The organism is Salinibacterium sp. G-O1 (assembly GCF_030063305.1).
In the GTDB taxonomy this organism is placed as follows: domain Bacteria; phylum Actinomycetota; class Actinomycetes; order Actinomycetales; family Microbacteriaceae; genus Rhodoglobus.
This window is the reverse complement of record NZ_JASISV010000004.1, coordinates 115,344-168,745: the sequence shown is the minus strand read 5'-3', so window position 1 is coordinate 168,745 and position 53,402 is coordinate 115,344. Positions and strand designations below refer to the sequence as shown.

Annotated in this window: 63 protein-coding genes and 1 pseudogene (2 of these 64 cut by a window edge); 25 read left to right on the top strand and 39 right to left on the bottom strand. The window is 65.5% G+C overall.

Annotated features, from left to right (window positions below; translation table 11 throughout):
* From QMG83_RS14240 to QMG83_RS14200, 9 genes are all read right to left on the bottom strand, one after another.
* Positions 1–1,423, bottom strand: the 5' portion of a protein-coding gene (locus tag QMG83_RS14240; RefSeq protein WP_283506071.1) for an FAD-binding oxidoreductase. It extends 41 nt beyond the left edge of the window; 1,423 of the gene's 1,464 nt are visible here — the first part of the coding sequence; its start codon is at positions 1,421–1,423; its stop codon lies beyond the left edge, outside the window.
* A 68-nt stretch (positions 1,424–1,491) separates the two neighbouring features.
* Positions 1,492–2,268 (bottom strand): SDR family oxidoreductase, encoded by a 777-nt coding sequence (locus QMG83_RS14235; protein WP_283506070.1) that lies wholly within the window; start codon positions 2,266–2,268, stop codon positions 1,492–1,494.
* Between the two features lie 18 nt (positions 2,269–2,286).
* Positions 2,287–3,777 carry an NAD-dependent succinate-semialdehyde dehydrogenase gene (locus tag QMG83_RS14230; RefSeq protein WP_283506069.1) on the bottom strand — a complete coding sequence of 497 codons (1,491 nt, stop codon included), beginning with the start codon at positions 3,775–3,777 and terminating at the stop codon, positions 2,287–2,289.
* A gap of 48 nt (positions 3,778–3,825) precedes the next feature.
* Positions 3,826–4,737: an NAD(P)-dependent oxidoreductase gene (locus QMG83_RS14225; protein ID WP_283506068.1), complete on the bottom strand. Its 912-nt coding sequence runs from the start codon at positions 4,735–4,737 to the stop codon at positions 3,826–3,828.
* A 5-nt stretch (positions 4,738–4,742) separates the two neighbouring features.
* A complete protein-coding gene (fae, locus tag QMG83_RS14220; RefSeq protein ID WP_283506067.1) occupies positions 4,743–5,294 on the bottom strand; it encodes a formaldehyde-activating enzyme in 552 nt (183 codons plus the stop codon).
* Positions 5,294–6,229: a glycine betaine ABC transporter substrate-binding protein gene (locus QMG83_RS14215; RefSeq protein WP_283506066.1), complete on the bottom strand. Its 936-nt coding sequence runs from the start codon at positions 6,227–6,229 to the stop codon at positions 5,294–5,296. Before QMG83_RS14215 ends, fae begins: the two co-directional genes overlap by 1 nt.
* A 73-nt stretch (positions 6,230–6,302) precedes the next feature.
* Entirely contained in the window at positions 6,303–7,100 is a 798-nt protein-coding gene (locus QMG83_RS14210) for an ABC transporter permease (RefSeq protein WP_283506065.1), read from the bottom strand.
* A gap of 1 nt (position 7,101) precedes the next feature.
* Positions 7,102–8,145: an ABC transporter ATP-binding protein gene (locus QMG83_RS14205; protein WP_283506064.1), complete on the bottom strand. Its 1,044-nt coding sequence runs from the start codon at positions 8,143–8,145 to the stop codon at positions 7,102–7,104.
* The gene (locus QMG83_RS14200) at positions 8,138–8,803 is read right to left on the bottom strand and encodes an ABC transporter permease (protein ID WP_283506063.1); all 666 of its coding nucleotides are present in this window, start codon (positions 8,801–8,803) and stop codon (positions 8,138–8,140) included. The genes QMG83_RS14205 and QMG83_RS14200 overlap by 8 nt, the downstream gene beginning before the upstream one ends.
* A 122-nt stretch (positions 8,804–8,925) precedes the next feature.
* Between QMG83_RS14200 and QMG83_RS14195 the strand changes: the two genes are divergently transcribed.
* Positions 8,926–9,813 carry an IclR family transcriptional regulator gene (locus tag QMG83_RS14195; protein ID WP_283506062.1) on the top strand — a complete coding sequence of 296 codons (888 nt, stop codon included), beginning with the start codon at positions 8,926–8,928 and terminating at the stop codon, positions 9,811–9,813.
* 24 nt (positions 9,814–9,837) lie between these two features.
* Here QMG83_RS14195 and QMG83_RS14190 read toward each other — a convergent pair whose 3' ends face one another.
* Genes QMG83_RS14190 through ubiE form a run of 3 tightly spaced genes read right to left on the bottom strand, consistent with a single transcriptional unit; the run spans position 9,838 to position 13,118 of the window.
* Positions 9,838–11,175 carry an FAD-dependent oxidoreductase gene (locus QMG83_RS14190; protein ID WP_283506061.1) on the bottom strand — a complete coding sequence of 446 codons (1,338 nt, stop codon included), beginning with the start codon at positions 11,173–11,175 and terminating at the stop codon, positions 9,838–9,840.
* Positions 11,176–11,221: 46 nt separating this feature from the next.
* A complete protein-coding gene (locus QMG83_RS14185; RefSeq protein WP_283506060.1) occupies positions 11,222–12,298 on the bottom strand; it encodes a polyprenyl synthetase family protein in 1,077 nt (358 codons plus the stop codon).
* A gap of 28 nt (positions 12,299–12,326) precedes the next feature.
* A complete protein-coding gene (ubiE, locus tag QMG83_RS14180; RefSeq protein ID WP_283506059.1) occupies positions 12,327–13,118 on the bottom strand; it encodes a bifunctional demethylmenaquinone methyltransferase/2-methoxy-6-polyprenyl-1,4-benzoquinol methylase UbiE in 792 nt (263 codons plus the stop codon).
* A 61-nt stretch (positions 13,119–13,179) separates the two neighbouring features.
* On the opposite strand from ubiE, the gene QMG83_RS14175 reads away from it, so the two are divergent.
* On the top strand, positions 13,180–14,436 hold the full coding sequence (locus QMG83_RS14175; protein ID WP_349358091.1) for an isochorismate synthase: 1,257 nt from the start codon (positions 13,180–13,182) through the stop codon (positions 14,434–14,436).
* Here the strand turns inward: QMG83_RS14175 and QMG83_RS14170 are convergent.
* Genes QMG83_RS14170 through QMG83_RS14160 form a run of 3 tightly spaced genes read right to left on the bottom strand, consistent with a single transcriptional unit; the run spans position 14,433 to position 17,248 of the window.
* Positions 14,433–15,257, bottom strand: coding sequence for a polyphosphate kinase 2 family protein (locus QMG83_RS14170; protein WP_283506058.1), 825 nt, complete (start codon positions 15,255–15,257; stop codon positions 14,433–14,435). The genes QMG83_RS14175 and QMG83_RS14170 overlap by 4 nt on opposite strands.
* Before the next feature lie 25 nt (positions 15,258–15,282).
* Complete coding sequence (menD, locus tag QMG83_RS14165; protein WP_283506057.1) at positions 15,283–16,932, bottom strand: 2-succinyl-5-enolpyruvyl-6-hydroxy-3-cyclohexene-1-carboxylic-acid synthase; 1,650 nt, start codon at positions 16,930–16,932, stop codon at positions 15,283–15,285.
* Positions 16,913–17,248, bottom strand: coding sequence for a PLDc N-terminal domain-containing protein (locus tag QMG83_RS14160; protein ID WP_283506056.1), 336 nt, complete (start codon positions 17,246–17,248; stop codon positions 16,913–16,915). Before QMG83_RS14160 ends, menD begins: the two co-directional genes overlap by 20 nt.
* Positions 17,249–17,302: 54 nt before the next feature.
* Here QMG83_RS14160 and QMG83_RS14155 point away from each other — a divergent pair, with 54 nt between their 5' ends.
* A complete protein-coding gene (locus tag QMG83_RS14155; protein WP_283506055.1) occupies positions 17,303–17,536 on the top strand; it encodes a DUF4229 domain-containing protein in 234 nt (77 codons plus the stop codon).
* Between the two features lie 390 nt (positions 17,537–17,926).
* Here the strand turns inward: QMG83_RS14155 and QMG83_RS14150 are convergent, their stop codons facing one another.
* Genes QMG83_RS14150 through QMG83_RS14140 form a run of 3 tightly spaced genes read right to left on the bottom strand, consistent with a single transcriptional unit; the run spans position 17,927 to position 20,463 of the window.
* Complete coding sequence (locus QMG83_RS14150; protein ID WP_283506054.1) at positions 17,927–18,928, bottom strand: 1,4-dihydroxy-2-naphthoate polyprenyltransferase; 1,002 nt, start codon at positions 18,926–18,928, stop codon at positions 17,927–17,929.
* Between the two features lie 19 nt (positions 18,929–18,947).
* The gene (locus QMG83_RS14145) at positions 18,948–20,048 is read right to left on the bottom strand and encodes an AMP-binding protein (protein WP_283506053.1); all 1,101 of its coding nucleotides are present in this window, start codon (positions 20,046–20,048) and stop codon (positions 18,948–18,950) included.
* Position 20,049: 1 nt separating this feature from the next.
* Positions 20,050–20,463 (bottom strand): hypothetical protein, encoded by a 414-nt coding sequence (locus QMG83_RS14140; protein ID WP_283506052.1) that lies wholly within the window; start codon positions 20,461–20,463, stop codon positions 20,050–20,052.
* 57 nt (positions 20,464–20,520) lie between these two features.
* On the opposite strand from QMG83_RS14140, the gene QMG83_RS14135 reads away from it, so the two are divergent.
* Positions 20,521–21,516 carry an o-succinylbenzoate synthase gene (locus tag QMG83_RS14135; protein WP_283506051.1) on the top strand — a complete coding sequence of 332 codons (996 nt, stop codon included), beginning with the start codon at positions 20,521–20,523 and terminating at the stop codon, positions 21,514–21,516.
* Positions 21,517–21,527: 11 nt separating this feature from the next.
* On the opposite strand, the gene ccsB is transcribed toward QMG83_RS14135, so the two are convergent.
* The 5 genes from ccsB to QMG83_RS14110 are packed head-to-tail and all read right to left on the bottom strand — an operon-like array spanning position 21,528 to position 26,046.
* Positions 21,528–22,487: a c-type cytochrome biogenesis protein CcsB gene (ccsB, locus tag QMG83_RS14130; RefSeq protein ID WP_283506050.1), complete on the bottom strand. Its 960-nt coding sequence runs from the start codon at positions 22,485–22,487 to the stop codon at positions 21,528–21,530.
* Positions 22,484–24,103 carry a cytochrome c biogenesis protein ResB gene (gene resB / locus QMG83_RS14125; protein WP_283506049.1) on the bottom strand — a complete coding sequence of 540 codons (1,620 nt, stop codon included), beginning with the start codon at positions 24,101–24,103 and terminating at the stop codon, positions 22,484–22,486. Before resB ends, ccsB begins: the two co-directional genes overlap by 4 nt.
* Positions 24,078–24,815 carry a cytochrome c biogenesis CcdA family protein gene (locus tag QMG83_RS14120; protein WP_283506048.1) on the bottom strand — a complete coding sequence of 246 codons (738 nt, stop codon included), beginning with the start codon at positions 24,813–24,815 and terminating at the stop codon, positions 24,078–24,080. Before QMG83_RS14120 ends, resB begins: the two co-directional genes overlap by 26 nt.
* Positions 24,816–24,823: 8 nt before the next feature.
* Entirely contained in the window at positions 24,824–25,414 is a 591-nt protein-coding gene (locus tag QMG83_RS14115) for a TlpA family protein disulfide reductase (RefSeq protein WP_283506047.1), read from the bottom strand.
* On the bottom strand, positions 25,411–26,046 hold the full coding sequence (locus tag QMG83_RS14110) for a histidine phosphatase family protein (RefSeq protein ID WP_283506046.1): 636 nt from the start codon (positions 26,044–26,046) through the stop codon (positions 25,411–25,413). The genes QMG83_RS14115 and QMG83_RS14110 overlap by 4 nt, the downstream gene beginning before the upstream one ends.
* 210 nt (positions 26,047–26,256) lie before the next feature.
* Between QMG83_RS14110 and aspS the strand changes: the two genes are divergently transcribed.
* Both aspS and QMG83_RS14100 read left to right on the top strand, forming a co-directional pair.
* Positions 26,257–27,585, top strand: a complete 1,329-nt coding sequence (gene aspS, locus QMG83_RS14105) for an aspartate--tRNA(Asn) ligase (protein WP_283506045.1) — start codon at positions 26,257–26,259, stop codon at positions 27,583–27,585.
* A gap of 56 nt (positions 27,586–27,641) precedes the next feature.
* Positions 27,642–27,935, top strand: coding sequence for a hypothetical protein (locus tag QMG83_RS14100; RefSeq protein WP_283506044.1), 294 nt, complete (start codon positions 27,642–27,644; stop codon positions 27,933–27,935).
* Between the two features lie 13 nt (positions 27,936–27,948).
* On the opposite strand, the gene QMG83_RS14095 is transcribed toward QMG83_RS14100, so the two are convergent.
* On the bottom strand, positions 27,949–28,248 hold the full coding sequence (locus QMG83_RS14095) for a Dabb family protein (protein WP_283506043.1): 300 nt from the start codon (positions 28,246–28,248) through the stop codon (positions 27,949–27,951).
* Positions 28,245–28,508, bottom strand: coding sequence for a glutaredoxin family protein (locus tag QMG83_RS14090; RefSeq protein ID WP_283506042.1), 264 nt, complete (start codon positions 28,506–28,508; stop codon positions 28,245–28,247). The genes QMG83_RS14095 and QMG83_RS14090 overlap by 4 nt, the downstream gene beginning before the upstream one ends.
* Positions 28,509–28,548: 40 nt before the next feature.
* Here QMG83_RS14090 and QMG83_RS14085 point away from each other — a divergent pair, with 40 nt between their 5' ends.
* Positions 28,549–29,313 (top strand): HAD family hydrolase, encoded by a 765-nt coding sequence (locus QMG83_RS14085; protein WP_283506041.1) that lies wholly within the window; start codon positions 28,549–28,551, stop codon positions 29,311–29,313.
* 30 nt (positions 29,314–29,343) lie between these two features.
* On the opposite strand, the gene QMG83_RS14080 is transcribed toward QMG83_RS14085, so the two are convergent.
* The 3 genes from QMG83_RS14080 to QMG83_RS14070 all read right to left on the bottom strand — a co-directional run bounded on the left by QMG83_RS14080 (position 29,344) and on the right by QMG83_RS14070 (position 30,322).
* Entirely contained in the window at positions 29,344–29,442 is a 99-nt protein-coding gene (locus QMG83_RS14080; protein ID WP_003792170.1) for a 30S ribosomal protein bS22, read from the bottom strand.
* Between the two features lie 93 nt (positions 29,443–29,535).
* Positions 29,536–29,730, bottom strand: coding sequence for a helix-turn-helix domain-containing protein (locus QMG83_RS14075; RefSeq protein WP_283506040.1), 195 nt, complete (start codon positions 29,728–29,730; stop codon positions 29,536–29,538).
* A 115-nt stretch (positions 29,731–29,845) separates the two neighbouring features.
* The gene (locus QMG83_RS14070) at positions 29,846–30,322 is read right to left on the bottom strand and encodes an ArsR/SmtB family transcription factor (protein WP_283506039.1); all 477 of its coding nucleotides are present in this window, start codon (positions 30,320–30,322) and stop codon (positions 29,846–29,848) included.
* Positions 30,323–30,422: 100 nt separating this feature from the next.
* Between QMG83_RS14070 and QMG83_RS14065 the strand changes: the two genes are divergently transcribed.
* A complete protein-coding gene (locus QMG83_RS14065; RefSeq protein ID WP_283506038.1) occupies positions 30,423–31,094 on the top strand; it encodes a potassium channel family protein in 672 nt (223 codons plus the stop codon).
* A 13-nt stretch (positions 31,095–31,107) separates the two neighbouring features.
* On the opposite strand, the gene proC is transcribed toward QMG83_RS14065, so the two are convergent.
* Positions 31,108–31,935, bottom strand: coding sequence for a pyrroline-5-carboxylate reductase (gene proC / locus QMG83_RS14060; protein ID WP_283506037.1), 828 nt, complete (start codon positions 31,933–31,935; stop codon positions 31,108–31,110).
* Positions 31,936–31,958: 23 nt separating this feature from the next.
* Here proC and QMG83_RS14055 point away from each other — a divergent pair, with 23 nt between their 5' ends.
* Positions 31,959–32,921: a cation diffusion facilitator family transporter gene (locus QMG83_RS14055; protein WP_283506036.1), complete on the top strand. Its 963-nt coding sequence runs from the start codon at positions 31,959–31,961 to the stop codon at positions 32,919–32,921.
* Between the two features lie 41 nt (positions 32,922–32,962).
* Complete coding sequence (locus QMG83_RS14050) at positions 32,963–33,316, top strand: hypothetical protein (RefSeq protein WP_283506035.1); 354 nt, start codon at positions 32,963–32,965, stop codon at positions 33,314–33,316.
* A gap of 36 nt (positions 33,317–33,352) precedes the next feature.
* On the opposite strand, the gene tadA is transcribed toward QMG83_RS14050, so the two are convergent.
* Entirely contained in the window at positions 33,353–33,805 is a 453-nt protein-coding gene (gene tadA / locus QMG83_RS14045; protein ID WP_502949041.1) for a tRNA adenosine(34) deaminase TadA, read from the bottom strand.
* Between the two features lie 14 nt (positions 33,806–33,819).
* Here tadA and upp point away from each other — a divergent pair, with 14 nt between their 5' ends.
* Both upp and QMG83_RS14035 read left to right on the top strand, forming a co-directional pair.
* Positions 33,820–34,452, top strand: a complete 633-nt coding sequence (gene upp, locus QMG83_RS14040; RefSeq protein WP_283506034.1) for a uracil phosphoribosyltransferase — start codon at positions 33,820–33,822, stop codon at positions 34,450–34,452.
* 291 nt (positions 34,453–34,743) lie between these two features.
* Positions 34,744–35,430 (top strand): winged helix-turn-helix domain-containing protein, encoded by a 687-nt coding sequence (locus QMG83_RS14035; RefSeq protein WP_283506033.1) that lies wholly within the window; start codon positions 34,744–34,746, stop codon positions 35,428–35,430.
* Here QMG83_RS14035 and QMG83_RS14030 read toward each other — a convergent pair.
* The 3 genes and pseudogenes from QMG83_RS14030 to QMG83_RS14020 form a co-directional block, all read right to left on the bottom strand.
* Positions 35,427–35,780 (bottom strand): MmcQ/YjbR family DNA-binding protein, encoded by a 354-nt coding sequence (locus tag QMG83_RS14030; protein ID WP_283506032.1) that lies wholly within the window; start codon positions 35,778–35,780, stop codon positions 35,427–35,429. The two genes, QMG83_RS14035 and QMG83_RS14030, sit on opposite strands and share 4 nt — an antisense overlap.
* Positions 35,781–35,783: 3 nt before the next feature.
* A pseudogene (locus QMG83_RS14025) lies at positions 35,784–35,921 on the bottom strand (DUF1622 domain-containing protein); the annotation flags it as partial.
* A 1-nt stretch (position 35,922) separates the two neighbouring features.
* Positions 35,923–36,324 (bottom strand): VOC family protein, encoded by a 402-nt coding sequence (locus QMG83_RS14020; protein WP_283506031.1) that lies wholly within the window; start codon positions 36,322–36,324, stop codon positions 35,923–35,925.
* 324 nt (positions 36,325–36,648) lie between these two features.
* Here QMG83_RS14020 and QMG83_RS14015 point away from each other — a divergent pair, with 324 nt between their 5' ends.
* Together QMG83_RS14015 and QMG83_RS14010 are read left to right on the top strand one after the other, a co-directional pair.
* Positions 36,649–37,089, top strand: a complete 441-nt coding sequence (locus tag QMG83_RS14015; RefSeq protein WP_283506030.1) for a MarR family winged helix-turn-helix transcriptional regulator — start codon at positions 36,649–36,651, stop codon at positions 37,087–37,089.
* A complete protein-coding gene (locus QMG83_RS14010; protein ID WP_283506029.1) occupies positions 37,090–38,430 on the top strand; it encodes a cryptochrome/photolyase family protein in 1,341 nt (446 codons plus the stop codon).
* Here QMG83_RS14010 and QMG83_RS14005 read toward each other — a convergent pair.
* From QMG83_RS14005 to QMG83_RS13995, 3 genes are all read right to left on the bottom strand, one after another.
* Positions 38,427–39,308 (bottom strand): carbohydrate kinase family protein, encoded by an 882-nt coding sequence (locus tag QMG83_RS14005; RefSeq protein ID WP_283506028.1) that lies wholly within the window; start codon positions 39,306–39,308, stop codon positions 38,427–38,429. The genes QMG83_RS14010 and QMG83_RS14005 overlap by 4 nt on opposite strands.
* 113 nt (positions 39,309–39,421) lie before the next feature.
* On the bottom strand, positions 39,422–40,003 hold the full coding sequence (locus QMG83_RS14000; protein WP_283506027.1) for an XRE family transcriptional regulator: 582 nt from the start codon (positions 40,001–40,003) through the stop codon (positions 39,422–39,424).
* A 4-nt stretch (positions 40,004–40,007) separates the two neighbouring features.
* Entirely contained in the window at positions 40,008–41,156 is a 1,149-nt protein-coding gene (locus tag QMG83_RS13995; protein ID WP_283506026.1) for an aminotransferase class I/II-fold pyridoxal phosphate-dependent enzyme, read from the bottom strand.
* 105 nt (positions 41,157–41,261) lie between these two features.
* Between QMG83_RS13995 and QMG83_RS13990 the strand changes: the two genes are divergently transcribed.
* Positions 41,262–42,170, top strand: a complete 909-nt coding sequence (locus QMG83_RS13990) for an ornithine cyclodeaminase family protein (RefSeq protein ID WP_283506025.1) — start codon at positions 41,262–41,264, stop codon at positions 42,168–42,170.
* Between the two features lie 33 nt (positions 42,171–42,203).
* Here QMG83_RS13990 and QMG83_RS13985 read toward each other — a convergent pair whose 3' ends face one another.
* On the bottom strand, positions 42,204–43,118 hold the full coding sequence (locus QMG83_RS13985) for a pseudouridine-5'-phosphate glycosidase (protein WP_283506024.1): 915 nt from the start codon (positions 43,116–43,118) through the stop codon (positions 42,204–42,206).
* Between the two features lie 151 nt (positions 43,119–43,269).
* Between QMG83_RS13985 and QMG83_RS13980 the strand changes: the two genes are divergently transcribed.
* From QMG83_RS13980 to QMG83_RS13970, 3 genes are read left to right on the top strand one after another with little or no spacing between them, the layout of a single operon-like run.
* Entirely contained in the window at positions 43,270–44,457 is a 1,188-nt protein-coding gene (locus QMG83_RS13980; protein WP_283506023.1) for an acetyl-CoA C-acyltransferase, read from the top strand.
* Complete coding sequence (locus QMG83_RS13975; RefSeq protein ID WP_283506233.1) at positions 44,457–45,197, top strand: enoyl-CoA hydratase/isomerase family protein; 741 nt, start codon at positions 44,457–44,459, stop codon at positions 45,195–45,197. Before QMG83_RS13980 ends, QMG83_RS13975 begins: the two co-directional genes overlap by 1 nt.
* Entirely contained in the window at positions 45,194–46,048 is an 855-nt protein-coding gene (locus QMG83_RS13970; RefSeq protein WP_283506022.1) for a 3-hydroxyacyl-CoA dehydrogenase family protein, read from the top strand. The genes QMG83_RS13975 and QMG83_RS13970 overlap by 4 nt, the downstream gene beginning before the upstream one ends.
* On the opposite strand, the gene QMG83_RS13965 is transcribed toward QMG83_RS13970, so the two are convergent.
* Positions 46,045–46,443 (bottom strand): PaaI family thioesterase, encoded by a 399-nt coding sequence (locus tag QMG83_RS13965; RefSeq protein WP_283506021.1) that lies wholly within the window; start codon positions 46,441–46,443, stop codon positions 46,045–46,047. The genes QMG83_RS13970 and QMG83_RS13965 overlap by 4 nt on opposite strands.
* Positions 46,444–46,487: 44 nt before the next feature.
* Between QMG83_RS13965 and paaZ the strand changes: the two genes are divergently transcribed.
* Positions 46,488–48,554, top strand: a complete 2,067-nt coding sequence (gene paaZ / locus QMG83_RS13960) for a phenylacetic acid degradation bifunctional protein PaaZ (protein ID WP_502949040.1) — start codon at positions 46,488–46,490, stop codon at positions 48,552–48,554.
* Here the strand turns inward: paaZ and QMG83_RS13955 are convergent, their stop codons facing one another.
* Entirely contained in the window at positions 48,555–49,193 is a 639-nt protein-coding gene (locus QMG83_RS13955) for a TetR/AcrR family transcriptional regulator (protein WP_283506020.1), read from the bottom strand. It lies immediately after the preceding gene.
* A gap of 122 nt (positions 49,194–49,315) precedes the next feature.
* Here QMG83_RS13955 and paaA point away from each other — a divergent pair, with 122 nt between their 5' ends.
* The 6 genes in view from paaA to QMG83_RS13925 are tightly spaced (at most 12 nt apart) and all read left to right on the top strand, a layout consistent with a single transcriptional unit that may run on beyond the window.
* A complete protein-coding gene (gene paaA, locus QMG83_RS13950; protein WP_283506019.1) occupies positions 49,316–50,284 on the top strand; it encodes a 1,2-phenylacetyl-CoA epoxidase subunit PaaA in 969 nt (322 codons plus the stop codon).
* Positions 50,281–50,589: a 1,2-phenylacetyl-CoA epoxidase subunit PaaB gene (gene paaB, locus QMG83_RS13945; protein ID WP_283506018.1), complete on the top strand. Its 309-nt coding sequence runs from the start codon at positions 50,281–50,283 to the stop codon at positions 50,587–50,589. Before paaA ends, paaB begins: the two co-directional genes overlap by 4 nt.
* Before the next feature lie 11 nt (positions 50,590–50,600).
* Positions 50,601–51,392 (top strand): 1,2-phenylacetyl-CoA epoxidase subunit PaaC, encoded by a 792-nt coding sequence (gene paaC, locus QMG83_RS13940; protein ID WP_283506017.1) that lies wholly within the window; start codon positions 50,601–50,603, stop codon positions 51,390–51,392.
* A complete protein-coding gene (gene paaD / locus QMG83_RS13935; RefSeq protein ID WP_283506016.1) occupies positions 51,389–51,913 on the top strand; it encodes a 1,2-phenylacetyl-CoA epoxidase subunit PaaD in 525 nt (174 codons plus the stop codon). The genes paaC and paaD overlap by 4 nt, the downstream gene beginning before the upstream one ends.
* Positions 51,913–53,013: a 1,2-phenylacetyl-CoA epoxidase subunit PaaE gene (gene paaE, locus QMG83_RS13930; RefSeq protein ID WP_283506015.1), complete on the top strand. Its 1,101-nt coding sequence runs from the start codon at positions 51,913–51,915 to the stop codon at positions 53,011–53,013. Before paaD ends, paaE begins: the two co-directional genes overlap by 1 nt.
* 12 nt (positions 53,014–53,025) lie before the next feature.
* A protein-coding gene (locus QMG83_RS13925) for an enoyl-CoA hydratase/isomerase family protein (protein WP_283506014.1) crosses the window boundary here: on the top strand, positions 53,026–53,402 show its beginning. The gene runs 403 nt beyond the window's last position; only the first 377 of its 780 coding nucleotides appear in the window; it begins with the start codon at positions 53,026–53,028; the stop codon falls past the right edge of the window.

Genomic DNA, 53,402 nt, shown 5'->3' with positions numbered 1-53,402 from the left:
CGTTCGGGTCAAACGCACGCTTGAGGGTTTCGAGCATTGAGTAGGCGCTGCCGTGCTCTTCGGCCGTCCAGTCCGTGCGGTACTTGCCGATGCCGTGGTGGTGCACCATTGATCCGCCGAGACGAAGCGACTCCTCGACGATGATCGCGTTGAGTGGGATGTGATACTCGTCGATCTCGTCGCGTGGCTCGCAGTTGATCATGTAGTCGTAGACGAAATACAGGTTCGTTCCCGTCTGATAGCTGTGCGATGAATGCGCGCCCAGCATCGTCAGATCTGCGGCGCGCGGAAACTCGTTGCGAACCCTCGTCATGATCGCATCATAGAGCGCGCGAACCCGCGACCAGTCGATGGAGACCTCCGTCGTGTAGCCGAGATGGTGCTCGTTGAGCATGGTCAGCTTCTCGGCATCGATCTTGTCCTGGCCCCAGTTCAGGTTGTCGAACCAGGTCTCGATCAGTGAGGTCTCCACACGCTCGTGCGGGCGCCCCGCGAACAGCGCCTCGATCGCGTCCGCCGTCGCATCCGCTATTCCCTTGGGGCCTTCCGCAACCAGAATCACCACGCTCTTGTCGTTCGCGAAATGCGCGAAGTGCTGGCGGGCGTCCTCGGGCGAGTACGCCCGGCACACGCTCGGGCGGTATCCGTCTGTGACGAGCTGACGCAAGGCATCAACGCCATCCGCGAAGTCGTCGACGAGGAATCCGAAGAATCGGTTGTTCTCAGGCTGGTAGCGGAAGACCTTAATCGTCACCTCGGTGACGTAGCACAGAGCACCCTCGTTGCCGATCACGATGTGCCGGATATCAGGCCCTGCAGCGCGGCGCGGAACATTCTTGATCCGCGAGATGTGTCCTCCGGGGAAGACGGCCTCCAGCCCCACCACCATGTCTTCGATCGCGCCGTAGAGGGTGGAGAACTGTCCAATCGACCTTGTCGCCACGAGCCCACCATACTGAGCGAGTGGCTTCGACTGCGGCGAGTGCCCCGTAGTGAGCCCCTGCAGACGGAGGTGATCCTCGAGAACCTGGAGGGGTACTCCGCACTGCACGGTCGCCATCATGTCGATCGGGTCGACGTTCAGAATCGCGTTCATGCGCGAACCATCCAGCACGATCGTGTCGTCGATGACCGTCTCGAGCCCACCTTCGGTCGCCGTGCGACCAGTTCGGGGAACGACGTTGATGAGATTCTCGTCAGCAAAGCGCAGCACTGCTGCAACCTGCTCCGCGCTCTCGGGGTAGGCGATGACGGCCGGAATGGGTCCGTCGAAGATACCGTGAACTGCCGAGTACTTGCGGAAGCGGTCGACGCTCGCCTCCCGCAGGTTGTGGAGATCTGTGTCGGTCCCGTCAGGGCCGAGCAGAGCGAGAACGCCGGCGACAACCTCGTCACGGGCGAGTGGGGAGCGGGATCGTGCCATGGTGTGTGCCTTCTGTTCTGGGGAGATGTGATGGGTTTGTCAGCGGTGGAGCCGGATGGCGGGCGCTTTCATCGCACCAGATAGCCGCCGTCGACCACGAGCACGTGGCCGTTGACGTAGTCGGAGGCGCGGCTGGCGAGGAACACCGTCGCGCCCATGAGATCTGCTGGGTCACCCCAGCGATCCGCCGGGATGTGCTCGAGCACGCGACGTGACGCATCGTCGTCGGCCCGAGTGGCTTCGGTGATAGCAGTGGCGAAATAGCCGGGAGCAATCGCATTGACCTGCACTCCCCGCCCCGCGAGTTCATCGCAGTATGCCTTCGTGAAGCCGACCATTCCCGCCTTCGTCGCGGCGTACGCCGGCGATGAACGGCCGCCGAGGAACGAGAAGAGGGACGCGATGTTGATGATCTTGCCGCCGCCACCGGCAGACATGCGCACCCCGGCTTCGTGGGCGAGCTCGAAAGCGGCTGTCAGGTTGACGGCGAGCATCGGATCCCACAGCTCACGGTTGAAGTCCTCCACGTCGGCAAGTAAGCAAATGCCTGCTGAATTGACGAGGATGTCGATTGACCCCAGCCGGTCGACGCACTCGGCAACGACCTGTGCCGGAATCCCTCGCTGAGAGATGTCTGCTGTCATGAATTCATAACGGCCGCCGCGTTCCTCGACCAACCTGCGGGTGGTGCCGTCATCTTCCGCCAGGGCGGCCACGAACACGTCGGCGCCCGCGGCAGCCAGCGCGACACTGAAAGCCCTGCCCAGACCGGTGTTGCCACCCGTCACGATCGCCGCTCGCCCCTTCAGGGAGAACAGGTCGGTGCTGAATTCTTCAATCTTCATGTGGTTATCCTCGCCCGATCAGCCGGCGAATGGGTCGGCGATGCCGATATAGCGGGTCTCGAGGTATTCGTCGATTCCTTCGAACCCTCCCTCGCGGCCAAGGCCAGACTGCTTGACTCCGCCGAAGGGCGCAGCAGGGTTCGAGACGACACCGGCATTCAGCCCGAACATCCCTGAGTCGATCTGCTCGGCGAGGCGCAGCCCACGGTTGAGGTCACGGGTGAAGGCGAAAGCAACCAGGCCGTATTCGGTCGCATTGGCGAGTTCAATCGCCTCCTCCTCCGTGTCGAAGACGACGATGGGCGCCACCGGTCCGAAGATTTCTTCGCCCAGGATGCGCGCACCATGGGGCACGTCGGTGAGAACTGTGGGCTCATAGAAGTAGCCGGCACCGTCGAGCGACCGTCCGCCGAGGGCGACGGTGGCGCCATCCTCGATTGCACCCTGAACGAGCGACGCCACCTTCTGGCGAGTGGCCTCATCTACGAGGGGACCCATCGTCGAATGGGGTTCCGTGCCTCGTGCCACCGTCACAGCAGCCATCCGCTCAGTGAACGCCTGGGTGAACGCCTCGGCGATTCCACGTTGCACCAGGAACCGGTTCGCCGCGACACACGCCTCGCCCCCATTGCGCATCTTCGCGGCGATCGCGCCGTCGACAGCACTGTCAAGATCAGCATCATCGAACACCAGGAACGGCGCGTTTCCGCCCAGTTCCATCGAGACCTTCAGCACCTGGTGGGCGGAATCCGCAATGAGTCGACGGCCAACCTCAGTCGAGCCCGTAAACGACAGCTTTCGCAGCCGCGAATCGGTGATGAGGGGGCCGGTGACGGCGCCGGCGCTGGAGGTCGGGATCACGTTGAGCACGCCGTCGGGGAGCCCGGCCTCACGCAGGGTCTCGGCCAGAAGCAGAGCGGTGAGCGGGGTAAGAGCCGCGGGCTTCAAGACCATCGTGCACCCTGCTGCGATGGCCGGTGCAATCTTGCGGGTCGCCATTGCGAGCGGAAAGTTCCAGGGCGTGATGAGGAGGCTCGGCCCGACCGGTCGCTTGAGCACGAGCAGCCGGTTCTTGCCGTCAGGAGCGGTGGAGTATCGACCCGAGATTCGCGGCGCCTCCTCGCTGAACCACCGCAGGAATTCAGCACCGTAGGCAACCTCCCCGCGGGATTCAGCCAGTGGCTTGCCCATCTCCAGCGTCATGAGCAGAGCGAAGTCGTCGCTGCGCGCCGTCACGAGTTCGAAGGCACGACGCAGGATTTCGGCACGCTCGCGAGGCGCGGTAGCCGCCCACGCCGGCTGCGCGGCATGGGCGGCTGCGAGTGCAGCCTCGCCGTCGGCCGGTCGAGCGTCAGCCACAGCGGCGAGCACCTGGCCGTTCGACGGGTCGATGACGTCGAACGTGGAGCCGTCCGCAGAATCGACCCAGCCGTCTGCAAGCAGCAGTTGGTGTGGAACACGGGCGATCAGCGAACGTTCGAGTTCTGATGTGACAGGAGAAGTGGTCATGATGTCGGCTTCCGATGTGAGGGGAGGTGCGGGGATTCGGTCGGACGATTAGAGCCGGAGTTGATGCCCGATCGCATCCTCGTAGAGGGCGAACGGTGTCATCTCACCAGCTCGGTCGCCGTAGCGCTCGCGGGCCGTCTGATAAAGGTCTTTCACGAGGCCCGAGAGTGGCGCATCGACACCGACCGCCGCCGCGAGATCGGCCGACAGCCCGAGATCCTTGCAGGCGAGCGCTACCGCGAAGCCCTCGTCATAGTCACCGTGCTCGAGGATAGACAGCACATCACGTTCGACGAAAGTGCTGTTGGCGGGGCTGGCGATCAGGGAGTCTCGCAATACCGCCAGATCCACTCCCGCCTTTGCGCCGACCGCGAGCACTTCTGCCGTCGCGACGAGGTGAGAGAACCAGAGCTGGTTGATCATGAGCTTGACCGCATAGCCTGCACCATGGCCACCGACGTGCAGGATGCGCTCGGGATCTCCCATCGCCTCCAGCACCGGCCGTACCCGCAGCACGTCGTCGGCGTCGCCGCCCACGAAGATCTGCAGCATTCCCGACGCAGCGCCCACACTCATTCCGCTCACGGGAGCGTCGAGAATGTGCAGTCCGCGAGCGGCCTCCACCTCGCGAACCCTGGCCGCAACTTCGGGCACTGACGTCGACATGTCGATCCAGGTTCCGCCGTTGGCGATTCCAGCGAGGATGCCACGCTCACCGTTCACGACCTCGTCGACGTGGCGCGGCGTGGGCAACATCGTGATAACGATGTCGCTGGCCGCCGCGACGTCAGCGGCACTGTCGGCCCAGACTGCTCCACCGGCAATAACGTGGTCCGCAGATTCGCGGCGGATGTCGGTAACGACCAGGGGGAAGCCCGAGGCCTGCAGGTTGCGGGTCATCCCTGATCCCATATTGCCCAGTCCGATGAAGCCGATCGTGGGGGTGGTGGCGGTGGCCATGATGGTTAGCTTTCTTGTTGTGACTCGGCCACGTCGGCCGATGGAGTGTAAAAGGGATTGCTCGGGGAATGCCGGGCTGCCAGCACCTCGTCGAGGTGGGGCAGCCGCGCGGCCCCGTTCGCGAGGGCGGTGCGGATCGCCTCTCTGTTGTTGCGGTACACCTCGTCGGCGTTGTCTGCCGAAGGGTTCACCCAAACAGCGGCGATCAGAGCGTGGCTGTCTGCCTCCTCGGCGGAGATCGTGCCAGCAGCCACGGCATCCGCCACTCCGGCAGCGACACCGGCCTGCGCTGGACCCCAGATCAGCAGCCCGTGATCATCGCTTGCCGGGGCCGCCTTCGTGACGAACAACGTCAGCGGCTTGACGGGCAATGATGGTCGCAACACTGCGACGAACGGTACGTGTCCGGCGCTAGGAGTTGCCAGGGCGGTGGCCCAGGCGGTGCCCGCCGGGCCGGAGCGATGGCCGAGCACGGTGTTGATGTGCGCGGCATTCACTCCGGTTCCGACGAAGCATTCGCCGATCTGCGGCGCCGAGGCGACGAAGGCCTCCGTCATTAGATGAGACCTTCGTCTTCGAGCCACTGCTGTGCGACATCCTCAGGGTCTTCACCGTCGACGTCCACCTGGGCGTTGAGCTTCTGCATTACGTCGGTCGTGAGCTTGGGAGAGATCTTCGCCATGACGTCCGCGATCGCCGGGTACTTGTCGAGGGTCGTGGTCTTCAGTGTGAGACCGCCCTGGTAGACGGGGAAGAACTCGAGGTCGTCGTCCATCACCACCAGGTCGAGGGCGGGGATGCGACCGTCAGTCTGGAACACCTCGCCGAAGTTGCAGTCAGCGCCCTTCTGCGTCGCCGTGTAGATCACGCCGGTATCGAGGAGCGTGACGTTCGAGTCGGGCACGTCAATGCCGTACGCCGCCTTGAGTCCCGGCCATCCATCGTCCCGCGTCGAGAATTCGCTCTCGATGCAGAAGGTCTGGTCTTCGACCGGCAGCTTTGCAATGTCGCTCAGTGAGGTGACGCCAAGCTTCTCGGCCTCGGAGCTGCGCACTGCGAAGGCGTACGTGTTGTTGAGGGGCGCGGGGTCCAGCCAGGCGATGCCGTTGGAGGCGTCAGCCTCCTTCACAGCGTCGAACTGGGCTTCAGCCCCCTTGACCGGTGCAGTGTTTCCGTTGTACGTGATCCATGACGTGCCGGTGTACTCCCAGTACCCGAGGAAGTCGTCGTTTTCGAGCGCCTGTCGTACGTTCGCAGACCCGACGAGCTTGGTGTTCGCCTTCACGTCTGCGCCGTTGGCGTTGAGGATTCCGGCGGTGATGTAGGCGAGGATGTACTGCTCTGAAAAGTCCTTCGACCCGATCTCTCCGGTGAGGCCAGCGAGTTCGTCGCTCTCGCTACCGGCGGTGCTGCCGCCGGAGGTCGCACAGCCGGCAAGCGTCGTGGCTGCGATGAGCACCGCGGCAGTGCCGGCGATGATGCGTGTATTCATTGCTATTCCTTCAGGTGATTGTTGGTGAATTTGGACATGGTGATGGCGTTGACGAACGAAAGTTGGGGGCCGGCTAGAGCCCGCGAGGCTTGACCGCTTCCTCGACCAGGGAGGCGACCCAGTCGATGAGCACGGCGATGCAGGCAACCAGAAGGGCTCCGACGAACAAGACGGGGAATCTCTGCAGTTTCAGACCGTTGATGATCATGTCGCCCAGCCCACCCGCGTTGATAAACGTCGCGATGGTGGCGACTCCAACGGCGAACACCAGCGACGTGCGCAGCCCTGCGAGGATGACGGGAGAGGCGAGGGGAAGCTCGATGCGCCGAAGCACCTGGTTGGGAGTCATCCCCATCCCCCGCGCTGATTCGCGCACACCGGCATCGACCTGCTCCAACCCCGTCAGGGTGTTTCGAAGCACCGGCAGGAAGGAATACGCAACAAGCGCAACCAGCGCGGTCGTGAATCCGGTCTGCCACACAATCGCGAGCAGGATGACCACGCCGACCGCCGGAGTGGCCTGGCCAACGTTCGCCAGCCCGAAGACGATCGCGTGGAAGACCCTCGAACTCGATCGGTACACCAGAATGCCGGCGGGGATGGCCAGCAGCGCCACCAACGCCGCGGCCGCGACGCTGAGCACGAGATGCTCGCGGACCTTCGCGATGATGTAGTCAGGGTTCAGGGTGCGCTGCTCGATCGAGTCCAGAGGGGTGGCGCTGAGCCAGAGGAACACGACCAAGCACAGCACGACAACGACGATGGGTGCAGCGAAACGCCGGACGACGCGAATCACGCGTCGGGTGCGCACTGCCGGCGCCGTGGATCGCACGGCGATCGCCTCTGTCTCGGTCGTGACGATGCGGGCCATGTCAGACCGTGCCCGCGAGATCAGCCGAGCGAGTGCTGAGAGCTGCCGAGATGGCGGCACTCGTGATGTTGCCCTTCACCGTTCTGTTCTCGTCGATGACCGCGATCGAGTCAGCGCCGGTCAGCATCAGCATGTCCAGCGCGTCGCGAAGCGATTCAGTGCTGCGGATGTGGGGAACGCCAGCGGCAAGCTCGGCCCCAGAGGTCGGGGTGAGGTGGGCGACCGAGACGGGCAGCAACCCGAGCCTCTTGAGGGCGGCTCCATGTCCGATGAAGGATGCGACGTAGTCGTTGGCGGGATTGGCGAGGATATTCGCTGGTGTGTCGAATTGCTCGATACGGCTGCGATCCCCGAGCACAGCGATTCGGTCGCCCAACTTGACCGCCTCGTCGAAGTCGTGGGTAACGAAGATAATCGTCTTTCCGATGGATGCCTGCAACCGGAGGAACTCCGCCTGGAGGCGCTCACGGGTGATGGGGTCCGTCGCGCCGAAAGGCTCATCCATCAACATCACCGGCGGGTCTGCCGCAAGGGCGCGAGCAACCCCGGCACGCTGTTGCTGACCACCCGACAACTGCTTGGGATAGCGGTGGGCGAACTGCCCTGGATCGAGTTGCACCGTGTTGAGCAACTCGTCGACTCGCTCGGCGATCCTGCTCTTCGACCACCCGAGGAGCTTGGGCACCGTTCCGATGTTTTCCGCGATCGTGAGGTGAGGGAAGAGACCGATCTGCTGGATGACATAGCCGATGTGCCGGCGGAGTTGGTTCGGGTCCAGCGACAGGATGTCCTGGCCGTCGATTCGGATCGCTCCGCTGCTCGGCTCGATGATGCGATTGATCATCTTCATGGTCGTGGTCTTGCCGCAACCGCTGGGCCCAACGAACATGACCAGTTCGCCCGGCTCGATTTTCATCGAGAAGCTGTCGACGGCTGGATGATCCTGGCCGGGGTAGACCTTCGAAACGTTGTCGAGCTCGATGGCGACGCCACCTTTGTGCCCGGAGATTGTTGAGAGGAATCCGGAATCGATGAGTTCAGGCACGAAGACCCCTTGATGTCGAGTAGCGAGTGATAAGTACAAACAGTCCGTCAACAAGCAGTGCCAGCAGCACGACGGCGACGGTGCCGGTGAGCGCGAAGTTGAGTGCGTTCTTCGACCCCAGGGACGAGAGGCCTTTGAAGATATAAGCACCGAGCCCGGGACCGGCGACGTAGGCGGCAATCGCGGCGATACCGATCGTGAGTTGCGCGGCGACACGCGTGCCGGTCAGGATGATCGGCCATGCGATCGGCAGTTGGATGCGCAGCAGCACACGGGCCGGCGTCATTCCCATTCCCGAGGCTGACTCGATCATGTGTGGCGGCACTTCGCGCAAACCGACGACGGTGTTCCTGACGATCGGCAGCAGCGAGTAAAACACCAAAGCCACCACGGTCGGCCCCCAGCCGAGGCCCAGGAGGGGGCTGAGCAGCGCGAGCAGTGCAAGCGACGGGATGGTGATCGCCACGCCTGCTGAAGTGATGGCAATAGATCGGCTGATGGGCTTGTCCCAGACGAGGAGCCCGATGCCGACGCCGACGACAAGCGCGATGGCCAGGGAGATCGCTACTACGGCGATGTGCTCGCCGATGAGAGCAAAAATGTCATCCCAGCGCCGGTTCAGAAAGATGATGAGAGATTCGAAACTGAATTCAGTCATGTAGCTCTGCTCCTCTCTTCGTTGAGATGGATCCGACGTTCGGACCGTTTTTACGATACGGGGCTGATGTCAATTCGCCAATAGGTGTTGCGTATATGGCAATTAGGGTGAATCATCAAGCCATGCCAATTCCCTCCATTAGCGTCGAAGAACAATCAGGATCGTTGGCCGGGCGTCGAAATTCATCGGGACTAACTCGGGACATCGAGATCATCGAGATTCTTGGCAGCGCGGAAGCCATGGAGTCAGACGGTCTCGGAGTGGTGAGAGTTGCCCAGCTCATTGGACGCGACAAGACGGTGGTGTCACGCTCATTGGCGACCCTGGCCGACGCGGGCCTCGTGGATCGCGATCCGCTGACCCTAAATTATCGACTCGGCAGCCGCATCTTTGCGCTGGCTGCCCGCTCCTCGGAGGCGACTCTCGCAGCACGTGCCCGCCCGCTGATCCACCGGATTGCTCATTCCACTCGCGAGACGACTCACCTGTGTGTACTGCGTGGTGGGAATGTGCTGACGGTGTTGAGCGCGCTGAGTCCGCATGAATTTCGATCGACCGGTTGGGAGGGTGTCACGACCGCGGCGTGGCGGACCCCGTCGGGAAGAGTGCTCATCAGCGATTGGGACCGCGAGTCGCTTCGCTCCTGGTATGCCGAGCACGGACACGACCGGCCGATCGTCGGGCCGCTCGATCCGGCAATGTCTGCCGCAGGTTTCGTAGTGCTCGACACCCCGCCCGAGGGCAAGGCGAGGATCCACGACTTCGAATCACTGCTCACCGAGGTAGAGCGGATCAGGGAGCGGGGCTACGCGACTCTCGATGAGGAATTAGAGAGCGGTGTCGTCGGTGCATCAGCACCCGTCACCGACTTCACGGGTCGCATTGTGGCCGCGATCAATGTGAGTGCACCAAAGTCTCGCATCGGCGATCGTCTCGAGATCCTGGGAAACTACGTGCGGAATGCGGCAGCAGAACTTTCCCAGGCGATGGGTGATTCGAAAAGCCGCTGAGCAGTGCAGTAGCCGCCATCCGCCTCAGTGCTTGTTCGAGACAGCAATCATCTCGTCGCGCTCGACGACCTTGATCCTGACGCGACCGGCGGGCTCACCGAGCTTCAGCTCATGTGAGTCGAGGTTGTGCCAGCCATCGAGGTTGGTGAATTCGACGCCGCGGCTCTCGAGCAGTTCGACGATCGCGCTCTCTTCGGGATGTTCCGGTGACCACCAGTTCGCCTGGTCGTTCACCACGTGCTTGACGGTCTCCATCGCGTCGCTCTTGGTGTGACCGATGAGACCGACCGGCCCGCGCTTGATCCAGCCTGTCGCGTACACGCCATGGACCTGCTGGTCGTTGTCGTCGAGAACCTGGCCTTCGCGGTTCGGGATGACACCGCGCTTGTCGTCGAACGGGATGCCGTCCAGCGGCGAACCGAAATATCCGACCGCGCGGTAAAGAGCCTGAGCCGGAACTTCCCGGAACTCGCCGGTGCCGACAACCCCACCCTCGCCGTCTGGCCGGGTGCGCTCGTACCTGAAGCTCTCGCCGGTGAACTCCACAGGGTTGGCGTAGAAGTGCAGGTGAAGGCGTCGTGAGGCCGAACCGGTCTCGCGCGTGCGCCACTGGTTCAGCACCCTGTCGATGACCATCACCTGCTTGTTGCTGGCGATCGCCGCCTTCGATGCCTCGTCATAGTCGAAATCTTCGTCGTAGACGATCATGTCGACGTCATTGAGCTCGCCCATCTCGCGCAATTCCAGCGGCGAGAACTTGACCTGCGCGGGGCCGCGGCGGCCGAACACGTGCACGTCGGTGACCGGGGAGGCTTTCAGCCCCTCGTAGACGTTGGCGGGAATCTCGGTCGGCAGCAGGTCATCGGCGTGCTTCGCGAGCATGCGGGCCACATCCAGCGCCACGTTGCCATTGCCAACAACGGCGACGGATGCCGCCTCGAGCGGCCACTCGCGCGGCACGTCCGGGTGGCCGTCGTACCAGCTCACGAAGTCGGCGGCGCCGTAGCTGCCGGGCAGATCGACTCCGGGAATGACCAGAGGGGCATCCCGGATCGCACCGGTCGAGAAGATGACGGCGTTGTAGTGCTTCTTCAGGTCGCTCAGAGTGATGTCTCGCCCGAAGTAGACGTTGCCGAAGAGGCGGATGGAACCGGAGTCGAGCACGTCCTTCAGCGCCGTGATGATGCCCTTGATGCGGGGATGGTCGGGCGCGACACCGTAACGGACCAGGCCGTACGGGGCCGGAAGCTGCTCGAACAGGTCGATCGAGACATCGAACTTCCTCTCGGTCTTGAGGAGGATGTCTGCTGCATAGATACCGGCAGGTCCAGCGCCGACAATGGCCAGGCGAAGCTTGGTCATGGTTGTGTTCCGTTCACTTGGGGCGGCAGAAACTGCCACCGGAAGACTAGTTCGAGCGCTCGACTATGGATTCCGCGAATCGCGTGAGGGCCTTCTTGACGGGGCCCTCCGGCAGTGGGGCGAGCGCGGCGACGGCATCCGCTGCCCAGCGCCGCGCCTCGTCGAGGGTGCGCGCGGTGACCGGGTGCTCCCGCAGCTCCGCAACGGCCGCGGCAAGGTCGGCCTCGTCGGCTTCACCATAGAAGGCCGCGTTGACGTCACGCTCGATGCGGGTGAGCAGATCAGCGGCATCCTGATCCGTTCTCGCCTGCTCGCGCAGGTACAGCAGGGGAAGGGTCGACACCCCTGCACGGAGGTCGGTGCCAGCGGACTTTCCCGTGACGTCGGTCTCGGCTGACATGTCGATGATGTCGTCGACGAGCTGGAAGGCGACGCCGATCTTCTCACCGAAGGTGCGCACCGGCACTATGTAGTCTTCGGATGCCTCGGAGAACAGCACGCCGATCTCGGCGGCCGTTGCGATCAGCGATCCGGTCTTGTCGGCCAGCACCTGCAGATAATGCTCGACCGGATCTTCGCCAGGGCGTGGGCCGAGCGTTTCGTGCAGCTGGCCGAGGCACAGCCGCTCGAACGTGTTGGCCTGCAGAATGAGTGCACGCTCGCCGAGGCCAGCGACCAGCTTGCTGGCGCGCGCGAAGAGCAGGTCGCCGGTGAGGATCGCCACCGAGTTGCCCCACACCGACTGGGCGCTCGGAACCCCGCGACGCATCTGCGCTTCGTCCATGACGTCGTCGTGGTAGAGGGATGCGAGGTGGGTGATCTCGACGGCCTGCGCCGCCTTAATCACGTTGTCGTTGTTGCCGGTGCCCAGTTGCGCGGCGAGCAGAGTGAGCACCGGACGCACCCGCTTTCCGCCGGCCTCCAGTAGGTATCGGGTGGTGACATCCGCAATTTCGTCGGCGAACTGCACCTCACCGAGAAGGCCAGCTTCGACCTGATCGAGGCCCTTCTCGATCGCTATCGCGAACTTTTTCTCGTCGCTGGAGGCGAACAGCTTCTCGCCCAGCCCGAGCGAAGAGCTCAGGGTGTTGCTGCGACGAGCGAGCGGCAGGCTCGGTTTCACGTTCTCGACCGGTTCTCGGTTGGGGAAGCTACTGCTTCGGGGTCTCGGATGAGGCAGGCTTGACGATCTTGATGGGGCGTGTGGCGTTGTCTTTGCGCTTCGCGATGGAGGCCAGCACCGCGGCATCCATCGGCTTGTGTCCGCGGTGAAGGGCGACGACTCCGGCGGTCAGGTTGCGGTACGCGACCCTGGTGAAACCGGCTCCGCGGATCCACTGGCTGAGTTCGCTCTGGTCTGGCCATTCCTTGATCGACTCAGCCAGGTACGAATACGCGGCCGGGTTCGAGCTCGTTCCCCTGGCCACGAGCGGCATGACGTGACTGAGGTACGCCCAGTAGCTCTCACGCACGATGGCGACCGGAGGCTTGGAGAACTCGCAAATGACGAGCCTCCCGCCGGGCTTCAGCACCCGGTACATTTCGCTGAGCGCGAGCTTGGGGTCTGAGATGTTGCGCAGGCCGAAGCTGATCGTGACCGCATCGAACTCGTCGTCACCGAACGGCAATGCCTCTGCGTCGGCCACGATGAACTCGATGTTGTTGTGCTTGCGACGCCCCTCGGCGACCATGCCCGGCGAGAAGTCGACGGCCACTACGCGGGCGCCCCTGCGCTGCAGCGCCGCTGAACTCGTGCCGGTTCCCGCGGCGATGTCGAGGATGCGCTCACCAGCGGCCGGCGCCACGGCACGCACCGTCGCGGCTCGCCACAGAACGGCGTTGCCTGCTGAGAGCACGTTGTTGGTTCGGTCATAGCGCTTGGCTACATCGTCGAACATGCTCGAGACCTCGCCAGGCTGCTTTGTCATGTCCGCTTTACTCACAGGATAAGTCTACGGTTGTTGTCCACAGGAAGTCTTCGGAGCCGAGGGTAAGCTCGATAGCGTGAACGGCCCGCGAGCTTTCCCGCCGCTGACGGCCGTCACCACAGCGCTGCGTGCATCCCCGCCACTTATCGGGCTCCCCGATGCGCACGATCCTCTCGCCTTCATCCGCAACGGCGACGGCATCGTCGGCCTCGGGGTCGCCCTACGGCTCGAATTCTCAGGACCCTCCCGGCTTCAGGATGCCGCGGAAGTCTGGCGTGCGATCGCCGCCGCCGCGACCGTGACCGACCCGGTCGCCTGCGCCGGCACCGGCCTGGTGGCCTTCGGCAGCTTCGCGTTCGCCGACGAGTCCGACTGCACCAGCGTGCTCGTGGTTCCGTCGATGATCGTCGGACGTCACGGCACGCTGTCCTGGGTGACCCGCATCGGCGGCGGGGACTCCGTGATCCCCGATCCCCGCCCGATCGGCGAACCTTTCCCGTCGAGCTTCTCACCGGCGCTCATGACGGAGGCTGGCTACCTTTCCGCCGTCGACTCCACCGTGCGGTCGATCACCTCGGGTGCCGCCCGCAAGGTCGTGGTCGCCCGCGACCTGATTGCCCAGATTCCGGATGACGCAGACCTCCGCCTGCCGATCGGCGCCCTCGCCGCCGCCTACCCAGACACCTTCACGTTCGCGGTGGACGGGCTGATCGGCTCGAGCCCCGAGACTCTCGTCAGGGCGCGAGGCGGAGTCGTGAGTGCGCGCGTACTGGCCGGCAGCGCGGCCAGAGGGCCAGACCCCACGAGTGACGCTCGCGCCGCCGCCGCTCTGGCCGAATCCCCCAAGGATCTCGCCGAGCACGCCTTCGCATTGCAGAGCGTGCTCGACTCGCTCGGCCCGCGCAGCTCCTCGCTGGTCGCGAACTCGCGGCCGTTCCCGCTGCAGCTGCGCAACATCTGGCACTTGGCGAGCGATGTGACCGGCGCGCTCACCGACGGTTCGAGCGCGCTCGATCTCGTCGCCGCGATGCATCCCACCGCGGCCGTCGCCGGAGACCCGACGGATGCCGCGCTGTCGCTGATCGCCGGGCTGGAGCCGTTCGACCGCGGTCGTTACGCGGGACCGGTCGGCTGGGTTGACGCGAACGGTGACGGGGAGTGGGCCATCGCCCTGCGGTGTGCGCAGATCTCCCCGACCCAGGGCGGCTCGCGCACCGTGACGGCATACGCCGGGGCCGGCATCGTGGCGGAGTCGGATCCGAACGGGGAGCTCGCTGAGACCGGCCTCAAGTTCCGCCCGGTGGTCGACGCCTTCCGCGCCGCGTCGATCTAACTCTCGGCCAGCCGCACCTTCTCGACCTCGATGTCATAGTCCACGGGCGGCCACTGCGGGTCGATGCGCTCAAGCGCCTCGAGCAGCAGCTGCTGCACGGCCCAGCGGGCGTACCACTTGTGGTCTGCCGGGATCACGTACCACGGCGCATCCACTGTCGAGGTGCGGGTGAGGGCGACCTGGTACGCCTCCTGGTAGGCGGCCCACTTGAGTCGCTCGTCGACGTCACCGGGGTTGTACTTCCAGTGCTTGTCTGGCCGGTCGAGTCGCTCCTGCAGACGTTCCTTCTGCTCGTCGGCGCTGATGTGAAGCATCACCTTGATGATGGTCGTGCCCGACTCGGCGAGCTCCCGCTCAAACTCGTTGATGATGCCGTAACGCTCCTCGATCACCTCGGGAGTCGAGAACCCGCGCACCCGGTGGATCAGCACGTCCTCATAGTGGGAGCGGTCGAAAACGCCGATCTTCCCGGCCGCTGGCAGTTGTTTGCGAATGCGCCACAGGAAATCGTGCGACTTCTCCTCCTCGGTGGGCGCCTTAAACGCGAACAGGTGGATGCCCTGCGGATCGGTCTCGCCGATGACGTGCCGCACGATGCCGCCCTTGCCTGCGGTGTCCATCGCCTGCAGAACGAGCAGCACATTGCGCGTTCCGCCGAACTTGCTCTCGGCGTAGAGCCGCTCCTGCAGGGCGGCGAGCGTGGAGCCGTGCGACGCGAGCTCGCGCTCGGCATCCTTCTTATCGCCGGAGAAACCCGGTGTGGATGATGGGTCGATCTCGGAGAGGTCGAAACCGGCGGCGACAGGAAAGAGGTGGCTCATCCCCTCACGCTAGCGCTGACGCACGTTAGCGGGCGAGGGGCACTTCGATGATGGTCTGCCCGGTGGATGCCGTCAGCGCCTGGTCGAGCTGGCCCCTGGTGTCGACGCGCAAGTACGACCAGCCGTACGCCGCGGCGAGCTGCTCGATCACCACCTGCTGGGGCGTCAACAGCACCCTGTCGAAGTTGGCGCCCGCGCTTCTGGCCACCTCGAGCCCGTCGAAGATCGTTCCGCCGTTGTCGTTGCCGACGATCACCTGGATGCGGGGACGTTCCTCACCGACGCCGAACAGCAGCGCGCCGGCATCGTGCAGCAGAGCCAGGTCGCCGAGCAGCACCCTCGTTGTTCCCGCGGAGGCCGGCTGGCTCGACAGCGCGATCCCCAGCGCCGTGGAGATGGTGCCGTCGATGCCCGCGAGACCACGGTTGGCGTGCACCGAAATCTTCTTGCCGGTCGCGACGCGATCCACCTCACGGATGAGCCTGGATGCTCCGAGAACGAGCCGGTCGTGCGGCCAGGTGGCTCGCCAGACGGCCTCAACCAGCGAGCGGCGTGTGACGGGTGCGCGCACGGCGGCGAGTTCGGCTTTGGCATGCGTGGCCGGGTCTGCCGTGGCATCCGGAGCTGCGTCCACCGGCTGGATCAGGGCGCGGGAGGCGCTCACCCAGCGGCCGACCCACGCGCGGTCAGCGCTCGGGTCGCCGGTCACGGTCACCGCGTCGGCGAAGGTGGAGACCCGGTGGCCGGGGTTGTAGTCGTCGGCAGACGAGTTGCGGACGACGATCGTCTCGACCCCGCGCCGCTGGATCAGGGCGGGCACCTCGCGGCTCAGCGTCGGATGACCAAACACGATCACCCGCGCGACCCGGTCACCGAAGTTGCCGGTATCCAGCAGCTCGCGGTAGGCAACCACCAGGTTGGGGCCGAAGTGCGCACCGCTGGCGACCTCGGCGATGAGCGGAGCTCCGAGCTCGCGCGCGACCTCCTCTGCGCGCTCCCCCGCGCCCGTGCCCGCGACCACGACAGTGCCGGGCAGGCACCTCAGTTCCAGGGCGGCGGGGCCAGGGTGCACTTCCGGCGTCGAGTCCTCCTCCGCGGGCTCCACGGCGGGGGCCTCGAGCATTAGCGGGGCCGAGAGCGGTTCGGCGAACGAAAGGTTGAGATGCACGGGGCCGGATGCCGCGGCGAAGGCATCACGTGCGAGCTGAGCTGCGGCATCCTGCTCGCCGGGCTCACCGATGGGCGCGCCCACGTCCCAGGTGCGCGTCACGGCGGCACCAAAAATGCCGGGCTGCTCAGTGGTCTGGTTGGAGCCGATGCCGCGCAGCTCGTCCGGACGGTCCCCGCTGAGCACGATGAGCGGAACGCCGGAGTGATGGGCCTCCAGCACAGCAGGATGCAGGTTCGCGACGGCCGTACCGGAGGTGGTGACCAGCAGCACCGGCGTGCGGGTCTCGATCGCGATGCCGAGCGCGAGGAAGCCGCCGACCCTCTCGTCTATGCGCACCCTGAGGCGCAGCATCCCGAGACGGTCGAATTCGGCGGCAGCGAGGGCGAGCGCCTGCGAGCGCGACCCTGGGCCGAGCACCACATCGCGAACGCCGAGACGAACGAACTCATCGAGAAGGGCGACCGCGAAATCTGTCGCCGGGGAGTCAGTCTTTGGGCGGGTCATCGTCGAGGTCTGCGAGCTCCTGCTCAAGGCGACGGATGCGCTCATCCTGTTCCTCATCCCTGCGGATGTTCCTCAGGAACGACGGGTCATCGTCGGGGGCGACCGTGCGCCGCTGGCCGCTGCCGCCGGTGGCGCTCTCCCTGCCGAGGAAGAACCACAGCACGGCTCCGATGATCGGAAGCAGCACGATCACGATGACCCACACGACCTTCGGCATCGCCCTGACGCGCCGCTGCTCGATGAGGATGAGGTCGACGATCGCGAACACGTCCAGGGCAAGGACGATCAGTGGCGCGATGACGAGCAGACGAGACATACAACGATTCTAGGCTTGCAAGCTGCGCCCAGCCTGCGTGCATACACTGTGAGGGTGAAACCCTGGGTCGCCTACAGCCTCGTGCGCATCGGTTTGTTCGCTGTGATCTTCGTCGCGCTGCTTCTCGCAGGCATCGTGCCGTGGCTGTGTGCCGTCATTGCGGCCGTGGTCAGCTTCTGCGCCAGCTACCTTTTCTTCGGCAAACTGCGGGATGCGGTTGCGCTCGACATCGTCGCGCGCCGTTCCCGCCCGGCCGTCGACGCCGACGCGGTAGCCGAAGACCTCTAGCGCGCGGCCCCGCGGTCTCTCGGGCTGTGCCGGCCCTCTTGGGCCGTGCCGCCCACTCGGGCCGCACCCGCCGCATCCATCCCCCAACTTCCGAAATGACGGAGTCGCGGGCATCCAGACCCCGAATTCGGGCCTTTTTGGACTCAAAACGGGGTCGGATCCGTCATTTCGGAAGATTCGGAGGGCGCGGGGAAGGAGCCGAGGCTTGCCGCCGCTTGCCGCGGCGGCCGCCGCATCCCTTCCGAAATGACGGAGTCGCGGGCATCCAGACCCCGAATTAGGGCCTTTTTGGACTCAAAACGGGTTCGGATCCGTCATTTCGGAACGTTCGGAGGGCGCGGGGGCGCGGGGAGGGCGCGGCGGGAGGGGGCGGACGGAGCCGCCCCGCGGCTAGAAGGCGATCGCCCAGCCGAGGCCGAGGCCGTACACAAGGGCTACGATCGCGCTCAGCCGCAGCGCGATGATGAGCTCGCCCGGGGTCTTGGCGCTGATCGTGATTCCCACCGCGGGGATCGCAGCAAGCAGCGCGAAGTAAACCAGGTACGCGTTCTCGTAGAAGAGCGTGAAGAACGACAGGATGCCGAACGGCGCGAGCAGCATCACACCGAAGACGATGCGAGACGGCAGGTCCCCGATGCGCACGGCGAGGGTGCGCTTGCCTGCCAGCTTGTCCTGCTGGATGTCACGGATGTTGTTCACCATCAGCACGGCTGTGGCGATCAGCCCTATCGCGATCGCCGACAGCCAGCTCTCCAGCGTCACGGTGCCCGCGAGGGCGAACGTGGTTCCCGCGGTGGCCACCAGACCGAAGAAGATGAAGACGAACAGTTCGCCGAGACCCGCGTAGCCGTATGGACGCTTGCCGCCAGTGTAGAAGTAGGCCGCGACGATCGCGACAGCGCCCACCGCGAGAAGCCACCAGTACTCGGTGCGGATCACGATCACGAGACCGGCGAGCGCGGCGATCGCGAAGAACACCAAGGCGACCGTGAGCACGGTCCGGGGCTTCGCGGCTCCGGATCCGGTGAGCCTGCGCGGGCCGACGCGGTGCTTGTCGGTGCCGCGGATGCCGTCGGAGTAGTCGTTGGCGAAGTTCACGCCGATCTGCAGGCTCAGTGCCACGATGAGGCAGAGGGCCGCGCGCAGCCAGTGCCAGCCGGGGCCAGCATCCCCGTGCGGCAGCACGTATGCGGCCGCCGTGCCCAGCGCTACCGGCGCGATGGCCAGCGGCAGGGTCTGCAGCCTGGCTCCGCCGATCCAGTCACGGGTCGTCGCCTTCTTCACCTTGGCGACCCCGGGAGGGCGACCACCCGGGCGACCACTCTTGCCCGCCTTGGGGCGAGGAGCGGGGACGGATGCTGGATTGATGCGCTGCTGCTTCGGAGTTGCCACGCAAGGATTGTACTGGGGCTCAACCCTGAGCGAGTCGCGCCGCGGCCAGACGGTCGGGCTTGCCGTTGCCGAGCATCGGCATCGTGTCGACCACCACGATGCGGGTGGGCGCGGATGCCCGGCCGAGGCCCGCGGAGACCGCATCCCGAATCTGCTCCAGTGGGTGCGGGTGCGCGCTGACGACCACGGGTGTCTGCCCCCACTGAGCGTGTGCCGCCGGCACCACCACCGCATCGCCCAGCCCGGGCAGCGACCGCACGGCACGCTCCACCTCCGCGAGAGACACCTTCACCCCGCCGGAGATGATCACATCGTCGACCCGTCCGCTGATGCTGAGGATTCCATCGGTGACGGTTCCCGTGTCATCGGTGCGGTACCAGCGCTTGCCATCGACGTCGTGGAACGCTGCGTCGGTGCGCGCGGGATCGCCCAGGTAGCCCTGCGCGAGCGTGCTGCCCGCCAGCTCGACGCGGCCGTCGACGATGCGAACCTCGGTGTCGCCGATCGGCTCGCCGTCCCACACGCACCCGCCGGAGGTTTCGCTCGATCCGTAGGTGCGCGTGACGTTGAGCCCCAGTTCACGGGCCTTTGCGAGCAACGGCGGCGGCGTCGCCTGCCCGCCGAGCAGGATGCGGTCGAAGCGGCGCAGAAGGGGGAGCGCGTCATCCTGCTCGATCAGTCGCTGAAGCTGAGCCGGCACCAGTGACACGAACCGCAGCGGGCTGTCGAGTTCGTGCGCAGCGTCGACGAACCCGGTGCCGTCGGGCGCCGCGAGGATCGGCTGGGTTTGGGCGGCGAGCGAGCGCACCAGAACGTTGATGCCCGCGATGTAGTGCGCCGGCAGCGCCATGAGCCATTGGCCGGGTCCGCCCAGCTGCACGTCGGATGCCGCGGCGCTCGCGAGCAGAGCGTCGGCCGCGAGCGCGACCCGCTTCGGCCTGCCCGTCGAACCGCTCGTCTCGACGACGACCGCGACCCTCTGCTCGACGGTGTCTGGCAGCCCCTCAGGATGCCCGGGGTGCGGCAGGATCGCCGGGCCATCGCCGCTCAGCGCATCGCGAAGTGCGGCGAAGACCGCCCCGGTGTCCGCCGAGTCGATGACCCTCAGCGGGCGGGACACCTCAGGCCTGTGCCCCATCGAGGAAGCGCAGGATCATCAAGAGAATGAGGGGGTTCGCAAGGATCCCCAGGAGGATGCCGACGACGCCAGCACGACGACCGCGCTTCACGATGATCGCCGCGATGCCGAGGAAGACCGCCGCGATCGCGATGATGACCGCGAGGTAGCCAAGCACAATGCCCAGCTCCAGGTCGCCATCGGTGGCGCCGACGATGGCGATGATCTGCACGATCGCAGCGACAACACCGAGCACGATGGAGATCACGCCAACCCAGGGCAGCGGGCCGCGGGGGGCGGCCTCGGCGGGCTCTGGCGGGGGCGTGACAGGCTCTTCGGGCAGCTCGATCGTCTGCTCCTCGATGAACATCGGCACGACCTTGAGCGGAACTCTCTCGACAGAACCAGAACTATCCACGGGCCAACCTTAATAGAAACAGGCGATAACCGACCGCGAACTTGCCAGACTGGTGCCATGCTCCCCCATGACGCGACGCTGCCTCCTCTTGACGACCTGCTCCGCACTGCAAGGGTCGTTGCACTGCCGCTCGTGACCACCTTCCGTGGAATTGGGATTCGCGAGGCACTGCTGCTCGAGGGGCCCAACGGTTTCACCGAATTCTCGCCGTTCACCGAGTACGGCGACGACGAGGCCGCGCGGTGGCTTGCCGCGGCAATCGACTTCGGGTGGGGACCCACCCACCCGCTGCTGCGCGACACGGTCATGGTCAACGCGACGCTGCCCGCCGTGGCCGCTCATGAGGTCAGCGGCATCCTCGACCGCTTCCCGGGCTGCCGCACGGTGAAGATCAAGGTCGCGGACCCCGGCCAGGTGCTGGCGGATGACGTGGCCAGGGTTTCGGCCGCCCGCGACTATCTGGGGCCCGAGGGGCGGATTCGCCTCGACGCTAATGCTGGCTGGACGGTGGACGAAGCCGAGAAGGCAATCCACGCACTTGCCGTCTTCGACCTCGAGTACGTCGAGCAGCCGTGTGTGTCGGTCGACGAGCTCGCGCAGGTGCGCACCCGCGTGAAGTACATGGGCATCCCCATCGCCGCGGACGAGAGCGTTCGCAAGGCCGACGACCCGCTGGCCGTTGCGAGGGCGGGGGCCGCCGACATCCTGATCGTCAAGGCGCAGCCGCTCGGCGGTGTCACGGCGGCCCTGGCGATCATCGCTGACGCCGGGCTGCCCGTGGTGGTGTCAAGCGCTCTCGAGACCTCGGTCGGCATCTCGATGGGGCTGCACCTTGCCGCGGCGATTCCCGAGCTCGAATTCGACTGCGGCCTGGCGACGGCGTCGCTGCTGGCGGTGGATGTCACGGACGCGCCGCTGCTGAGCGTCAACGGCCAGCTGGACGTGCGCAGGGTTGTGCCGAGCGAGGCGCTGCTCGAAGCCCACGCCGCGAGCGCCGACCGCACCAACTGGTGGCTGTCCCGGCTGAAGCGCTGCTACGAACTGCTCGACTGAGTCGGAGAGGTTTATAGCCCGCTGTACGCGTGCAGACCCTTGAAGAAGAGGTTCACGACGGTGAAGTTGAACACCACGGCGCCGAAGCCGATGATGGCCAGCCATGCCGACCGTGATCCGCGCCACCCGCGCGTGGCCCTGGCGTGGATGTAGCCGGCGAAGATCGTCCAGATGATGAAGGTCCAGACCTCCTTCGTGTCCCAGCCCCAGTAGCGACCCCAGGCACGCTCGGCCCAGACGGCGCCGGCGATGAGGGTGAAGGTCCAGAGCACGAAACCGACGACGATGAGCCGGTACGCGAGATTCTCGAGCTTGTCTGCACCGGGAAGGGTATCGAGGAACCTCAACCCCACGGCCTTGCCCGCCGCACGGCGAGCCTGCAGCAGCTGCACGATGGATAGGGCGGCGCCGAGCGCGAAGAAACCGGTGCCGAGCGACGCGACGAAGACGTGGATGACGAGCCACGCCGACTGCAGTGCCGGCGGTAGCGGGATGACGTCGACGTAGAAGTTGGTGGTCGCGACGCCGAGCGCGATGAGCGCGAACCCGACGACGAACGAACCGAGGAAGCGCAGATCCTGCCAGACCTGCACGAGCAGGAAGACGCCGACAATAAGGGCCGTCGCGGTGAGGGTGAACTCGAACATGTTGGCCCACGGCACTCGGCCAGCGGCCACCCCACGGAAGATCGCTGCACCGACGTGCAACGCCCAACCGAAGACAGTGAGCGCGAAGGCTGCGCGCAGGTAGCGGGGGCCCTTCGCCGCGACGGCGGGTGGGGCATCCACTTTCTCGAGCAGCGCCGTGGAGCCCAGCTGGCCCGCGCGCGTGGTGGAACCGACCTCAGCGGGAGCGGCGACCGCCGCCGACCGCCGCGCGAGGTCGAGCGTGAACATGATGAAGGCGATCGTGTAGATGGCCATCGCCGAGTACACAGCGATATTGGAGTACAGCACGAAAGTCTCAGTCACGATTCCACCTTATGTCCGATGTGATCCAGATGTTTGGCCGCGATTTCCGCGACGGCGGCGTTGAGCCCGGGGTCGTCCCCACGGGCGAGCCCCGCGTACTCGAGAGTCACAGCACCGTCGGCGCCATTCACCGCCTTGATCCACATCCTGCGACGCGGGATGAAGAGGCTGGTGACGAGCCCGGCGAGAACCAGGATGGCGAACAGGAGCACCCAGCCCTGAGCGGGATCGTGGTGCACGTCGAGCGAGGCGAAGCGCGGAATCGCGGTCAGCTCCACGCTGCCGAGCCCGTTGGGGAGGTCGATGCTGTCGCCCAGACCGAGCTTGATGGTCGGAGCATCCGCGGCGCGACCGGCGATCTCGGTGAGGGAGTCGGTGTCGAGAGCGTAGGCGTTGGAGCCCTGCCCGTTGTCCAGACCGAGGTCACCCGTGTAGACCTCCATGGTCAGTTGCGGGTTGACGAGGTCGGGGTAGCTCGAGGCGAGCGTCCCCAGGTCGGTGAGCACCGCCGTCGGGTAGAACAACGCCCTGATTCCGATCTGCTCCTCCAGGCCATCCGGGATCTTGACGATGCCGAGGCTGAACAGGTTCGCGTCCTGCGGGAGGAACGCGGTGGGCTGTGAGAACACGACGTTGCCGTCCGGGTCGCGCACGGTGATCACCGGCGCGTACCCGTTGCCGAGCAGATAGACCTGGGTTCCCGCGATCGCCAGCGGCTCATTCACCTTGATCGTCGACTCTTCGGGCTGTCCGCCCGGGACCATGGTCGTGACGTTGGCTGTGTAATCGAGCACCTGGCCGAGAGCCTTGCTGGTGAGGTCTTCCTCGTAGGTGGGAACGAACGTGTCGAGTGCCACCGAGAAGGGTTGGAGCGCGGCATCCGTGAAGAATCGTCCGGGGTTGAACGAGTCGTAGCTGGCCAGCGAGTTCGAGAGGGCGTACCCCTCGACCACCACGCGCTGCCCGGTGTATCCGAATCCGCCGCCGAGGCCGACGGCCACGAGCACGCCGATCAGGGCCGAGTGAAACACCAGGTTTCCGGTCTCGCGCAGGTAGCCCCGCTCCGCGCTGACCGATGGCGACCCACCCGTCGTGTACAGCTCGGTGCGATATCCCAGGCGCTTCAACACCTGCCGGCCGGCCGCGATCGATGCCTCGGCATCGGCAGCAGACCCTTGCGACGTGAACCCCTCCAACCGCGCCAGGTTCGCCGGTGTCTTGGGCGGGCGGGCGCGGAGCGCGTCGAAGTGGTGCTTAGTCCTCGGGATCACACACCCGATGAGTGAGACGAACAGCAGCAGGTAGATGGCCGAGAACCACACCGACGAGTAGGTGGTGAACACCTGCAGGTTCTCGAGGATGGGCGCTACATCCGGATTATTCGCCTTGTACTGGATGACACCGTTCGGGTCTGAACTGACCTGCGGCACAAGCGACCCGGGGATGGCCGCAATCGCGAGCAGAAGCAGCAGGAACAGCGCCGTGCGCATGCTCGTGAGCATCCGCCAGAAGAAACGCAGGTAGCCGACGACACCGAGCCTGGGCTGCACGATCTTGTCGCCGGTGTTGGAGCTCGACGAGTCGTAGTGATCAGAGGGGCGAGACGAATCCGTCATTCAGCACCCCCCCGAAGTACGACAGGAACGAACCCCAGACACCAGACACCATCAGCAGGCCCAGCACGATAAGCAGCGATCCCCCGATGATGTTGATGAGCCGCAGGTGACGCTTCACCCAGCCAATGGATTCGCCGACCCAACCGAAGCCGAGTGCGACGAGCAGGAACGGAATGCCAAGGCCGAGGCAGTAGAAGATTCCGATGATCGCCGCGCGACCGGGATCGCCCTGGTAGGTGGCGAGGGAGGTGACCGCGATGAGGGTCGGGCCGATGCACGGCGTCCAGCCGACGGCGAAGACGGCGCCGAGCAGCGGCGCGCCCGCAAGACCCGCCCGTGGGCGCCAGGTCGGTCTGATGGTTCGCTGCATGAACGTGACCTGGCCGATGAAGACCAGTCCAAGCAGGATGACCACCGCCCCGGCAATGCGCAGGATCAGGTCTCCGTACTGCAGCAGGAAAACGCCGACCGTGCTGGAGAGCACGATGAACCCGAGAAACACCACGCTGAACCCGAGCACGAACAGTCCGGCGCCGAGCACGGTGCGACCGCGACGCATGTCACGCGCATCTGTCACCCCCGTCACGTAGCCGAGGTAGCCGGGCACCAGCGGGAGCACGCACGGGGACAGAAACGACAGCACTCCCGCCGCGAGCGCGATGGGCAGCGCCAGCCAGAGGCTGCCCTGGCCGACGATCTCGCCTGGACCCATCTCGAGCCCTAGCCCTGTTCTGCGACGACGGAATCGATCATCGCCGCAAGGATGCTCGTGTCGGCGATCCGACCGCTGATGCGGGCCGCGACCCTGCCCTCGCGGTCGATGACGAGTGTCGTCGGCACGGCGTTCGGGGCGACGGCGCCGGCCGACGCGAAGGCGAGCTGGGCCGCGTTGGTCTTCGCATCGAGAATGGATGGGTACTCGATGCCGTACTTTCGTTCGAACACTCCGGCGGTGTCTGCGTTGTCGAAGATGTTGATCCCGATGAAAGGAATGTCCGCGTACTCGTCGCTGAGCGCCTTCAGGTCGGGGGCTTCGGCGCGGCATGGCGGGCAGGAGGCGTACCAAAAGTTCACGACGTACACCTGGCCCGCCAGGTCGTCGCTCGAGATCGTCGAGTCGTCTGCGGTCGGGCCGCTGTACTCGATCGGCTCTCCGCGCTCGTCCGCCGGGATTTCGCTGAACGCGCCGTCGCCGGAGATATAGCCCTGGCCGGAGCCGTCCTGGTACTGGCTGGCGAGCGAATCGTTGCCGGGAGCGCATCCGGCAAGCGTCAGGACGGCGACGATCGCCACCACCACTGCGCGTTTCATACGGCTCCGAGGTCGATCGACTTCGCGAGCAGGTCGCCGGCGGGTTCCCGGTAGTCGACCTCGATGAAGTGGTCACCTTCGCGCGCGAGGGTCGTGATGCTCGACAGGGTGCAGCGACGGTTGCGCGGGTCGTGGAACAGGCGCATGCCCTTGACCGAACGCGCTGCCATGACGATCGGCATCTGGTGGCTGACCATGACGACCTCGCCGCTTTCGGGCTTAGCCCAGGCGGCGGCGATGGCGGCGAGCATCCGCGATTCGACGCTCTTATACGGCTCGCCCCAGCTGGGTTTCAGGGGGTTGATGAGTTTGGGCCACGCGCTGGGGTGCTTGAGCGCTGCCGGGAATTCGAATTTGCGGCCCTCGAACCAGTTATGGGGCTCGATGATGCGCTCTTCGGTGTTGATCGGAAGACCGAAGAGTTCGGCCCAGGGCGCTGCTGACTCTTGCGCGCGCTGCAGGGGGCTCGCATAGAGCGCCGCGACGGGATGCCCGGTGAGACTGGCCGCGGCCGCCGCGGCCATCGTGTGCCCCAGTTCGCTCAGGTGGTAGCCCGGGATGCGGCCGTACAGGATGCCGTCGGGGTTATAGACCTCTCCGTGGCGAACGAGGTGGATCAGGTCAGCAGGCACCCGGCAATTCTACGTGCTGTAGATATGGGCGGAAGCTGGGTGCGCCACTGCCGCTTGAGCAGGTAGGTTTCGGCTCAGGGCGCCATCCCACGTGGCAACGTATGGCGGTCCGCCATACGTTGCCACGAGCGAACCCCTCAGCCGGACTTAACGGAATGCTCAACCCCACATCAACTGCTGGGTGCGCCCTGCCGGGTAAACTCGATCCTCGTGACCCAACGCACCCTGATCAAGAACCTGCCAGCCGCGACAGACGGGCCAGCCTCCGTCTCGGGATGGGTCGAAACGGTGCGCGACCAGAAGAAGGTGCAGTTCGTCGTGTTGCGCGACGAATCCGGCGCGGTTCAGCTCGTTCACCCCAGAATTTTCGCCGAGGATGGCACGCCGGCAGCCGACCCGCTGGCCGAAGCCATTTCGGCTCTTGCGCAGGGTACCTTCCTCACCGCCGCGGGTGAGCTCAAGCACGACGAGCGGGTCAAGCTCGGAGGAGTGGAGATCAAGCTCGAGTCGCTCGACATCGCCGCCGCTGCCATCCCCGAGACGCCGATCGCCGACGACAGCGCCGGAGACAAGCGCATGGACTGGCGCTTCCTCGACCTGCGCCAGCCGAAGAACAACCTCATCTTCCGCATCCAGACCACGCTGGAGCACGCCTGGCGCACGTACTGGGTCGAGAACGATTTCATCGAGCTGCACACCCCCAAGCTCATGGCCAGCGCGAGCGAGTCGAAGGCAGAACTGTTCGAGGTCGGCTACTTCGACACGAAGGCCTACCTCGCCCAGAGCCCGCAATTCTTCAAGCAGATGGCCCAGCCCGCTGGCTTCGGCAAAATCTTCGAGGTCGGCCCGGCGTTCCGTGCCGACCCGAGCTTCACGAGCCGTCACGCGACCGAGTTCACCAGCGTCGACAGCGAGATCAGCTGGATCGACAGCCACGAAGACGTCATGAAGCTGCACGAGGAGCTGCTCGTTGCCGGTTTCGCGGCCGTCAAGGCAAAGCACGGCGCCGAGATTGAGGCCCTCTGGGGCGTCGAAGTGACGGTGCCCACCACCCCGTTCCCGCGCATCCCGCTGGCCGAAGCGAAGCGCATCGTCGCCGAGCGCGGATACGAGGTTCCGCGTCACGACGACGATATGGATCCCGAGGGTGAGCGCCAGATCGCTGCCTACGTGAAGGAAACGTACGGCCACGAATTCGTGTTCCTGACCGACTACGCGTCGAGCATCCGGCCGTTCTATCACATGCGTCACGACGACGATGATTCGCTGACCAACAGCTACGACCTCATCTTCAACGGGGTTGAGATCTCGACCGGTGCCCAGCGTGAGCACCGCGTGGAGGTGCTCATCGAGCAGGCGAAGTCGAAGGGACTCGAGCCGGAAGAGCTCGACTTCTACCTCGACTTCTTCCGCTACGGAGTCCCGCCGCACGGCGGCTTCGGCATGGGGCTCAGCCGGGTGCTGATGCTCATGCTGCACCTGTCGAACATCCGCGAGGCGACCTACCTGTTCCGCGGGCCCACGCGACTGCTGCCATAGGACCTTCATAGGAACGACGGTGGCAGCAGTACACCTTCATGGGGCAAGATAACCCCATGTCCAAGAAAATCGACGCTGCCCTGAAGGATCTCAAAAAGGCCCTCAAAACCCACGCGGAGGTTGTCGGCGGCAGCGCCGTCTCGCTCAAGAAGGCGCAGAGAGCGAGCTCGAAGGTGGCGGCGGCAGCTACTGCCTACGCCGAGGCCGTTCACTCCAAGAGCGGAATGGGCAACCCCTTCGACGACATGGGTCCGCTCGCTCTCGAACGAGCCACCCTCGACTCTCTGTCGGCCGAGCGTGACGCGCTTCAGAAGCGCTCAACCGGCCCGATCGACGTTCAGAAGCTCTAATACCCGACGAGCGTCAGAGCTCGAAGTCGATGGCTGCCCGGTCTGATGCATGCTCGCGCACGACAGCCGCGGCAGTGACATGGTCAGGGTGGGTCATGTACGTCTCAAGAGCATCCAGCGAGTCGTAGTCGCCCATCACTAGCACATCCCAGTTGCTGCCGAAGTAGGCGACATTCGGCCGAACCACGAGGCTCTGGATGCCGGGAATGACGTCGACCAGCGGCTCGAGCGCCCCCGCGATCGCGGCGACGGCGTCGGCCTTCCCCGCGTCATCCTGTGCCTTGAGCTTCCAGGTGACGATGTGCCTGATCATGCTGTTGCCTCCACTAATGCTGCCCGCAGTCGCACCGGGTCGATGCGCCAGATGTTGTGTACCGCCCCGTTGATCAACAGCACCGGGATCTCTTCCCAGTACTTGTCGTTGAGCGCCGCGTCGTCGAGAATCGAGAGCTCCTCGAGGGTGACGGATGCCGCAGCACCCAGCTCGCTGACGACCGACGTCACCACCTCCCTGGCGTCATCGCAGAGATGGCACTCCGGTTTGCCGATGAGAGTCAGCCGCGCGATCGTCACGACCAACAGACTAGATGACTCGACCGTAGACTGGTCGGCGATGTCTGACGTTCAGCCTCTTCCGCCCAGTGATCGACCGATCGTGGCATTCTTCGATGTCGACAACACCCTGATGAGGGGTGCGAGCGTCTACTACGTCGGCCGTGAAGCCTTCCGCCGCGGGATCATCTCCTGGCGCGACATCCTTCTGTTCGGCTGGCACCAGTTTCGTTTTCTGGCCGTGGGCGAGAATCGCAACCACCTCGCCACAGCGAAGGATCGGGCCCTCGCTCTCGTCGTCGGGCACACCGAGGCGGATCTGACCGTTCTCGCGGAAGAGATTTATGAGCGTGACTTCGCCCCGAAGCTGTGGCCGGAAACCGTCGAACTCACGCGTGAGCATCTCGAGAAGGGTCACGAGGTGTGGCTCGTTACCGCGACTCCCCAACTCGTTGCGCAGGTGATAGCCGACCGTCTCGGGCTGACCGGCGCGCTGGGCACCAAGGTGCAGGCGCTCGACGGCGTCTTCACGGGCGTCCTCGACGGCCACGTCCTGCACGGTGCCGAAAAGGCAGCGGTGGCACGCCAGCTAGCCCTCGACCTCGACGCCGATCTTGCAGACTGCTGGGCATACTCAGACTCAAGCAACGACATCCCGCTGTTGTCCATGGTGGGCAACAGGATCGTCGTGAATCCTGACGCAAAGCTGCTCGCCCATGCTCGCGAGAATTCCTGGACGGTGCTGCCGCTGAAGCGGTCGAGCATCCGGGAGGCCAGGAAACTGGTGAAGAAGCAGGCGCGTGACGTGAAGAAACGCGCCCGCTAGTCACCCTGTGCCGCTACTGCGGCAGAGGTCTTACTTCTTGTTGCGACGCTGGTGGCGCGTCTTGCGAAGCAGCTTGCGGTGCTTCTTCTTGGCCATACGCTTGCGACGCTTCTTGATGACTGAACCCATAGGGACCTCACTGATTTCTGAACGAACCGCTCGGTCCGAATCAGAACCGCGGAAAAATGTACTAGGTGAGTCTAGCGCAGCAGGATATGCGCGCTAACCGACGTCCGACATCGGAGTCTCGATCACGGCGGCGACGGCGGACTCCGGAATGCGGAACGACCGGCCGAATCGCACGGCGGGAAGGTCGCCGGAGTGCACCATCCGGTAGACGGTCATGTTCGATACGCGCATCATCTCGGCAACCTCAGCGACCGTGAGAAAGCGCACGTCAGACAGATCCTGCGTCATATTGGCTGTGCCCCTTGAACCGAAACCACACCGTGGATGTTACTGGTGTGCTAATCGGTAACAATAGGGGCTGGTGTGACTCGTGTCCACCCCCGCATTTCGGGGCTGCGCGGTGCTAGCGGTCGCGGAACAGGCGGCGGCGCACGCCGTCCGGGAGCTTCTCAGCGACGGCGTCGGTTGCGTCATGGATGACCGTGCGAGCCTGATGCGAACCTTCGGCCAGTCGGCGGCCCAGGGTGTCGCCCACATCCGCCCCCGACCAGGCGGCGAACGCTGCCGACGCACCGTCTGCCCCGATCTCGTCGAAGTCGGCGCTCAGGAATGGGATCAGCCAGTCTTCGATCGACTCGAGGGGGCCGGCATCCAATTTGTAGTACCGGTGCTGGCCGTCTTCGCGCACGGATACGAGGCCGTGATCGCGCAGCACCTTGAGGTGCTTCGACACTGTCGGCTGGCTTAATCCGAGGCGCTCGACGAGAACGCCGACGCTGATCTCGCCAGTCTCGGATTGCCCGGACACGTACTGTTCCAGAAGGGCCTGCATGAGGTCTCGCCTGGTCGCGTCTGCAACGACGTCGAAGATGTCAGCCATTCGAACAGGGTAGCGCGGTGGAGCTAAGCTTTCGACGGAAAGCGGCAAGGATGCGCGGTATTCCCGCGCGGCACATTCCACACCGGAAGAGGGGCCCACGTTGGTTGACAAGATTGCGCACGACGCACCGGTGCTGGTGATCGGTCTCGGTCGATTCGGTGCGGCGACAGCTGGCCAGTTGCAGAGGCTCGACCGCGAGGTGCTGGCGATCGATGCGGATGCGAGCCTCGTGCAGAAGTGGTCATCGCGAGTCACCCACGCCGTCCAATCCGACGCCAGATCGATCGATGCGCTGCAGCAGATCGGTGCGCAGGACTTTTCGATCGCGGTCGTCGCGGTGGGGTCATCCATCGAGGCATCCGTTCTGATCACAGCCAACCTGGTTGACCTGAAGATCCCGCAGATCTGGGCGAAGGCGATCAGCCAGTCACACGGCAAGATCCTGGCGCGCATCGGCGCGAACCACGTGATCTATCCAGAGGCTGAGGCCGGCGAACGCGTCGCGCACCTGGTCTCGGGCCGCATGCTCGACTTCATCGAGTTCGATGACGACTTCGCGATCGTCAAGATGTATCCGCCGAAGCCGATTCGCGGCATCCCGCTCTCTGAGTCGCAGGTGCGCAGAAAGTTCGGCATTACCGTGGTGGGAGTGAAGTCGCCCGGCCAGGAGTTCACCTACGCGACCCCCGAGACTGTCGTCTCCAATCGCGACCTGATCATCGTGAGCGGCAACTCAGCAGACATCGAGCGCTTCGCCGGCATCGGCGCCTAGGGGGTCGACCACCTCAGCCCGCTGCGAGCTCCCGCGCCCGGGCCACTGCCGCTGCGGTCGCGCGATCGAACAGCGCACCGAGGTCGGCCGCCTGCAGCTCGGCGACGGCGCGCTCGGTCGTGCCCTTCGGACTGGTGACCTGCAAACGAAGCTGCTCGGGAGTCTTGTCAGATGCCTCCAGCAGGGCGACGGCGCCAGCAAAAGTGCCGTTGACCATCGTCGCTGCCTGTTCGGGCGTGAACCCCATCCGCACGGCGGCGCCGGTCAGCTCATCGATCAACAGAAAGACGTACGCGGGACCGGAGCCGGAGATCGTGCTGAGCGCATCGATCTGTGACTCGGGAATCTCGAGCACGGTGCCGACGGTCTCAAACAGCGCGCGCCCGAGTTGCAGCTGTGCTGGCGTTGCACGGGTTCCGGCGGCAAGCCCCGTGACTCCCTTGCCGACGAGGGCCGGCGTGTTCGGCATGGCGCGCAGCACGGCGTTCGGCACTGCGGCCTCCATGCTCGAGATGGGGATTCCGGCAGCGACGCTGATGATCAGGGCGTCGGCATCCAGCGCGGGCGCGAGCTCGGCCAGAGTGTCTCGGATCATGGCGGGCTTCACCCCGAGCATCACAATTCCCGCTCCCCTGACGGCCTGAAGGTTCGCATCTGGGGTCGTGGCCAGCGCATACGACGTGACGCCGGGCGCCGCTACCAGGTCGGCTTTCGCCTGGGTGCGATTCGTGACGCGGATGCCACCGTCCACGGTCACGCCGGGCGCCAGAAGGCCCCCGAGGATCGCGCCGCCCATCGAACCTGCGCCAACAATTGCAATGGTCGGAAGCGTCGTCGTCATGCGATCATCCTAGGATTGATCGCATGAGTGCATCTGGTGGCGGCAAGGCAATCATCGCGGCGTTGCTCGCGAACCTCGGTATCGCGATCGCGAAGTTCATCGGCTTCATTGTCTCGGGGTCGAGTTCGATGCTCGCCGAGAGTGTGCACTCCCTCGCGGACAGCGGCAACCAGGGTCTCCTGTTGCTCGGTGGGCGAAAGGCAAAGCGAGAAGCCGACGCCAGCCACCCGTTCGGATACGGCCGCGAACGCTACGTGTACGCCTTCGTCGTGTCGATCATCCTGTTTTCCGTCGGAGGCGTGTTCTCGATCTACGAGGGCATCAGCAAGCTGCAGGACCCGCACGAACTCGAGATGCCCATCGTGCCGATCGTCATCCTGATCGTGGCGCTCGTTCTCGAAGGCTTCTCGCTTCGCACGGCGATCAAAGAATCCAACCTCGTCAGAGGAGACCAGAGCTGGGTGCAGTTCGTTCGGCACGCCAAGGCGCCTGAGCTTCCCGTGGTTCTTCTCGAAGACTGCGCAGCACTGCTCGGGCTCACCCTGGCCCTCACCGGCGTCGGCCTGACGGTGGCTACCGGCGATTCGAGCTGGGACGCCATCGGCACGCTCGCGATTGGTGTGCTGCTCGTGGCGGTGGCCGTCATCCTCGGCATCGAAACCAAGAGCCTCCTGGTCGGCGAGGGCGCCAACCGGGCAGACGTCGCGAAGATTCGCGACGCGATCAACGCGCATTCGAGCGTTGAGGTGCTTATCCACATGAAGACCCTCTACCTCGGCCCCGACGAATTGCTCGTCGCCGCGAAGATCGGTTTCGCCAGCAAGATGCGCCTCTCCGATGTCGCGACCGAGATCAATGCCGTCGAGGTCAGCATCAGGGAGGCGGTACCGGTGGCACGGGTGATCTACCTCGAACCGGACGTCTACCGGCCACTGAACCCAGCGAACCCGGCGACCGAGACCATCGTCATCAAGAGCGCCGACTAACCCGGCTGGTAGTTTCGGCCGAGTCAGGCCAGTCTTGAGCCATGGACATCCTTCACTCGGTGCTGCTCACCGGTCATTTCCTTGGTTTGGCCGCGATTATCGGCTCATTTTTCCTTCAGATGCGCCGCAAATCGGACTACGTACTCATGCCGACCCTCATCGGTGCGATCACGCAGGTCGTGACGGGATTAGCACTCGTCGGTCTGGCTGAGGCGGGGGACGAAGACCTCGTCTACGCAAAGATCGCGGTCAAGGCCATGATCGCCACTGTCGTGCTCATCGCCGCCATCGCCGCGGTGGTGAGGCAGCGCAAGGGCGGGCGGGTGCAGCCGTTCTTCCATGCCGCCGGAGGCCTCGCAATCATCAACGTGTTCGTGGCAGTGTTCTGGCACTAGGCGCTGCTCCCGCCGGCCGCGGGCGCGAGGCGTTCCCTAGCGACGGGCCTCGAAAAAGTCGGTGAGCAGCCTCGAGCACTCCTGCTCGCGGACGCCCGCAATGACCTCGACCCGGTGCGGCAGCCGGCGGTCACGCAACACGTCGTAGACGCTGCCGACGGCGCCCGCCTTCTCGTCCCAAGCTCCGAACACCACACGCGGGATGCGAGCCTGCAGGATGGCGCCAGCGCACATCGTGCACGGCTCAAGCGTGACCACGAGCGTGGTGTTCTCGAGGTGCCACGTTCCCGCCTGTTCGGCCGCCGCCCGGATCGCCACAATCTCGGCATGCGCCGTGGGGTCATGCGTGAGTTCGCGTTCGTTGCGACCCACCGCGATACGGTTGCCCGCGGCATCCACAATGATCGCGGCGACCGGAACATCGCCGGTGTCGAGAGCGCGTCTCGCCTCGGCGATGGCGTCAGACATCAACTCTTCGTAGTGACTCACAGTAGATTGAGCCTATGCGAGTACACGTTGCCGACCACCCGCTCATCACGCACAAGCTCACCGTGCTGCGTGACAAGAACACCCCGTCGCCGACGTTCAGGGCGCTCACCGAAGAGCTCGTGACCCTGCTCGCCTACGAAGCCACCCGCCATGTGCGCACCGAGCCTCTCGAAATCGAGACCCCCGTCACCACGACGACCGGGCTGGCCATCAGCACGCCTCGGCCGCTCGTCGTGCCGATCCTGCGCGCCGGACTCGGCATGCTCGAGGGCATGGTGAAGCTAGTGCCCACCGCCGAGGTCGGATTCCTCGGAATGGTGCGCAACGAAGAGACTCTCAAGCCAGACACCTACGCCGAACGCCTGCCCGACGACCTCTCGAACCGCCAGTGTTTCGTGCTCGACCCGATGCTGGCAACCGGCGGATCGCTCGTCGCCGCCATCCAGTACCTCTTCGACCGCGGAGCCGTGGATGTCACGGCAGTCTGCCTGCTCGGAACACCCGAGGGTCTCGCCGCCGTCGACGCCGCCACCCAGGGCCGCGAGGTGACCATCGTGCTGGGCGCTCTGGACGAAGGACTCAACGAGGTCGGCTACATCGTCCCAGGCCTGGGCGACGCCGGCGACAGGCTCTACGGCCTGGTCTAACGCCTCTCGTTGTCGACAAGCGCGTTTCTCTCTGGCATGATGGCGTGCATGACTGTTCACTTGTTCGCACCTACCTCCATCGAGGCTGGCGGGATTCGTGTTGTCATGTGTTGTCGAATGTGTGCCTAACGGCCCTTTCTTCGCCGAGCGCGATTCGTACGCGAATCCCAGCTCCCGAGCTCTCGCCCTCATAGCGGCGTAGTGCTCGAATGCATCACCTGTAACACCCAGAAGGATCACACCCTCATCATCAGAGGCCCTTCACCACAACTCTCAAGGATTCTTGACGCCATGTCTCTTGCAACCGTCGAACGCGCACCCATCACGCCCATCCAGGCTGCCCAGCCCGCTCCGGCTCGCCGCCTCCACGCCGTACCGAACGGCACAGAGGCGCGCGGATTCGCCCTCTATGTCGGGGTCGACCAGCTGAAAGCCCTCGAGGCCGGGACAGACCTCGGCCACGTTGTCGAGCAGCTCAAGCAGCTGCTCGAACAGCTCGTGCCAGGGTCGGAAACCTACGCGGCCGTCGCCCTCGCCCCCGCCGGCGCTGGTGGTCGCGACGTCGAGGTCGTGCGGCTCGCGCTGCAGGATCCGGCCGCTCTCGCCAAGCACCGCCAGGTGGAGGAACCGAAGGTGAAGCCGCGCGGCGGGGTCGTCGTGGACATCTCACGTAAGCGCGTGCTGCTCGACGGTACCACGGCATCGCTCACGTACAAGGAGTTCGAGCTGCTGCAGTACCTCGTGCTGCGCGAGGGCCGTACGATCGACCGTGCCGAGATCATCTCGGCGCTCTGGGCCGCGGGCGACGACGAGATCCCGAACGAACGAACCATCGACGTTCACGTTCGTCGACTTCGTTCGAAGCTCGGTGAGTTCGAAGACATCGTGCGCACCGTGCGCGGCGTTGGCTACCGTTTCGATCGTCATGCCGACGTGTCGATTCGCCAGGCGACGACCCCCAGCCCCGACTTCTTCTAGGCGGTCGGGCGCTCCGCCCGCGGCAGGCCGGCAACGACCAGGTCGTATGACGCCTGAATGAGTTCATTCAGGGGCGCGGCCGAGGTCGGCAGGCCGACCGAGATCCAGTGTTTCTTGTTCATGTGGTACCCCGGCGAGATGTCGTCGAACTCCGCGACGAGCGCCTTGGCGTCTTCGGGGTCTGCCTTGAGGGTGATGCGTGGATGCTCGCCCTCGACGTTCATCGCCGCGAACATCCTGCCCACCACCTTGTACACCTCGGTCTCTGGACCGAACGGGAAGGTGAGCTCGACGGCGGGGTGCGCCGCACATGCTTCCGCGGCATCCTGCGCGGTGAAGTGCTGGGCCATGGCTCAGCCCGCCGGCTGCGGTTCGGGCGGCTTCTTCTGCCAGGGCCATCTGCCGGTGATCTCAAACTCCAGTGAGAAGCTCAGGAAGGTTCGGATCAACACGATGATCGCCAGCACGCCGACGCTTTCGAAGGTCGGGGTCTTACTGCTCCCCGAGCTCCTGGAACAGCGTAACCTGCAGGTCGGCAGGCGCGTCGAGCCGGGAGTTGAGCGACCGCCACGGGGTCTCGCGCGGGCTGGCGATGAGTCGGGCACCGGCATCGGTGAGTTTGACCGTCATGCCATCCGCATCGTCGACCTCAAATGCCACGCGGATGCGGGCGCTCGGCTGCCCCTCGGCCTCCACCGAGTCGATGAGCCGCACCTGTGCCTGGTTGGACAGCTCCAGCGTGGCCATGCCGGCGTCGAGGATCATGACTCTGGCATCCCCCTCCCCCTCATACGCCTCCCGTTCCTCCAGGCCGAGAGCGTCCCGGTAGAAGGCGACGGCGGCCTCGTAATCCTCGACCGCGACGACGAGCCGCAACTGGCGAACGGTGCTCATGGGATGCTCCTTCTCCGGGCGCGGGTTTCGGCGCGCTCTGCTGTAAAACGTTGTGCCCACGGCCTTTATGTCCGGCCCGAGAAAGATTTTCAAAAATAACGGATGCATAACTAGACAGCGTTATCTTTCCGTTATACATTCATAGAGCAGAAGTTGTTTGCTGTGGCAGCTGAAGCGGAATGTGATTGCAGGACACTCTTGGTGCAAGGGAGAGGGTCGGTTTCTAGCCTCTGAAACCGGCCCTCAATCCTGTTTAACGGCCCTTTTCGAGACCCTCTCTCCCCCGGTTCTGCGCGTACCGGTGCATCTGCATAGAGTGGGTGCATGAGCGAAAAAGCCCTGTCAGTCGATGCGTGGGAGGCCCTCTTCCGGGCCCAGGTGTCAGTCCTCCGCCAGCTCATCGCTGAGTTTCCGAAAGGCGAGCTGTCGCTCAACGAATACGACGTGCTGTTCAACCTCACGCGCGCGCCCGACCGTCAGATGCGCATCCGGGAACTCAACCAGCACCTCCTCATCACCCAGCCGAGCGTCAGCAGGCTCGTCGACCGGCTCGCATCGCAAGACCTCGTCTGCAAAGAGCACGATCCCGATGACGGTCGCGGCACCATGGTGCGCCTGACCGACGCCGGCTACGAGCTGTTCCGCCGCATCGCGGTGGTGCATGCGGCATCCATTCACCGGCGGGTCGGCGCAGCGCTGACCGACGCCGAACTGACGAGCCTCAAAACGCTCACCGACAAACTGCGACTCAATCCAGGAGCCTGAATGACCGCGCCCACTATCGTCTGGCTGCGGGATGACCTGAGGCTCGCGGACAACCCGGCACTGACCGCTGCCACCGAGCGTGGCGCACCGGTCGTGCTCGTGTACATCCTCGACGACGACAGCCCCGAGGTGCGACCCCTGGGAGCGGCCAGCCGGTGGTGGCTTCACGGCTCCCTCACGTCGCTCGCTGCGAGCACCGACGGCAACCTCGTGCTGAGGCGGGGCGCGGCCGAGACGGTCATTCCCGCGCTCGTCGCCGAGACCGGTGCAGACGCGGTGTTCTGGAACCGCCGCTACGGTGCCGCCCGGGAGATCGACGCCAGGCTCAAGTCGAGCCTGCGCGACAACGGCCTTGACGTGCAGAGCTTCCAGGCGAACCTGCTGTTCGAGCCGTGGACTGTCACGACCGGCGACGGCAATGCGTTCAGGGTGTTCACCCCGTTCTGGAAGGCCGCCCGCCAGACAGCTGTTCGTGCCCCACTCCCCGCGCCGCGTGTGCACTGGGCAACGGCAGCCGGCGACGATCTCGAGTCGTGGGAGCTGCTGCCCACCCACCCGGACTGGGCCGGGGGGCTACGGGAGTCGTGGCATCCGGGAGAAGAGGGCGCGCACGACCAGCTCGAGTCGTTCGCCGACGAGAGGCTTGCCGACTATCACCGACGCGACGAGCCCGCCGTCGCGGCCACGAGCCAGCTGAGCCCGCACCTGAGTTTCGGTGAGATCAGCCCGTTCCAGATCTGGGAGCGGATGCACGGCGACCTCACCGCCGCCGCGAAGAAGAACGTCGCCAAGTTTCTCAGCGAGGTGGGGTGGCGCGAGTTCAACGCCAACATCCTGTTCCACTTTCCGGAACTCGCGGGCAAGAACTACCGGCCGGCATTCGACGCCTTCCCCTGGTCGGAGCCCGTGCCGGCCGAACTCGAGGCGTGGCAGCAGGGTCGCACGGGAATCCCGATCGTCGACGCGGGCATGCGCGAGCTCTGGCACACCGGCTACATGCACAACAGGGTCAGGATGATCGTGGCCAGCCTGCTCGTGAAGAACATGCTCATCGACTGGAGGGTGGGCGAGCAGTGGTTCTGGGATTGCCTGGTCGACGCCGACGAGGCCAGCAACCCCGGCAACTGGCAGTGGGTCGCGGGGTCGGGCGCCGACGCCGCCCCCTATTTCCGCGTTTTCAACCCGATGCTGCAGGCGGATAAGTTCGATGGTCAGCAACGCTACATCCGGCGCTGGGTTCCCGAGGTCGGCACCGACGACTATCCAGAGCCGATCGTCGATCTTGCCGCGTCCCGCCGCGACGCGCTGGCGGCGTATGAGCACGTGAAGGCCGCACGCTAACGGTGCGGTCGGCCGCCAATGCCGGCAACGGCTTTCGCCGCGACCTTCGCGCCTGCGCTCGCTGAACGGGCCAGATCGCCCGAGCGCACCCAGACGCTCAGGAATCCGGCGCAGAACGCATCGCCGGCGCCCGTCGGGTCGACCACGGGTGAGCTCACTGCCGGCACCGTCAGAACTGTGTCATCGTTGGCGATCACCACGCCACCGGCTCCCATCGTCAACACCACCGTCGCGAAGTCTTTGGCGAGAGCCACCGCGATATCGGTCGGGTCGTGCAGGCCGGTGAGCACTCTGCCCTCCTCGAGACTGGGGAACAGCACCTCGGCGCCCGCGACCGCCTCAAGAAAACGGTCGACACCGTAGTCGGCGATGAAGCCGGCGGATCCGGGGTCGACAGAGACCTTCGCTCCAACCTTCTTCGCTCGCGCGACCAGGGCGACCAACCCGTCCGATCCGGCAGCGTTCAGCAGCGAGTGGCCGGTGAGGTGCAACACCGCCGCCTCTGCCAGCAGCTCGGCCGTGACATCCGCGGGATCCAGTTCTGTATTGGCGCCGCGCTCGGTCAGCATCGTGCGATGCTCGCCCTCCACGATGATGACGATCGTGCCGGTGGTCATCGTCGGGTGCGAGCGCAGGTGGGTGGTGACCCCGGTCTGCACCAGCAACGCGGTGTGCCTCTCGAGATCGGCCGCGCCGACGACCCCGACGAAGTCGACTCTCGCGCCCAGGTATCCCAGCCAGGCCGCGGTGTTTGCCGCCGATCCCCCGGCCCTGAAACCAATGGATGCCGCGGTGTCGGTGTCCAGGCGGATCGCCTCGTACGGCATCGCCACGACATCATCGATGACGTCACCGAACACGACTATGCGGTCAGCCATGGAGCGCCGCCCACGCGGTGGCGTCGGCAACCTCAGCAGAGAGACCGAATGGTGATCGCATCCCCTCAATCTAAAGGTCTTCCGCCTTCGTGACGCAGGGATCGCCGTGACTGCTAGGTCTGCAGGGCCACGACCCGGGTGAAGGTCAGCGCGTCGGCGCCCCGATTCTCGTACCGGTATTCACGATCGCTGAGCAGTCGGGCGCTCCCTCCCGCAGGCACGACCCATTCGCCTTCGTCCGTCACGATGGTGAGCTCGCCCTCCTGCACGACGAAAAGCTCTTCCGAACCGACGGGATCCGGGGACGCGCTGTACCGGTCGCCGGCGACGAGCGTCCACGCCCACGCCTCCGGACCGCCGTTGCGTTCGCTCGCGATGAGCAAACGCGCCGAGCTTCCGACGGCGCTCGACCAGATCAGTGTCGATTCACCCGCCGTGTGCACGGTGACGACTCCGACCTCGGCGTCCTTGGGTGCGGTCAACGCGGCGAAGTCGACGCCAAGCACCTTCGCGATGCGATCGACGGTGACGAGGCTCGGGTTGGCCTGCCCGAGTTCGATCTGGGTCAGCAGCCGCCGGCTGACCCCTGAGCGATCGGCGAGTTCCTGCACAGTCGTCGACTGCGACTTGCGGATCGACCGGATGCGTCGGCCGAGACGCTCGATGACGTCGATCGGATGCGGTTGCTCGTCCACGTGGTCAGCGCTCGGCCCGGCCGACGGCGCCGGCAAGGCGCTCGATCGTGCCCGACATGCGCGCGAACGCGTCATCCATGTAGCTGGCTTCAAGGGCGTGCGTGATGCGCACGTGCTGCTCGACCCCAAAGTGCGCGCCCACACCGACGAGAACGCCATCGTGCCGAAACTCGTGGGCCAGATCGAGTGACGAGAGGTTCAGGTCGAGGCGCGGGAATGCCAGGGCGGTCGCCTTCGGTTCGATGACCGTCACGATGCCGTCTGTGCTGCCAGCCCAGTCGGCCAGTCGCGCGAAACCATCTCGCACCAGACGACGGTTGCGGGTGAAGAGTTCCTCCCTGCGGACGGGTTCCACCGCGAGTTCCGCGATCTTCATCGAGAGGTTGCTCGTCGAGATCGTCGCGTACTCGTGACGGCGCCACAGGTCTTGCGCGGTTTCAGCGTCGGCGACTATCCACCCCACCCGCACGCCCGACAGACCGTAGGCCTTGGACAGGCTGTTGGTGATGAGGAGCCGATCGTAGCGCCCGTGAAAACTGGGGGTATCGATGCCGCTCGTCTCCGAGCCGTGGTACACCTCGTCCGCGAGAATCCATGCGCCCACCCGGGAAGCGATCGCGATGATTGCCTCCATCTCGAGCTCGGTGAGGATCGCTCCCGTGGGGTTATTGGGATTGTTGACCGCGATGAGTTTTGTGTCGGGGCGGACCACGCGCTCGAGTTCGTCGAGGTCTGGCCGCCATCCCTCGGCCTCGATGAGGTGGAACGCGTCAACCTCACAGCCGTTATTCGCAGCGACCCCTGCGACCTGGCGGTAACCAGGCTCAAGCACGACAACATGGTCGCCCGGTTCGGTGATCGTGGTCACCGCGAGGCCGTTCGCCTCCGCTGCGCCGACGGTGACGAGCACCTGATCGGCGGTGACCTCAGGGCCATAGAGCGCCGCGATGCGCTGCCTCAACAGCTCCGTGCCGTTGACCGCCGGGTAGTGCAGGTCGCTATTCAGGAACGCCGAGACGGCGTCGGGCGTCTGCAGCATCTCCGAAAGCAACACGGGCTGCACTCCGCTGTCAGCGAGATTGAACTCGGTGTTCATCTCGTAGAGCGACTGCCACTCCTCGAGCTGGAAGGGCTGAAAGGGCACGCGGGCCATGGTCTCAACTTTCTGCTGGTGGACGTCGACGACTGCGAAACCATCGTTATGCGCACTATACTACTCGGATTGAGCATTATGCGTTACACACCGAAAGGTTCCGCCATGACATCGACGCCCCGCATCATCTCCGTCACCGACATCCCCGCGCTCGACCCGGCGACCGTCGTCGACGCGCTGCGCGAGTCGTTCAGAGCCCTCGCCACCGGACGAGCGGTGCAGCCCACGCAGACCGTGCTCGGCCTCGACGGGGGCGGCGACATCATCTCCTACCCCACGCTCGACCTGGACGCCGGCATCTACGCCGTCAAGCTGTCGCCGTACATCCCCCGGTCCGAGGGCGCTCTGGTGACCGCGTGGACTCTGCTCTTCGACGTCACCCGTGGTGAGCCGATCGCCCTCATCGACTCGAAGGCACTCACGACTCTGCGCACGGCAGCAACCACAGCTCTTGCCGTTGACCTGCTCGCCTCCCCCGACGCCAGCACCATCGCCATCGTCGGCTCGGGCGCCGTCGCACGCACCCACGTTGACTACCTGCGTGCCGTGCGTCCCTCAGCGCAGCTCCGGATGCACACCCGAACCCCCACGGAACTCGAGGTGCCGGGGGTGGAGGTCGTCCACGGCGTCGAGGGCGCGACGGACGCTGACGTGATTGCGCTGTGCACATCGGCCGCTGCCGCCGTCATTGATGCGTCCCAGGTCGCCCCCGGCGCTCTCATCACCTCCCTCAGCACCAACGCTCCGGGCGCCCACGAGATCGATCCGGCGCTGCTCGGCGACCTGGACGTATACACCGACTACCGGGCATCCACCGGCGCCGTGCCCGACTTCACAGCGGCGCAGGCGACGGGCTGGAGCGTCGACCGCATCCTCGGCGACCTGCCCGAACTGGTGACGGGCACCTCCCCCGCGCCGTCGGGAACACGGCCAGTGTTCTTCCGCTCGATCGGTCTCGGCATCGAGGATGCCGCGATCGCCGGAGTGGTGACACGTCTGCTCGGATTGCGCTGATCCTCTGAGGCCGCCACAGCCGCTCAGGCGGAGTCAGCCGTTCAGCGCCGCCCACTCGGCGGCGATGCGGCCCGCGACCCGCACGTTGTTCCGGGCGAGGTTGAGGTTCACCTCAAGGCTGCGGCCTCCCGAGAGCTCGACGATCTTCAGCAGCAGGAACGGGGTGACCGCCTTGCCGCTGACGCCAGCGACGTCGGCCAGCGTCAGCGCTTCGGCGAGAATCCGGTCATGCTCCGCGGGATCCCACTGCTCGTCGAGGGGGATCGGATTCGCCACCACGATGCCCTGCCCATGACCGAGTTCGTCATGCGAGCGCATGACGGCCGCGACCTGCGCCGCGTCATCCACCGACCAGTCGAGCGTGTAGGCCGACTCTCGCAGCCAGAAGCTGGGGAAAATCGTGGTGCCGAACCCGATCACCGGCACGCTCAGCGTCTCGAGCCGCTCGAGGGTGGCCGCGATGTCGAGCACGGACTTGACCCCTGCCGACACGACGGTGACGGGGGTGACGGCGAGGGTCGTGAGGTCTGCGGATTCGTCGAAGGTGCTGCTCGCGCCACGGTGCACCCCGCCGAGACCGCCCGTCGCAAACACCCTGATGCCCGCGAGCGCGGCGAGATGGGATGTCGCGGCCACCGTGGTTGCAGCGCTGAGCCCGGCCGCAGCGATGATCGGCAGGTCGCGGACGCTCGCCTTGGCGAGATCCTCGTTTGCGATGCGCCCGAGGCCCTCGGCATCGAGCCCGATCCTCGCGACACCGTCGAGCACCGCGATCGTCGCCGGCGTGACGCCCGCATCCCTGAGGATCGTCTCAAATTCGACGGCGGCCTCATGATTTCGCGGACGAGGAAGTCCATGGGAGATGATCGTCGACTCCAGCGCCACGATGGGACGGCGTGTGGCGATGGCGTCGGCAACCTCGGCCGAGAGAACGAATGGTGATGGCATCCCCCTCAATCTAAGCGTTTTGGCCCCAGGGATCGACGAAACCACACCATCGCACGTAGGTTGACGGCGTCACGCAGCCGTGCCATTCTTGCAGAACGAACGGTCAGTAAGTACTCGAGGATCGACGAGCTGTAACGCAAGGTAGCGAACAATGGCAGAGGCATTTGTGATCGACGGGGTTCGCACCCCGATCGGCCGGTACGGAGGAACTCTTTCCACCGTCAGACCGGACGATCTCGCCGCCGTCGCGATAGCGGAAATCATCGCCCGAACCGGTGTGGATGCGGCCCTGATCGATGACGTCATCTTTGGCGATGCGAACCAGGCGGGCGAAGACAACCGCAACGTTGCCCGCATGGCGTTGTTGCTTGCCGGCCTGCCCGATTCCGTGCCGGGCATCACCGTGAACCGGCTCTGCGCCTCGGGACTCTCCGCCGTTCATCTCGCGGCAAGCATGATCAAGTCAGGCGAGGCCGACCTCGTGATTGCTGGCGGTGTTGAATCCATGACCCGGGCGCCGTGGGTGCTCGCCAAACCCGAGAAAGCGTTCGCCAGGCCGGGAGAGATCTTCGACACATCGATCGGCTGGCGTTTCACCAACCCGAGGCTCGCGGCCCGAGACAAGGCGACCTTCTCCATGACGGAGACCGGCGAATTCGTGGGCGTGCAGGAGGGGGTCTCGCGGCAAGACGCCGACGAGTTTGCGCTCCGCTCTCACCAGCGGGCACTCGCTGCCGTGGCGGCCGGCCACTTCGATCGCGAGATCGTGTCGGTCACCACCAGCCGGGGAACGCAGGTGTCGAAGGATGAGGGCCCGCGCGCAGACACGACGCTCGAGGCCCTCGCCGGCCTGCGGGCCGTCGTCCCCGGCGGCAGCATTGTGACGGCGGGCAACTCCTCCCCCCTCAACGACGGTGCGGCAGCGGTACTGGTCGCGAGCGAGTCCGCTGTCGAACGGCTCGGCCTCACGCCACGAGCGCGCGTCGTCGGCGGCGCCTCGGTGGGTCTCGCACCCGAAGTCATGGGTCTCGGCCCCATCCCGGCGACCCGCAAACTGCTCGAGCGCACCGGCCTGACGACCGACGACGTGGGTGCCGTGGAACTCAACGAGGCTTTCGCGACCCAGTCGCTGGCCTGCATCCGCGCGCTCGGATTCGACGCGTCGATCGTGAACGCCGACGGCGGCGCGATCGCTTTGGGGCACCCCCTTGGGGCCTCGGGCACGCGGCTGCTGGTCACGCTTCTGGGCCGGATGGACCGCGAGAACACGCGACGAGGTCTCGCCACGATGTGCGTCGGCGTCGGCCAGGGTGCCGCACTCATGGTGGAGGCCGTGTGATGTACACGACCCTGCTGATAGTCGACGATCGGGCCGACCGCCTGCACGTGAGGCTCCATCGCCCCAGCGTGCGCAACGCCATCGACCGCGCGATGGTCGACGAGTTGCACGAGGTGTGTGCGGGCCTCGAGGCCAGCCCGCGCATCCTGATTCTGAGTGGCGGTGACGGCGTGTTCGCGTCAGGCGCGGACATCGCCGAGCTGCACGAGCGCCGGGCGGCAGACGCGCTCGATGGCATCAACTCCCGACTTTTCATCCGAATCGCCGCACTGCCGATGCCGGTCATCGCAGCCGTCGACGGCTGGGCTCTCGGCGGAGGCGCTGAGCTCGCCTACGCCGCCGACTTCCGGATCGCGAGCGACCGTGCGCGATTCGGCAATCCGGAGGCCTCGCTGGGGATCATCGCGGCAGCGGGTGCGACCTGGCGCCTGCTCGAGCTGGTGGGAGAACCGCTGGCCAAGGAGATGCTGCTGGCCGGTCGCGTGCTCGATGCGCAGCAGGCCCTCGACGCCCACCTGGTCACCGAGGTGCACACGGCTGATGCCCTGGATGCGGCCGCCAATGCTTTCGCCGACCGCATCGCAGCCCTCGACCCGCTCGCCGTGCAGCACAGCAAACGGGTCATGAGCGCCCCGCGGTCTGAGCATCCAGCCATCGATGAGCTCGCCCAATCGGTGCTGTTTGAGTCGGAAGCCAAGTTCGAGCGCATGGCAGCCTTTCTCGCGAGGCGCGCGACATGAGCGGCGTCCCGCAGATCGTTTCGGTCGTGGGAGGCGGACGCATGGGTGTCGGCATCGCCCACGCGTTCCTGCTCGCCGGCGCAAGGGTCACCGTGCTCGAGCGTGACGACGCGACCGCGGAGCGTGCCATGAGCGCGCTGACGACCGCGATCGAGTCGAGCATCGCCCGCGGCACCACAGTTGAGATGCGCGACCGGCTCGCAGCCCGGGCCCGGGTCACGACCGAGGTCGCGGAGCTTGCCGGCTCGGACCTCGTCATCGAGGCCGTGCCCGAGATGCTCTCGCTCAAGACCGAGACGCTCGCTCGCGTGGAGGCCGTGGTTGGCGCCGATGCCTGGCTCGCCTCGAACACCTCCTCACTGTCGATTTCCCTCATCGCCGAGTCGCTGACGCGCCCGGAACGCTTCTGCGGACTGCACTTTTTCAACCCCGTTCCGAGTTCGACGCTCGTCGAGATCGTGCGCGGCGCGGCATCCTCCCCGGCACTGATCGGTGAGGCACAGCATTGGGTTGCCGCCATCGGCAAGACCCCGGTGACCGTCAACGACTCACCCGGCTTCGCGAGCTCGCGACTGGGTGTTGTCATCGCACTCGAAGCGATCAGGATGCTCGAAGAGGGCGTCGCTTCGGCGGAAGACATCGACGCCGCGATGGTGCTGGGTTACAAGTTCCCCGTGGGGCCGCTGCGCCTCACCGACATGGTGGGACTCGACGTTCGGCTGGACATTGCCACCTACCTTCACGACACCCTCGGTGACCGGTTCGAACCGCCAGCGTTGATGCGCGAGATGGTCGCGGCGGGCAAGCTCGGCCGCAAGACGGGTGAGGGGTTCTTCCTGTGGGAGGGCTAGCGTTTCTCCACGATGAGGTTCGTGATGCGCACGGTGCACAGCCGCGCTCCGCTCTCATCGGTGATGACGACCTCATGGCTGGTCACGGTTTTGCCGAGCTGGATGGCGGTCGCCGTGCCCGTGACGATTCCCGCTTTCGCCCCTCGGTGATGCGTCGCGCTGATATCGAGACCGACCGCCGTCTTGCCCAGCGTGCTCGCGTGGATGACGGCCGCCCACGAGCCGAGCGCCTCGCCGAGCACGAGCGATGCCCCGCCGTGAAGCATGCCGAACGACTGCGTATTGGTGCTCACCGGCATGGTCGCCACCACGCGCTCCGCCGACTCTTCGACGATCTCGATTCCCATTTTGCGGTCGAGGTCTCCGAGCACGATCTTCCATGGCTGCGGCGTCATCGCGCCAGTCTACTGACCGCTCTGCAGGTGAAAAGAGGAACCTCATGACCGCGACGCTCGTCGAAACCCGCATGCTTCCCAGCTACGTGCAGGGTCACTGGTGGGAAGGCACCGAGGGAACTCCCACTCGTGATGCCTCGACCGGCGAGGTGCTGGCGCTCGTCGGCAGTGACGGGATCGACCTTGCCGGGGCGATCGACTACGCCCGCACGGTGGGCCAGAAGAGCCTCGGCGCCCTGACCTTTCACGAGCGGGCCCTGCTGCTCAAGGCACTGGCGGGAGCACTCACCGAGGCGAAGGCGGAGCTCTACCGAATCAGCGCGGGCACGGGCGCGACATCCCGCGACTCCATGGTCGACGTCGACGGCGGCATTGGTGTGCTCTTCACGTACGGCTCGAAGGGTCGCAGAGAGTTGCCCAACGTGCACACGCGCATCGTGGACGGCAACGCCGAGAACCTTTCGCGCGACGGGTCGTTCGGGGGCCAGCATGTCTACGAACGCATCCCCGGTGTCGCGTTCCAGGTCAACGCCTTCAACTTCCCGGTGTGGGGCATGCTCGAGAAATTTGCACCCGCCTTTCTGGCGGGCGTGCCAAGCATCGTCAAGCCGGCGACCCCGACGGCGATCCTGACCGAAGCCGCGGTGCGGGTGATGGTCGAATCCGGTCTGTTGCCCGAGGGATCGCTGCAGCTCGTGTGCGGCGGGGCACGCACCCTGCTCGACCTGCTGGACATGCGCGACCACGTGTCGTTCACCGGATCGGCGAGCACGGCTGCCTCGTTGGCGGTGCACCGAAACGTGATATCCCGGGGTGTGAGCCTGACTGTGGAGACCGACTCACTCAACGCGGCGATTCTGGGGCCGGATGTCACGCCCGATGCCCCCGAATTCGCCGCCTTCGTGGCATCCGTCGTCACGGAAGTGACCTCGAAGGCCGGGCAGAAATGCACCAGTATTCGCCGGATCATCGTTCCCGTCGAGATGGTCGACGCAGTCATCGGGGCGATCGGCGAACGGCTCGATTCCCGGGTGACGCTGGGCGACCCGCGCGCCGAGGGCGTGACGATGGGCCCGCTTGCGAGTGTCGAGCAGCGTGATGAGGTGCGCCGCAGCGTGCAGGCGCTCGTCTCAGGCGGCGGCCGGATCGTCCACGGAAGCCTCGACGACCCGACGGTGACCTTGGAGGACGGCTCCAACGCAGTCGCTCCGGATGGCGCGTTCCTGGCACCGGTGTTGCTGCGTTTCGATGATGCAGACTGCGAGGCCGTGCACGAGATCGAGGCCTTCGGGCCCGTGGCATCCGTGCTGGGCTACACCGACGTCGATGATGCGATCCGCCTTGCTAATCGTGGCGGCGGCTCGCTTGTGGCCACCATCGCCAGCTACGAACCCGAGACCGTCGCCCGGATCGTTGAGGGCATTGCCGGGTACCACGGCCGCCTCCTTGTTTTGGACCGGGATGACGCGCGCACGAGCACCGGACACGGATCACCCGTGCCGCACCTGGTGCACGGCGGCCCCGGCCGTGCCGGCGGCGGCGAGGAGCTCGGCGGCATCCGGGCCGTCAAACGGTTCATGCGTCGTCTCGCCCTCCAGGGCTCCCCCGCGGTGCTGACCGGCCTGACCGGCCAGTGGCGCGCCGGTGCCGAGATCGTCGAGGGCGAGCATCCGTTCCGAAAGCCGCTGTCGCGCCTCACCATCGGCGACGCCGTCAAGTCGGCCGAACGTGAGATCACCCTCGACGACATCGCCCACTTCGCCGAGTTCACCGGCGACACGTTCTACGCCCACACCGACGAGGAGGCCGCCGCCGCGAACCCGTTCTTCCCCGGCCGAGTCGCGCACGGGTACCTGCTGCTGTCGTGGGCGGCCGGACTGTTCGTCGACCCGGCGCCAGGCCCCGTGCTGGCAAACTACGGCCTGGACAACCTCCGCTTCCTGACGCCGGTCGTACCGGGTGACCGGGTGAAGGTGAGCCTCACCGCCAAAGAGATCACTCCGCGCGAGAACGAGGAGTATGGCGAGGTGCGCTGGGATGCCGTGCTGACGAACCAGCGGGACGAACCGGTAGCGACCTACGAGGTGCTGACCCTCGTCGCCAAGAAATAACTAGCGGTCGGACCGTTCGCCGAGCCCGTCGAAGGCGACGGTGATGACATCATCGGCGAGCTGTTCGCTCGTGAGCGGCCCGCCCGGCTTGTACCACTCGACAATCGAGTTGATCATGCCGAACAGAAGCCGGGTTGTGGTGCGGGCATCGACATCTGACCGCAGGCTGCCGGCGGTGCGTGCCTCATCGACGAGGGTGGCGACGGAGTGATCGAACTCGCGACGACGTTCGAGCGCGTCCCGTTCGACCTGAGTGTTGCCTCGCAAGCGCAGCAGCAGCGTCACGTACGGCAAATCGTCGACGAGCACCCGCACGGCTCCACGCAGCACGAACCGCAGTCGCTCATCGGCGGGCCCAGAGGTCGCCTCGGGCTCGGTGAGCACAGCCTCGAGGTGGCCAAGCGCGCGATCGAGCGCCAGCCGCAACAGGTCTTCCTTGCCGGAGACGTGGTAGTAGACCGCAGACTTGCTGGTGCCCAGTCGTTCTGCGAGAGCGCCCATCGACGTCGCTTCGTAGCCGAAGTCGTTGAATGCGGCGACCGCTATGTCGAGCACGGCGCTGAGGTCGTAGGGATCGCGACCGCTTCGTCCGTTGCCTCCGCGCCGCTGTTCGCGCGCCTCCGGGGCTGGGCCTGCCATGCGGTACTCCTTGGGACGCTGCCGGTCGTTGGTCTCCCGACTCTAGTGGAGCCGGACGCTTGATCAGTCACATCATAGTTGGTAGAGTTACTGAACGCCCGGTAAGTTGAAGAGGAGCCATCATGACTGCGGATGACCTTGACGGACAGCACCTTGACGGACAGCGACACTTCGACGAACTGCTGGCCAATGAGCAGCGGGTCGAGCCCACCGACTGGATGCCCGAGGGCTACCGCAAGACGCTCATCCGGCAGATCTCGCAACATGCTCACTCCGAGATCATCGGGATGCAGCCAGAAGGCAACTGGATCTCGCGTGCGCCAAGCCTCAAGCGCAAAGCGATCCTCATGGCGAAGGTGCAGGATGAAGCCGGCCATGGCCTCTACCTCTACTCAGCGGCCCAGACCCTCGGGATCGACCGCGACACAATGTTCGAGCAGCTCATCACGGGCAAGGCCAGGTACTCCTCAATCTTCAACTACACGAGCCCCACCTGGGCCGACATGGGCTCCATCGGCTGGCTGGTCGACGGAGCGGCGATCTGCAATCAGGTGCCGCTGTGTCGGGCATCGTACGGCCCGTACGCCCGCGCCATGGTGCGTATTTGCAAGGAGGAATCGTTCCACCAGCGACAGGGATTCGAGATCCTGCTTGAGCTGATGCGCGGCACCGAACAGCAGCGCGCGATGGCGCAGGAATCAGTTAACCGCTGGTTCGCCCCCGCGCTCATGATGTTCGGACCGCCCGACGACGACTCCCCCAACTCGAAGCAGAGTATGGCCTGGAACATCAAACGCTTCAGCAACGATGACCTGCGCCAGCGCTTCGTCGACATGCTCGTGCCCCAGGCCGAGATTCTCGGGATCACGCTTCCCGACCCGGAGATCCGCTGGAACGAGGAGCGTGGTCACTACGACTTCGGCGATCTCGACTGGACCGAGTTTCACGAGGTTCTCGCCGGCCGCGGCCAGGCGAACAGCATCCGGGTCGAGCGCCGGCGCCAGGCCCACGAGGAGGGCGCCTGGGTGCGTGAGGCCGCGCGGGCCTACGCCGACGCCCATGCCACCGAAACCGAAAGGGTCGCATCATGACGAGCCCCGGCGACTCCGGAACGCGCGAAACCTGGCCTCTCTGGGAGGTCTTCATCCGCTCATCGCGCGGACTGTCGCACGTGCATGCCGGGTCGTTGCATGCTCCGGACGAGATCATGGCAGTGCGCAACGCTCGCGACCTCTACACCCGGCGAGCCGAAGGTGTGTCGATCTGGGTGGTGCCCGCCTCGAGCATCACGGCGTCTGACCCTGACGCCCGCGGCGCGTTTTTCGAGTCGCCCCAGGGCAAGGAATATCGCCACGCCACCTACTACACCGAGTCAGATTCGGTACCCCACCTGTGAAGACCAGCCACGTGACATCCACCGCCATCACCCCGGAGTCGATCGCCGAGGTGGGAACCGTCGCGCCCGAGGCGGTCGCGCTGTACGCATTGGGACTCGGCGACGATGCGCTCATTCTGGCCCAGCGCCTCGGGGAGTGGATTGCCAACGCCCCGGAGCTCGAAGAGGATGTTGCGCTGGGCAACATCGGGCTCGACCAGCTGGGTCATGCCCGCAGCCTGCTGACCTACGCGAGTTCTGCGTGGGGCAAGACCGAAGACGATCTCGCCTATTTTCGCGGGGAATCGGATTTCCGCAACCGGCTGCTCTTTGAGCGGCCGAACGGCGACTTCGCGCACACCATCGCGCGTCAACTGATTGCGTCCACCTATTTCGACTCGCTGTACCGGGAACTGTCGACATCCACAGATTCGACGCTTGCGGCAATCGCGGCAAAGGCCCGCAAAGAGGTGGACTACCACCTCGACCACAGCGTGCAGTGGCTCAAGCGCCTCGCCGGCGGCACCGAATTTTCGCACAAGCGCATGCAACGCGGCATCGACACGATGTGGGCGTGGGTCGATGAGCTGTACAGCGCCGATCCGCTCGGCGATTCTCTTGAGGGGATCGCCGTCGACCCGCGGACCCTGCGCGCCGACTTCGACGCCCTGGTTCCTCGCCTCATCATCGATGCCGGATTGCAGGTTCCGACCACCCCGCAGGCGAGGGGAGGCGGTCGACTCGGCCAGCACTCAGAGTCATTGGGTCCCCTACTCGCCGAGATGCAGGTGCTCGCTCGAGCTCACCCTGGGGCGTCCTGGTGAACACGTCAACCATCGAGCAGATCGCCAGGCCACGTCCAGCCGACGCGCTCGAACGCGAGCTGTGGGACCTGGCCGCGACCGTCGTCGACCCGGAGGTGCCGGTGCTGACCATCGAGGATCTCGGAGTGCTTCGTTCCGTGCGGGTGACCGACCGCGGCATCATCGTGCAGATCACTCCGACGTACTCAGGATGCCCCGCAGTCGACGCCATGCGCGACGACATCACCGCGGTTCTCGCGGGGGCCGGTCACACCGCCGTGACGGTCCAGGTGGTGTTGGCGCCGGCGTGGACGACCGACTGGATGAGTCAATCCGGCCGCGACAAGCTCGAGGAGTACGGGATTGCGCCGCCCGGACTGCGGCGCACGGACGGCGTCGTCAGCCTGGGGCTCGGTGTGCGCTGCCCACACTGCGGCTCGCTGCACACTCGCGAGGCGTCACGGTTCGGATCGACATCCTGCAAGGCACTGTATGTGTGCCAGCGGTGCCAAGAGCCGTTCGACTACTTCAAGGAGCACTGATGACGACCGCGACGAGGCGGCGGGCGGCCTTCCACGAACTGACGGTGTCGAACGTGCGCACGCTCACGGACGATGCGATCGAGGTCACCTTCACGGTGCCTGAGCAGCTCGTCGACGACTACGACTACGCGCCCGGACAGTACATTGCCCTCCGCACGGAATTTGAGGGCGAGGATGTTCGGCGAAGCTACTCGATCTGCCAGGCGCCGGTCACCGGCGAGCTGAAGGTCGGCATCAAGAGAGACCTCGGCGGACTGTTTTCGACCTGGGCGGTCGACAACCTGCGGGCGGGGATGCAGCTGTCGGTGATGGTTCCCGAGGGCAACTTCATCTCGCAACTCGTCGACGCCCCGGCGCATGTCGTCGCGATCGCGGCCGGCTCGGGCATCACGCCGATCATCGCGCTGATCGAGAGCGCGTTGCGGGCCGACCCGAGAAACCAGTTCTCTCTCGTCTACTCCAACCGCACGGCGATGGACACGATGTTTGTGGATGAGCTTGCCGACCTGAAGGATCGATTCCCCGCCCGCCTCGCCCTGTACCACGTGCTCACGCGTGAGCACCGCAGCTCGGAGTTGCTATCTGGGCGGCTGGATGCCGAAAAGCTGGGCGGGATCCTCGACGAATTGATCGATCCCGCTGGCGTCGACGAATGGTTCATCTGCGGCCCGTTCGACCTCGTGCAGTTGTGCAGAGACACTCTGGCCGAGCGCGGGGTGGCGGCCGCAGACATCCGCTACGAACTCTTCACCACCGGTCGACCCGACCGCATCGGCGGCCAGTCGGGGCGCCCGATCGTCGTCTCTGCGGATCAGGCCGTGCATACGGTGAAGTTCCGCCTCGATGGTACGACGGCAACCGTGACGACGCCCGTGCACAGCAACGAAAGCATCCTGAATGCGGCACTGCGGGTGCGCGGCGATGTTCCCTTCGCCTGTGCGGGCGGGGTGTGCGGCACCTGTCGCGCAACGCTCGTGACCGGCACGGTCAACATGGTCGAGAACTACGCGTTGGAACCCGAAGAACTCGCCCGCGGCTTCGTACTCACCTGCCAGTCCATTCCCACCAGCGACTTCGTCGAAGTCAACTACGACGCCTGACCCGGAGGCCCCATGCCGATCGAGCTGCACATTGCGGATGCTGTCGCGGAAATCGTGCTGAACGATCCCGGCAAGCTGAACTCGCTGGATGAGGAGGCGATTCATGGGCTGACGGAGGCGTACGCCGGCGCCCGGGAGGCGGGTGTGCGCGCGGTGCTGCTGCGCGGTGAGGGCCGCGCGTTCTGCGCGGGACGCGACATCTCGCGGGTCGACCCCGCCACAGACGACGCGACCGGGTATCTGGCGAACATCGTGACTCCCCTGCTGCGCACGATTGACGAGTTTCCCGCGCCCACCTTTGCGGTCGCGACCGGCGCCTGCCTCGGCGTCGGGCTGGGGCTGCTGATCGCGTCTGACGTGGTCTACGTGGCCGACTCGGCAAAGATCGG

What these genes read in the sequence shown, in the direction of transcription:
- QMG83_RS14235 (WP_283506070.1), bottom strand. Translation starts at nt 2,268, where the DNA reads ATGAAGATTGAAGAATTCAGCACCGACCTGTTCTCCCTGAAGGGGCGA.
- QMG83_RS14230 (WP_283506069.1), bottom strand. Translation starts at nt 3,777, where the DNA reads ATGACCACTTCTCCTGTCACATCAGAACTCGAACGTTCGCTGATCGCC.
- QMG83_RS14225 (WP_283506068.1), bottom strand. Translation starts at nt 4,737, where the DNA reads ATGGCCACCGCCACCACCCCCACGATCGGCTTCATCGGACTGGGCAAT.
- fae (WP_283506067.1), bottom strand. Translation starts at nt 5,294, where the DNA reads ATGACGGAGGCCTTCGTCGCCTCGGCGCCGCAGATCGGCGAATGCTTC.
- QMG83_RS14215 (WP_283506066.1), bottom strand. Translation starts at nt 6,229, where the DNA reads ATGAATACACGCATCATCGCCGGCACTGCCGCGGTGCTCATCGCAGCC.
- QMG83_RS14210 (WP_283506065.1), bottom strand. Translation starts at nt 7,100, where the DNA reads ATGGCCCGCATCGTCACGACCGAGACAGAGGCGATCGCCGTGCGATCC.
- QMG83_RS14200 (WP_283506063.1), bottom strand. Translation starts at nt 8,803, where the DNA reads ATGACTGAATTCAGTTTCGAATCTCTCATCATCTTTCTGAACCGGCGC.
- QMG83_RS14195 (WP_283506062.1), top strand. Translation starts at nt 8,926, where the DNA reads ATGCCAATTCCCTCCATTAGCGTCGAAGAACAATCAGGATCGTTGGCC.
- QMG83_RS14190 (WP_283506061.1), bottom strand. Translation starts at nt 11,175, where the DNA reads ATGACCAAGCTTCGCCTGGCCATTGTCGGCGCTGGACCTGCCGGTATC.
- QMG83_RS14170 (WP_283506058.1), bottom strand. Translation starts at nt 15,257, where the DNA reads ATGAGCCACCTCTTTCCTGTCGCCGCCGGTTTCGACCTCTCCGAGATC.
- menD (WP_283506057.1), bottom strand. Translation starts at nt 16,932, where the DNA reads ATGACCCGCCCAAAGACTGACTCCCCGGCGACAGATTTCGCGGTCGCC.
- QMG83_RS14160 (WP_283506056.1), bottom strand. Translation starts at nt 17,248, where the DNA reads ATGTCTCGTCTGCTCGTCATCGCGCCACTGATCGTCCTTGCCCTGGAC.
- QMG83_RS14135 (WP_283506051.1), top strand. Translation starts at nt 20,521, where the DNA reads ATGCTCCCCCATGACGCGACGCTGCCTCCTCTTGACGACCTGCTCCGC.
- resB (WP_283506049.1), bottom strand. Translation starts at nt 24,103, where the DNA reads ATGACGGATTCGTCTCGCCCCTCTGATCACTACGACTCGTCGAGCTCC.
- QMG83_RS14120 (WP_283506048.1), bottom strand. Translation starts at nt 24,815, where the DNA reads ATGGGTCCAGGCGAGATCGTCGGCCAGGGCAGCCTCTGGCTGGCGCTG.
- QMG83_RS14115 (WP_283506047.1), bottom strand. Translation starts at nt 25,414, where the DNA reads ATGAAACGCGCAGTGGTGGTGGCGATCGTCGCCGTCCTGACGCTTGCC.
- QMG83_RS14100 (WP_283506044.1), top strand. Translation starts at nt 27,642, where the DNA reads ATGTCCAAGAAAATCGACGCTGCCCTGAAGGATCTCAAAAAGGCCCTC.
- QMG83_RS14095 (WP_283506043.1), bottom strand. Translation starts at nt 28,248, where the DNA reads ATGATCAGGCACATCGTCACCTGGAAGCTCAAGGCACAGGATGACGCG.
- QMG83_RS14085 (WP_283506041.1), top strand. Translation starts at nt 28,549, where the DNA reads ATGTCTGACGTTCAGCCTCTTCCGCCCAGTGATCGACCGATCGTGGCA.
- QMG83_RS14080 (WP_003792170.1), bottom strand. Translation starts at nt 29,442, where the DNA reads ATGGGTTCAGTCATCAAGAAGCGTCGCAAGCGTATGGCCAAGAAGAAG.
- QMG83_RS14075 (WP_283506040.1), bottom strand. Translation starts at nt 29,730, where the DNA reads ATGACGCAGGATCTGTCTGACGTGCGCTTTCTCACGGTCGCTGAGGTT.
- QMG83_RS14070 (WP_283506039.1), bottom strand. Translation starts at nt 30,322, where the DNA reads ATGGCTGACATCTTCGACGTCGTTGCAGACGCGACCAGGCGAGACCTC.
- proC (WP_283506037.1), bottom strand. Translation starts at nt 31,935, where the DNA reads ATGACGACGACGCTTCCGACCATTGCAATTGTTGGCGCAGGTTCGATG.
- QMG83_RS14055 (WP_283506036.1), top strand. Translation starts at nt 31,959, where the DNA reads ATGAGTGCATCTGGTGGCGGCAAGGCAATCATCGCGGCGTTGCTCGCG.
- QMG83_RS14050 (WP_283506035.1), top strand. Translation starts at nt 32,963, where the DNA reads ATGGACATCCTTCACTCGGTGCTGCTCACCGGTCATTTCCTTGGTTTG.
- upp (WP_283506034.1), top strand. Translation starts at nt 33,820, where the DNA reads ATGCGAGTACACGTTGCCGACCACCCGCTCATCACGCACAAGCTCACC.
- QMG83_RS14035 (WP_283506033.1), top strand. Translation starts at nt 34,744, where the DNA reads ATGTCTCTTGCAACCGTCGAACGCGCACCCATCACGCCCATCCAGGCT.
- QMG83_RS14030 (WP_283506032.1), bottom strand. Translation starts at nt 35,780, where the DNA reads ATGGCCCAGCACTTCACCGCGCAGGATGCCGCGGAAGCATGTGCGGCG.
- QMG83_RS14020 (WP_283506031.1), bottom strand. Translation starts at nt 36,324, where the DNA reads ATGAGCACCGTTCGCCAGTTGCGGCTCGTCGTCGCGGTCGAGGATTAC.
- QMG83_RS14015 (WP_283506030.1), top strand. Translation starts at nt 36,649, where the DNA reads ATGAGCGAAAAAGCCCTGTCAGTCGATGCGTGGGAGGCCCTCTTCCGG.
- QMG83_RS14010 (WP_283506029.1), top strand. Translation starts at nt 37,090, where the DNA reads ATGACCGCGCCCACTATCGTCTGGCTGCGGGATGACCTGAGGCTCGCG.
- QMG83_RS14005 (WP_283506028.1), bottom strand. Translation starts at nt 39,308, where the DNA reads ATGGCTGACCGCATAGTCGTGTTCGGTGACGTCATCGATGATGTCGTG.
- QMG83_RS13995 (WP_283506026.1), bottom strand. Translation starts at nt 41,156, where the DNA reads ATGGCCCGCGTGCCCTTTCAGCCCTTCCAGCTCGAGGAGTGGCAGTCG.
- QMG83_RS13990 (WP_283506025.1), top strand. Translation starts at nt 41,262, where the DNA reads ATGACATCGACGCCCCGCATCATCTCCGTCACCGACATCCCCGCGCTC.
- QMG83_RS13985 (WP_283506024.1), bottom strand. Translation starts at nt 43,118, where the DNA reads ATGCCATCACCATTCGTTCTCTCGGCCGAGGTTGCCGACGCCATCGCC.
- QMG83_RS13980 (WP_283506023.1), top strand. Translation starts at nt 43,270, where the DNA reads ATGGCAGAGGCATTTGTGATCGACGGGGTTCGCACCCCGATCGGCCGG.
- QMG83_RS13975 (WP_283506233.1), top strand. Translation starts at nt 44,457, where the DNA reads ATGTACACGACCCTGCTGATAGTCGACGATCGGGCCGACCGCCTGCAC.
- QMG83_RS13970 (WP_283506022.1), top strand. Translation starts at nt 45,194, where the DNA reads ATGAGCGGCGTCCCGCAGATCGTTTCGGTCGTGGGAGGCGGACGCATG.
- QMG83_RS13965 (WP_283506021.1), bottom strand. Translation starts at nt 46,443, where the DNA reads ATGACGCCGCAGCCATGGAAGATCGTGCTCGGAGACCTCGACCGCAAA.
- paaZ (WP_502949040.1), top strand. Translation starts at nt 46,488, where the DNA reads ATGACCGCGACGCTCGTCGAAACCCGCATGCTTCCCAGCTACGTGCAG.
- QMG83_RS13955 (WP_283506020.1), bottom strand. Translation starts at nt 49,193, where the DNA reads ATGGCAGGCCCAGCCCCGGAGGCGCGCGAACAGCGGCGCGGAGGCAAC.
- paaA (WP_283506019.1), top strand. Translation starts at nt 49,316, where the DNA reads ATGACTGCGGATGACCTTGACGGACAGCACCTTGACGGACAGCGACAC.
- paaB (WP_283506018.1), top strand. Translation starts at nt 50,281, where the DNA reads ATGACGAGCCCCGGCGACTCCGGAACGCGCGAAACCTGGCCTCTCTGG.
- paaE (WP_283506015.1), top strand. Translation starts at nt 51,913, where the DNA reads ATGACGACCGCGACGAGGCGGCGGGCGGCCTTCCACGAACTGACGGTG.